This is a genomic window from Phycicoccus jejuensis (genome assembly GCF_000720925.1).
GTDB lineage: Bacteria > Actinomycetota > Actinomycetes > Actinomycetales > Dermatophilaceae > Phycicoccus > Phycicoccus jejuensis.
Genome location: NZ_JOEE01000001.1, coordinates 506049 through 559692 on the forward strand (window position 1 = coordinate 506049; position 53644 = coordinate 559692).

A 53644-nucleotide genomic window follows, 5' to 3' on the forward strand; every position below is an offset into this window, starting at 1 on the left:
TTCGTGGTCGTGTTCGCCGGGACGCCGAGCGACTGGCGCTCCATGCGCAACGCCCTCGCCGCCATGAAGCGGGCCGGATTCGTCTGGCCGCCGAAGCGGTAGCGAGAAGGGCCACCGGGGGCAAGGGAACTGCCCCCGGTGGCCCGGGCGGTCTCCATCGTGACACACCCAGCAGAGACGGAGCAGAGCATGACCCAGCACTACGTCATCGAGGCCGAGACGGCCGCGCGCGACGAGGACGTCGCCGACTCGTGGATCGACGCCCTCGCACCCTGGCACGGCGTCGTCCGGGCCGGCCCCACCGGCAACCTGGTCGCCGTCATCACCCTGCCCGCCGACGACCTCCGGCAGGCCACCGCCACCGGCCTCGGCATCCTCGCCCAGGCCATCGACGACGAGGTGCTCGCCGTCACCGTCCAGCCCGAGGCGATGCGCGACGAGCGCGCCGGCTGGGCCCCGGTGCCCGAGCTCGTCTCCGTCGCCGAGGCGGCCGAGCAGCTCGGCGTCAGCCGGCAGCGCGTGCTTCAGCTGATCGATGCCGGCCGGCTGCCGACGGTGCGCGTCGGGAAGGTGCACGCCGTGCTCGCCTCGGCGCTGACGAGCTCTAGCGACTGAGCTCGGGCCACGAAGGCGCACCCTCTTGGCTGGAGCAGGAAACGCGCGCGCCGCCGAATCCCGCGCTTGTCGGTGGACGGTGCCAGCATCAGCGCTATCGTGAAGCGATGGGGCAGGCGGGAGAACGACCGATGATGACAGCCGAGACGATCAAGTACGAGCTCGAGGGCCGGGTGCTCGACCTCGGCGAGTCCGTGGGCAAGCGGCACGTCAGCGTGCGCTGGGAGCCGGCTCCTCGCATCGTCAGGGTCGGGCTGATGATCGAGCACTACGACTGGGACAACCGAATGGAGGCGATCCGGCTCCTCCGCAGCTTCGAGCGCGCGCACGTCGACGAGTTCGCTGTCGAGTACGACATCGTCCCGCTCGAGGCCGTCACCAACGAGGCCTACGCCGAAGCCTGATGGGGACGCGCAACTGGCATCTCAGCCGCGCCAAGCATCACAAGGAAGTCGCAGACCACCTCCACCGCGAGGGGTTCGATGACTGGGCGGCGGTCGCCCTCGCCTACGCGGCGCACCAGTGGGTGCACTCCGTGCTCTCCGGCGAGCCGGGGCTCCGCAAGGACGAGAGACACCCGCGGAAGCATGTCTCCCCGCCTGGCGCCGCACATGGCGGACGGGGAACGAACCAGCTCGTCGATGCCCTCTTCCCCGACGACGAGGCCATCGCCTACGCCTCGCTCTTCGAGGCTGGCCGCCGCACGAGGTACGACATCGTGAAGCTGGGCGACAACGGCTACATGCTGCTCGAGATGCAATTCAGGCAGCTGAAGAAGTACTGCGAGCACGTCAACGCTGGCCGGCCCGACCGCCGAGCCGAAGAGCCGTGATCTGGTCGGCATGACGAAGCCGCCCCCGTCGACCTCATCGGGTCGGCGGGGGCGGCTTCTCACTGCGGGCTCAGACCACCTAGGTCACCTCGTCACCTCGTCACAGACCGGCCGGGTGAAGGCGTCCGGCGCCGTCGCTGCGTCAGTCCTTGACGGAGTCGGCGACGACGACGAGACGGTCGGCGTGCCGGGCGACGTACTCCGCCTGGGGCTCGCCGGTGGGCGTCTTCGTGTCGGTGCGGACGAAGGCCGCGACGAGGGGCAGGATCGCGACGCCGGCGGCGAGGATGTCGAGGGCGTGCGAGGACTGCCCATCGGTCAGCACGCCGGCCGCCTTCAGGGCGCCGACGACGACCGCGGCCGCCGCGTAGAGCTTCGTCCAGTTGCCGGCGCGCGCCTTCACCGAGGCGAGCACGAGCGCGGCGAGGTCGACGACAGCGACGACGACGCCGACCCAGCCGGTGACGAGGCTGTCGGTCGCGACGCCGAGCGCCACGAGCAGGACGCCCACCGCGCCGAGCAGGCCGTAGAGCGCCTTCCGCTTCGCCGTGTCGAGCAGCCACGCCCCGACGAGGGTCAGGTCGAGGCGGCTCACTGGGTCACCTCCGGCGCGGCCGGGCGCACGGTGAGGGTGGCCTCGATGTCGACCGACTCGGCGAGGGCCTCCTCGAGCGCGGCCTTGACCTCGTCCTTGGTCAGGGCCTTGCCCTTGAGGGCCTGCGCCTCGGCGAGCTTGCGCGCCTGGATGGCGTTGTCCCGGGCCTCGAGAGCCCATCGCATCGACAGCTCTTCCGAGCGGGGGATGGCGACGAGCTGCTCACGCTCGCCGAGCATGGGCGCGGGCACGACCTTGGCGCTGAGCAGCGCGTCGACGAGCTCCTTGACACTGGGCATGTCGTCCTCCTGGTTGAGGTGCTGGATGAAGCGGGCGATAGGGAAGGCCCCCGGGTCGCCGTGGTCGTTCTCGGGGGCGTGCTGGTGGCCGCAGATGCCGCGTGCCGTGTTCCACTCGGTGAAGCTGAGACGCTGCCCACCCTTGGACCCGTAGGACTTGGGGTAGGGCAGGAACGGGGCGACGGCGCGGAATGGGATGCGGAAGCGCACGAGGGTGGGCCGGACGAACTCGGCGAGGGCGGAGAGCACGACGTCGTCGGCGTCGGGCCAGTAGTAGAGCTCGTCCTTGCGGGACGGGTCGCACGTCCCCATGAGCTCCAGTTGCCACACGCCGCGCCGGTTGGTTTCGACTCCGCCTGGGCGGTTGGCGAGGGACTTGCCGACGTCGGTGGGCGGGCGGTGAACACGGACGGCGATGCCCTTGCCGGGGATCGGCTTCACGGTGACGTGGGGAGCCTCACCACCACCGGCGTACGGCGGCCAGCCCCAGACCTCGGTCGTGTGGATGAGGCACAGGTCGGGGTCAGGCTGACGGCTCGCCGTGAAGACCTGCGAGGTGGTGTCGACGCTGATGGTGCCGGGCATGACCGCCTCCTGGGGGGCAGGGCTGAGACCCCGTCGGGCGACGGGGTCGGGATGGGGCGGGTCAGACGGCGCCGGGCTCGCGGTCGTGCAGCAGGCGCAGCTCGTCGGAGACGTGCGCGAGCTCGTCGGACAGCTCGGCGAGCCGGGTCTTCAGCTCGGCCACCTTGCTCTCGAGGTCGCCGATCCTCCGGTCCTTCGCGTCGGACGCCTTGCGCTCGGCCTCGAGGGAGCCCTCGAGCCGGGCGATGGTCTGGGCGTCGGCGGCGCGGCTGGTCTCGAAGGCGCGTTGCATGGCGACCATCTCGGCCTCGATCGTGGCGATGGACGAGGTCTTCGCGCGGTCGGGGGTGGTCTGCTCGTCGAGGTCGGCCGCGGCCTCGGCCCGGCGCGCCTCGGCGTTCTTCTGCCGGCGGTCGCGGACGTAGTAGATCGCGACGCCGGGGAGGCCGACCGCGGCGGATGCGCGAGCGATCCAGTCGAAGATGTCGGAGATGGTCACCGTCGCCCCCTCGAAGCGATGGCGCCCCCTGCCGTCGAAGCCAGGAGCCGGACGAGCTGGACGAGGGCGATCGCGAGGAAGAGCCCGCCGACGATCTGGGCGCGCGCGCCTGGTGAGCCGAACAGCGTGGCCGCGTAGGTCAGGCAGCCGAGGCCCACGAGCATGAGGCCGCCTCGCTCGACCGTGCGGTGTGCGCGCAGCATCCCGAACAGGACCAGCGTGCCGCCGGCGAGCAGGGTCACCGACCACATGATGAGCAGCGGCACACTGAGGACCCGGGCGATGGTCCCCGGCTCGCCGAGGGCGAGCAGGCTGGTGATGCCGACGACGATCATCGCGACGTTGAGCATGATGCGCTCGGGGTTGAGGACGAGCGGCCCGGGCAGGCGGGTCGTCACGGCGAGGGCGAAGCGTTGGGCGCGCGTCAGGGGCGGGCCGTGCTGGGGCTCGGTCACTGGGGGTCCACCTTGAAGGGGAAGCGGTTCGCGGACAGGGACTTCACGAAGCGGTCCCACGACGAGGGGGCGCAGTGCGCACGCTGCTCGGCCATCACGGCGTCGATGACCTCCTGCGTGAGCGGGACGCGGGGCGGCGGGCCGGCGAGAATCGGCATCAGCGCAGCACGTCCGCGCCGGGCTCGGTGAGCACGTCGATGCCGACCGGGCGCCACCCGCCCGCGGACGCGGCGAGGAGCTGTGCCTGGCGGACGTCGATGCGGACGGTCGCCTCGGGCGAGGTCCGCCCGAGGCTGTCGGTCACGGTGAGGCCGAAGACGTACCACGAGGCCTTGCGCGTCACCGGGAAGCGCACGCGGGGGTTGCGCGCGGCGGGGTTGGACAGCGCGACCGCGCCGGCGGTGGCCGACCGCGAGACCACGCGCCAGGCGTAGGACGCGACCGTCGCCGCACCCTTGGCCGCGCCCGTGCCGGCGAGGCGCATGGCCGAGCCGGGCTGGACGGTGAGGCCCTGCCCGGCGGTGGCCGTGGGGGAGTTGGCCGCGGCGTCGTACTCGCCCCGGATCGCGGCGATGAGCGCCGTCGCCGCCACTGTCGCCTCGCCGCGCACCTCGGCCACCATCGCGTACGGCTTGACGGCGTTCGACCCGAGGATGCCCGCGACGTACGCCGTCGGCTGCTGGGTCGCCTCGCCGTAGACGCGAGAGACCCACGCGACGCCCGCGACCATCGTCGCCTCGCCGTAGACCCGGGCGACCCATGCGGTGCCCGCCATCGGTCAGGAGCCCGTCAGGCTCAGGCGCACCCGGATGTCCGACAGCGACGTCTGCGCCGCCTGGTCGGCGGAGCTCACGGCCTGCGAGAAGGTCGCGACGCCGGCGGTGTTCACGGTGGTGAAGGCCGGGTAGCTGCGGATCAGCGTGGTGCCGTTGTAGAGGCTCACGACCATGCTGAGGGTCGCGGTGCCGGGCGAGCACTGCACGTCGACCTCGAGCTTGTTCAGCGGGGCCGCGAGGGGCGCCATCCGCACCTCGGCGACGGCCGCCGTGCCGGTGAGGCCGATCTTCGCCCGGGTGTTCGGGTCGCTGTCGGAGGTCACGCCGGCGATGGTCGTCCCGCCGTCGAAGGTGGTCCCGGCCGGCACGAGGGTGTCGGCCACGGGCCGGACGCCGACGGTCGAGGTCGCCGGGGCGAGCACGACGGTGATCATGGACGCGGTCGCGGTCGGCTGGTCGGTCGTCCACAGCACCGAGGCGACGGTGCCCGCGGTCGTCGCAGCGTCGCGCTCGGCGGCCATCGACACGAAGCCGAACGTCGCCGCGGCGGAGTCGAGGTTGCCGAGCAGGGTGTGGCCGGAGGCGATGGAGCGCGCCGAGCTCGACGTCGCGCCGTCCTTCGCGGCGTAGAACTGGACGACCTTGGCGTCGGCCGGCATGGACGCGACGGTCGGCGTGGAGTGCACGGAGGCGGTACTCGCCTCGGGGGCCGCGTTGCTGCCCGCGATCGGGCTCGCGCTCGAGGCGCCGGCGTAGACCAGCACGCGCAGGAAGGACTTCGCGGTCGAGGTCGCGGGGACGGTGATGGTCGAGCCGGCGTCCCCGGCCTGCGCGACGCGCTGCCAGACGACGTGCTGCGGGCCGTCGGTGATCTCCTGCACCGGGGACCACCCTGGCGGCGGGGAGTCCAGAGCGGTGCCGCCGACCCACTGCAGCAGCATGAGGTCGCCGACGACGGTCGTGCCCGGGATGGTGACGGACTTCGTGGAGCCGACGGTCGGGAAGTAACCGTCGTTCTTCGTGCGGAGTGCGGGAGGGGTCGCCACGGTGGTCTCCTATGCGCTGATGTCGATGAAGGCTTGGTAGGCCGCGTAGGGCTTGGACGGGTCGACGTTGATGGGCCAGCCCTGGTGCAGCGGCCCGACGGCGTCGCGCACGGTCGTGCCCGCCGTCGTGAACTTCTGATTCCAGAGGTTGCCCATCGTCGTGAAGAGCAGGACGGTGGTCGGCGGCACCGGCACGTCGAGCAGGCGCGTGCAGTAGTCGGTGATCGACTTCGCCTGTCCGCTGCCGTCGAGGTCGGAGGGGGAGAGCGGCCCCCACCCGATCGGCTTCCCGCCGCTGTCGAGCGTCGTCGTGTCGAGCGTCGCGAGCCGGGGGGCGACGCGACGCGGGGCGTTGAACTCGTCGATCCCCCAGCCGTATCCGGGCTGGGTGTAGCCGAGGCGAGCCGCGATGTCGTAGGAGTCCTGGGCCGGGAGCAGCGGCTGGTAGGAGGTGCCGTAGCCCTTGTAGCCGGTCGGCACGCCGCGAGGGTTGTCGTAGGCGTCGTTATGCCACTCCGTCCCGAGCGGCATCTCGGCGGCCGGCACGCTCTCGGAGTCCTTGAGGTTGCCCGCGTCCCACGACGGGTTGATGACCGGGACGATCCGGCCGGCGCCGTTGTCGCCTTCGATGATCGCCTGCGCGAGCAGTCGGTGGGACCGCTTGAAGTCGGCGAGCGAGCCGATGCCCTGCGGCCCTTCTCGCTCGGTGGTGTGGAGGTTGTACTCGTGGTGCATGACGAGCTGGACGTACCAGCCGGACGGGATCGCAGCGGCGAAGGCGCGGAACTGCTGGTAGAGCGAGGAGGCGCTCGAGGTGACCGACGCCGGGTTGTAGGTGACGCTCATGTTCACCCGACGCGACGACTCGACGCCCGCGAGGCCGAGCCCAGCTGCCCTGTAGCACAGGCCGCCCGGCTTGAAGTGGTCACCGTTGGGGTTCAGGAAGGCGCCGCCGTTGTAGCAGCGCGCCATCGGCACGCGGCCCCACCGCTGCATCTTCTGGGTGCCCTCGGAGTCGAGGGTGTTGTAGCCGAAGATCGTCTCGACGCGTGAGCTCGGCGGCTTCGCGACGACCATCTCCTCGGGGTACAGCCATCGGGTGACGCCGGCGGCGTCCTTGCCGAGCTGCTTCAGTCCGAGCCCCATGCTCAGAGCGCCCCGCCGACGATGAGGAAGTCGCCGGGGATGCCGGCGGCCGGGTCCGGCGCGTAGGCGCCCGAGCCGTCCGTCGTGCGGGGCGGCTCGGCGCTGGTGAATAGCTGCCGGTAGAAGACCGAGCGCGTCGCGTCGAGGGTGACGCTCGAGCGCGGCGGGTAGGTGCCGTCCGGGTTCTGCGGGATCGGGTTCATGAGCGTGCCCGCCGGGGGTAGCTGGCTCTGCGGAACCTTGCCGCCCACGAGGTCGGCCTTCGGCGGCACGCCCTTGAGGTCCTCGTACAGGCCGGAGTAGATGACGTCCGGGCCGGCGATGTCCTCGACGGGGATCGAGAGCCGGTCGTCGCGTGCGTGAATCTGCCTCAGCGTGAAGTCGGTCGCGGTGACCTTCTCGATCGTGATGGGGCCGCCGCCGGTCCCGCCGCCGCCCTGCTCGGCGAGGCGCAGGGCGTCCTCCGCCGCGGCGAGCGCCCGGGTGGACTGGGCCAGCGCGGTCTCGACGTCCAGGCCGGCGCTGATGGCGGCGAGCGTCGCCTCGGCGGAGAACAGTGGGCCGACCCACGTCACCCCGCCGTCGCCCGAGACGGTGATCGCGTCCGGGTCGAAGATCGCGTCCCAGTAGCCGTAGTCCTCGACGGCGATGTCGGAGAGGCCGACGCCCTCGGGGTAGCTGCGAGCCTGCAGGATGGCGCCCGGGCCGGGGCGCTTGACCTGGCCGGGGTTGGCCGGGTCGGCGATCTCGACGAAGTGCGCCGGGTTCGTCCGGGTGCCGAAGGTGGGCATTTCGGTCGTCCTCTCAGTTGCTGCGGTAGACGGCGTGGACGTAGAGGGTGCAGCCGGGGCCGATGCGGACGTTCGGGGCCGTCGCCGTGATCTCGAAGTCGCCGTTCTGCTTGATGACCCCGTGCAGTGCGAACGTCGCGCCGCTGGTGCCGCCCGTCGTGATCGACCCCTCGACCGGGATCGTCCGACGCGGCCGGGCGAGGGCGGGCAGGGTGCACATGCGGAAGTCGGTGATCCCGCCGCTCGCGGTCGCCAGCTGGCCCGAGCCGGACTTGAGGGTGCCGCGGATGTCGACCTCGACCATGCCGTTGAGGACGCTCCACGCGGTCCCCTGAGCGGACCAGTCGGTCGGCGTGGTCACGCCGTCCGTGCGGTCGCCCGTGTCGGCCTTGATGAGCTTCCACTCGCCGCCCTCGAGCAGCCAGACACCGTCGCGCCGAAAGACCACCTGCACGCCCTGCGCGTAGGCCGGATCGGGGTTGGAGACGCCGGTGTCGGCGTAGAGGGTCGAGACGCGAGCCACGCGGTAGGACTTCTGGGCCGCCAGGTCGAGGGTCTGGGACTCCCTGCGGGTGACCTCCCAGATGGGCCACCACGCGCCGCCGGCGGGGATGGGGATGGAGCCCTTGGTGTAGACCTCGAGGGACAGCGGCCCCTCCGGGTACCGGCCCTCGAGCGCCGGGTCGTACATCACGCCGATGCTGTAGGTCTTGGCCGGGTTGCCGGCCGTCACCGCAGGCAGGGTGAGGTCGTGCGCCTCGGTCACCTCGAGCTCGAAGCCCATGAAGTTGAGGCGGCTCGGGGCGCTGACTGTCGCGACGTTGGACGTGGACGAGAGCGTGAGGATGGTGCTCACGTCAACGCCCTGGTGCTGCCGGCGCAGCAGCTTCGACCACATCGCCGTCGTGATGTTCTTCTTGTTGATGGGGTACGACAGGGTCGTCATCGCGCCTGCACCTTCCGAATCGCCTTGCGCTGCTCGAGGAACTGCTTCTGGTCGCGGGTCAGGCCGGCGTCCGGGGAGCCGACGACGCCCGAGACGTCCTGGCCCTCCTTGGTCACGACGGTGGTCACCTGGCGCAGCCGGTCCGCGACGAAGTCGCCGTCGAGGTCGAGGCCGACGAGCGCGCCGAGCGGGACGTCGCGGCCGAGCCGGCGGCCCGGCACGTCGGGGACGGTCACACTGATGTCGACGGGGCTCGCCTTGTCGGCGAGCTCGTCGTCGCCGGCCTTGTCGAGCTCGGCCGTGTCGCTGGTGTTGCGCTGGTCGACGAAGGTCTCGATGCGCTGGGACCACAGGGCCTCGGCCGCCGCGTCGCCCCGCTCGCGCAGGATGCGCGCGGCTCCTTCGCCGCCGCCGCCGACGAGCGCGCGCGTCGCGCCCGGGGCCTGCACGGTGTAATCCCAGCCGTCGCCGAGGGAGCCCGGGCCGCCCTGCTCGTCCGTGCCGTACTTCGCCGTGGCCGACAGGTCGGGGCTGCTCTCGACCGCGACGACCAGGTCGGTGCCGTCCTGCGTGACCGTGACCCGCAGGCCGGCCGACTCCGCGATGTCGTGCATGAGCTGGCCGAGGTTGTCGAACCGGGCGGTGATCTTCCGGGCGCCGCCGCGGCCACTCGATGCGGGAAGGATCAGCCCGGGGACCCTGCGGTTCGCGAGCGCGCCCGGGCCGGCGTTCGCGTTGAGGAAGGCGAGCAGCACCGACTCGGCCGAGCCGCTGCGCACGTCGTAGTCGGCGGTCTGGTCCTCCCACGCTGCGCCGGGGGTGGGGTAGCAGATGCGCCCCCACGGCCAGACGAGGTCCGAAGCGAAGGTCGCGACGCCGGAGCCCTTGCCGCTCTTGCTGAAGTTGATCAGCGGGCCGGAGAAGCGCACGCCGTCCTCGTCCTCGAGGGTGCATCCGCCGCCCGGCGTGAGGAGGGAGCGCAGGTGACCGAGCGGGCCGGTGATCTGCAGTGAGTCCGGCTTGTTGCATCGCTCGACGAGCTCGAGCTTGTCGAGGTCGGAGAAGGCCGTCCCCTCGGTGCGCGCCGGCGAGCGGCCGCGCAGGGTCCACGAGGTCACCATGCCGACTCGTGCAGGCTCTCGCCGAAGACGCGCGCGTGTGATGCCGCCGTGGCTCCGGACATCTGGACGGTGATGGTCGTCTCGCCCGGGGGTAGCGGCCGCCACTTCGGCGAGGTGCCGACCTTCTCCCACGCGTCGACGCCGTTCAGCAGCGCGCGCTTCCGCCGGCCCGTCTCGAGCAGGAAGACGTCGCCGTCCGCGATGGGGCCGATGGTGACGTCGAGGCCGCCCGGCGAGGCGACGCGGGTGGTGGACGCCGGCCCGATGAGCTCGACGCTCGCAGGCGAGGGCACGCGCCCCGGGATCGAGAGCGGCATGTCCGCGCCGAGGGCGATGGCGGGGGACAGGCGCCGGGGCCACTCGTCGGCGGGATCGTCCGAGAGGAACGGGTCGTCCGTCGGCAGGCCGATAGACGGCGTCGTCCACGGCTCGCCGCGCCAGAGCGGGTCGACGGCGCGCAGCTTGACGTCGAACATCGACCAGTAGGTCGCGTTGCTCGCCGAGAAGCCCTCGGCACCTTCGAGGCCGTCGACGTAGTAGCACCGCAGCCGGCGCGTGCTGCCGTCCTGCCCGGTCGCGACAAGGTCGAGCGTGCCCTCGTCCGTCGCGTAGTCGTTGAAGTCGTACGACATCGCCTGGCCCAGCTCGTCGAGCTGGTCGAGGTGGGTCAGGATGCGCTGGTCCTTCGCCTCGACGAACAGCGGGATGACGACGTCGCGGGGGGCGCGGCGAATCTGCTCGATCCTCGCGCCGTCCATGCCGGGGTACTCGCGCTCGGTGAAGGTGCGCGGGGCCATGCGCAGCCCGGTCAGGCCGCTGAGAGCGACGTACGTCGTCGACCCGACGGACCCGTTGAAGATGGGCAGAGGCGCGCCGGTGGCGACGTCCACGAGGTCGAGGCGGCGGCGGTCGACGTCGGGCCGGATGACCGGAGCGCGGCCGCGCAGGAAGTTGACCCTAGCGAGGATCGGCACGTCGGCTCCTGTTCATCACGGGCCCCAGGTGGGGTGGAGTGCGGCCTCGCGGCGCTCGGCGGCCTTCGCCTCGCGGACGATCTCGCGAGCGTCGGTCGAGGGTGCGGTGACCTGGTAGACGACGCTGCGCCCGGGCGCGCTGGGCATCGGGATGTCGGACGGCCGCAGCCCGCCGTTGATCGCCTGCAGGAGCGGCTCCCAGATGGAGGTCGCTACCGGGTTGACGACCATCTCGCCGCCGGTGAGCGGCTGCTGCAGGGTGCGCCCGCCGGTCGCGAGCGGCCACAGCACGTTGTCGTAGCCGGGGTTGATGCCGGGCACCTTCCCGCCGGCGTACAGGCCCGGGACGCGGCCGCCCTCGTGCAGGCCGCCGACCGACGAGACGCCGGAGACGCGGATGTTCATGCTCCGGTACTTCGCCTTCAGCGCGGCCAGCGCGGCGTCCGCCGGGCTGGTGTTCGCGTTGACTGTCATCGAGGCCTCGGCGGCGCTGATCTTGCCCTTGAGGGTGCGCAGCTTGCCCTCACCGGGCTTGGTGTTGCCGCCGATGTCGACGGTGCCCTCGCCGCGGTTGATGAGCTTGATGATCCGGTCGAGCGCGTCGGCCGCCGGCACCCGGTCGCCGTTGATGGTGACCGTGCCGTCCGAGGCGTCGATGTTCTCGGTGAGGATCTTCAGGACTTCCTCGGCGTTCTTCTTCTCGCCGTTGATCGTCACCGTGCCGCCGGACTCGTCGACCTTCGCCGAGAACTTGTCCATATCCTCGGCCATCGCGACGGTCGCGTCGTGCACGCGCGCCTTCAGCAGCTCGGGGGCCGCCCAGGTGTTGACCTTGTCGCGCACGTCCTCGAGCGCGGCGGGCACGTTGGTGCGGATGCCGTCGGCGCCGTCCTGCGCGGCGGACGCGAGCTCGCGCAGGGACTCCGCCGCGCCGCTCGTGTCGAGGCCGGGAATCCAGTCGATCGCGTCGAGCAGGCTGGCGAAGGCGACGGCCAGGTTCGAGACGCCCTCGAGGCCCTGAGCCGTGAACTCCGACAGCGCGATTCCCGCGTCGATGGCGCCGTTGATGATGTCGAGGAAGAACTGGATGATCGGCTCGCGGTTGCGCGAGACCCAGTCGGCGGCCGCGTCGATCTGGTCGCCGAAGGCGTCCGCGAGCGCGCCCTTGATCCCGTCCGCCGCGACCTCGATGTTCCGCTGGGCGGCCTCGATCTTCGTCGCGCTGTTGTCGGCCATCGTCGCGAGCGCGCGGTCAGCTGCGCCGGCCGAGCCATTCACGCCGCCGAGGGCCTTCGAGACGGTGTCGAGGTCGAGGGCGAACAGAGCCGCGCCGAGGTCCTCGCCGGGCCCGCCGAACAGGTTGGCGATGACCGACTGGACGTTCTTCCCCTCGTCCTTCGACTCGCGCAGCGCGTCGAAGACCTTCCCCATCGCCTCGGTCGCCCGGGGTCCGCCCTCCTGGAAGGCCGCGACGGTGTCCTTCGCGTTCAGGCCCAGGTCCTTGAGCGCCTGGATGGCGGGGTCGGTGCCCTCGCGGGCGCGGAGACCGAGCTCCTTCAGCGCGTCGGCGACCTTGTCCGTGTCCCGGGCGCCGGCCTGCACGCCCTGCAGGATCAGCCCGAGCGCCTGCTCGCCGTTCAGGCCGGCGACCACCCACTGGTTGCTGTACTCGTTGAGGGTGTCGAGCAGGTCGTCGCCGGGCACCTTCTGCGACGCCACGGTGATGAGGTCGAAGGCCTGGTTCGCGTCCTTCACGAGGCCGGTCTTCAGCATGTTGCCGACGGCCTGGACCGACATCGGGATGTCGTACTCGAACAGGTCCTGCAGGCCCGAGAGCTTCGCGATGACGTTCTCGATCTCGGCGTCGGTCGCGTTCGAGTCGATGAGCCCACCGGCCAGCGCGCGCCGGGCGGTGTCGAGGTTGATCTCGACGGAGTCGCCGTAGGCGTTCGAGTAGGCCTCTCCCGCAGCGCGGCCGAAGCGGGCCGACGTCGCCTCGTCCAGCCCGGTCCGCGCCGAGAACAGGTCGCGCGAGGCGTCGACCTTCAGCCCGTCCTTGACCGCGGCGAAGAACGTCGCGCCGATGGCCGCACCGATGCCGACGACGGCACCCGCGATCGGGATGGTGCCGAGCGCGTCGATGATGCCCTTCGCCAGGCCCTCGCCCGCGTCCGCGCCGCCGGCCTCGCCGGCGTCGCCGATCTCGCCCTCGAGGTCCTTCACGGAGGCCTCGGCCTTGGACGTGTCGGCCGTGACGGTGACAGCGGCCTTCGCGCCCTGCAGCTCGCGCAGCGACGCCCGGGCCTCGCGGAGGCGCTTCTGCGCGTCCTTGATGTCGGCGGTGACGGTCGGCGTGACCTCGAGCGTGCGCAGCAGGCCGAGCTCGTTGGTGATGGACGCGATGGCCTTCTGGGCGTCCTTGATGCCCGCGTCGATGCGGACCTCGGTGCGCTGCTGCGTCAGGGTCTTGATCTCGCGCCGGACCTCGGCGATGTTCGCCTTGGCCGCCTCGATCTTCAGGTCGACCTCGGGCGAGGCCGGCTGCTTCTTCAGCTCGCCGAGCTCGCGCGTGAGGTCGGACAGTCGCTTCTTCGCCTCGTCGATCTGGACGTCGATGTCGGGCTTGACCTGCTGGGCGTCGAGCGCCTTCAGGTCCTTGGTCAGACCGTCGACCTTCTGGCCGGTCTTGTCCACGTCACGCGACAGGTCGGTCATGCCCTTACGGGCGCCGGAGACGCGGGCCTCGAAGATGGCGCGGACGGTACGGTCAGCCACGGGGCGCCCCCTTCTACTTCGCGGACTGCGGGCGGGTGGCGGACTTCTTGAGGGCGGGGTCGAGGCGCACGACGGTGAGGACGCCCTTCATGTCGCCGAGACCGTCCTTGCCGCGGCGCTTCTCCTCGGCCTCCATGACGGCGAGGGTGCGGAAGCACCGGCGGAAGGTCACGACGTAGGCGTGCTGGTTGTCGGGGTTCTGGCACTCGGCCGCGACGCCGCCGCAGCAGGTGCAGCGCCCGGCTGCGTCCTCGGCGTCGACGAGGTCGAGGGCCAGGGCATAGGCCCGGTCGTGCTCGTCGAGGTCGTCCCACTGGGACATCGACAGGCCCATCGCGCGCGCCACCCGCGCCTCGGCTCGAGCCGCGGCGTCGTCGTGCAGGTGGCGCGTCACCGAGGGAACGTGGTGGGGTTCCCCTCCCGCTGCAGGTCGAGCGCGGCCTCGAAGAACTCGCGCCACTGGCCGTCGGTCATCTCGTCGGCCCACTCGTCCCAGCGGTTCTCGACGGGCTCGCCGTCGAGGTCGGTGGTCGAGAGGATGCACGCCTGGATCAGCGCGTCGCCGAACGTGTCGACGTTGTAGCCGAGCTGCTGGTCGAGCGGGTCGTCATCGCGCGGCGGGTGCTCGAGCATGAGGCGGCGGTAGGTGCTGCGGCCCGAGCCGCCCTTGGCGCGCCGGGGCAGACCCTGCAGGGTGACGCGGACGACGCCCGAGGCGATGGTCGCCTTGAGCGGCTCCATCTGCTCTCGCACGGCGGCGAGCTGGGCCTCGAGGTCCTCGGCCGGCTGCGACATCCGGCGGCGCGCCGGGGGCTCGTCCTCCTCGCCGCGGCGGGCGATCTTGAGGGTGAGCTCGCTCTCCTGCGCGGCCAGGCGCTTGACCTCGGCCTGCGCCTCGGGGTGGAAGGTGTGGAAGTGGTTCAGGACGGTGGTCCGCATGGTGCTCCCGGGCTGAGGGCTGAGGGCTGAGGGGCTGACAGGTGGGCGCGCGACTCAGCCCGGGCCGCGCGCCCACCCGCTCGTCAGGCGGCGGTCAGCGCGACGTCCGCCCACTCCTGCTCGACCGAGACGACCGAGGAGAACTTGAGGTCCTCGTCGCCGCTGGTCGGCTGGTTCTTGTAGCGCGACTGCACAGCGCCCTTGGCGAGGTCGATCTTCGTCGCCGTGGTCGGGGTGTCGCCCGAGAACCACCCGAAGGCCTGCGCGACGTAGACCTCGGCGCCCTTCGGCATCGCGTCGTAGGCCTTGTTGATCGCGGCGCCGTCGGCGGCCTGCTGGTCGTAGACGGCGCTCACCGTGACATCGACCGTCTCGCCGATGACGACGTTCTGGGCGACGGCCTGCGAGAGGCGCTGCCGGGTGCGGGTCTGCGGCGAGCGCGAGACCGACACGTCGCCGGCGTCGAGGTAGCCGTCGATCTGCACGACCGTGGGGTCGGTCAGGACCGAGAGGGGGATCGAGTAGGTGCCGTCCGTCGGGTCCTGGTCGACCAGCGCGGCGGGGATGATCCAGATAGGGGAGTGGCTGCCAGCGGTGACGCCCTCCATCACGGTGACGCTCATGCGTGCTCCTCAGCGGTGACGCCCGGGAGGGTCCCGGGCTGGTGGGTGGTGTCGGCCGTGGCCGTCTCGAGGGCCGCGACCTTCGCGGCCTTCGTGCTGGCGCCGGCGAGGTCGACGTCGTGGTCGACCGCGTAGGCGTCCAGCTGCTTGTGCGTCCAGTCGGTGACCGGGGCGCCGGCGGGGTAGTCCCGCCCGCCGAGGGTGAGCACCGCAGGCGCCACGCTCTCGACGCTCGGCGTGCCGACGACCTCCCATCCGGCCTGCCGGGCGGCGGCCGCAGAGACGACGGACTCGCCTCGCTCGGTGCGGACTCGGACGATGTCGTTCGGGTTCTGCATGGGCTCAGCCCTTCCGGATGGCGGTGTACTCGAGGACGGCGGACACGCGCGTCGGGTCGCTGTTCGGCTCGGTGGCCGGCTCGAGGGCGACGGTCTGGCGCAGCGTGCTGCCCTTGCCCGGCAGTCGCAGCCCGGCGAGGATGCGGTCGACGTCGTCCGCGACGTCGAGCGCGGTCGCGACGTCGTGGCCGACGCAGTAGACGAGGACGCGAGCCTCGCCGCCGGAGCGGCCGCCGCTGGCCCGGGTGTACCGGCCGAGCGTGGGCACGGGCAGGAGGACCGCGGCCGGTGCGACCCAGCCGTCCTCGGTCCTCGGGAGGTTCTTGGCCGGGTGGTCGGCGACGTGCACGCCGCCGTCGGCGAGCGCCTTCTTGATGAGGGCGACGTCGGAGGAGGTGCTCACAGGTCCCTCGCGATTCCGTCTCGGAGGCGCTCAACCTCGAGGACGAGCTTCGGGCCCCACTCGCGCGCGGCCGGGCCGACGAAGGGGTTCGGTGCCATCTCGGAGGTCCCGTACTCCTGGAATCGCGAGTAGAACTCGGACGAGGTGACCTTGGCGACCGCGCCCTGGCGCTCGAGGCGCAGGCCGCCGCGCAGCTTGCCGCTGCGCACCGGGGCGTAGAGCTCGGCGTCGTGCAGCGCGCCGCGGCCGACCTCGTCGACGAGGCGCTCGGCCCGCTGCTCGACGGTCGAGGCGGCGCGACGCAGGCGGGCCGCGTAGGCGGTGAACTCGTTCATCGCTGCCACCGACAGGCGACGAGCATCTCGACGGGGTGGGTCGCGTCGTCGAGCGCCGCGCGCGTCACCCAGAGGTAGGGGCGACCGGTGATCGCGACGCGGTCGTCGGGCTCGATGCCGGTCACGTCGTGGGCCAGCTGCAGGACGGGGGACTCGGGGGTGACGGCCTCGCCGGCGACGATGGTGCGCGAGGCGGCGCCCTCCTCGTCGAAGTGGCAGGCGACGCCGGTGTGCACGGCGGTCCAGCTCGTCCCGTCGTGCCGCTCGATGGTGCACGTCAGGGTGCGCAGGGAGGCGGCGTGCGCGCGCATCACGGGCAGCGCGGCGGTGATGGCCGCGCCGATCACGGCAGGGCCACCAGGCGGTAGCGGTCCATCGACGCGAGCTGCTCGGGTCCGACGGCGGACTCCCAGCGGACGGAGTGCGCGCCCTTCGTGACCTGCGAGACGCCGCCCCGGCCGGCCGCGCCGACGAGGGACTTCGCGATGGCGACGAGCTCGGCGGGGAAGGTCTCGAAGCCGTGCGTCATGGTGACCTCGACGCCGCGGAACTTCGTGGTCCAGCCGCCGCGGATCATGCCACTGGCCGACCACTCGGGGTCGCGCACGGTGGCGCCAGCGTTCTTCACGCTCGCGACCGCGACGACGCGCTGCGTCGGCAGGATGAGGATGCCGGCGCCGGGGCCGTCGAGGACGACGGTCTCCGTGTGCTCGGGTCCGACGTGCCACCCGCAGTAGCCCCGGATGGCGGCGATGGCTGCCGCCCACTCGGTCTCGTCGAGACCGGCCGGGACCGGGGCCACTGCGGGGTAGGGCATGGCGCTTACCGGCCCCGGCGGCGCGACGTCTTGGACGCCGGGCGCTCGTCGACGACGGGCTCCTCGACGACCGGCTCGCCGGTGGGCGTCTCGGTCTGCTCGACGACGGGCTCGGGCTCGACGACGGCCTCGGAGGTCACGGGCTCGCCCGGGGTCGGGGTGTCGTTCGGGGCCGGCGTCCCCTGCGGGTCGGGGAGCTCGTCGGGGATGGGCTCGCGGCGCGCGGGCCCGGCGTCGCGGTTCTCCTGGAACCACTGCTCGGCCGGCACGACCTCGGAGGCGTCGATGTGCTTCGGGAGGTTGTCGGCGTCGTACTGCACGCCCTGGTGGATGACGGGTCGCATGGATGCTCCTCGAGAGAGGTGGGAGAGGGGGTGGCCGGGCCCGACGTCGCGAGGACGGCGAGCCCGGCCGGTGGCGGTCAGGCCGCGGTGAGGTCCGTCTTCACGAGCAGGGAGGCGTTGAAGACGTTCGCCTCGGCCTCGGTCTCGCCGAGGATCGTCAGGCTGTTGCGGATGAACTGGTCGTTCACCCACCCGGTCATGACGTTGATGCCGCCCGAGACGTAGAGCTCGATCTGCTTCAGGTCTCCGGTGTAGGAGAAGCCCGAGGGGATCGCGGCCGAGACGACGAGCGGGGTCCGCCACGCCGACTGCAGCTGCTTCGGGCCCTCGCCGGCCGCGGTGAAGGCCGCGGCCATCGCCTCGAGGTCGAGGGTCTCGGCGTCGGCCGCCGACACGAGCGTGCCGATGGGGCCGCCGCCGAGCTGCGCCTGCGCGTACTGCGCCTTCGTGATCGCCTTGCGCATGGTCGTGCGCAGGTCGGTGTTGAAGGCCTGCACCTGGACGCCGGTGGCCGCCGCGAGCGCCGCCGCGACGCGGGCCTGCATCTTGGCGCGGATGCCGTTCACCAGGTAGGTGTCGATGCGGCTGCGCAGGGTCGGGTTGTGCCCGAGCGCCTGGTTCGTCACCGGGACGTGCTGGGCGATCGTCTTCAGGGTGAAGTCGACCGGGTCCCACACGAGGGTCGCCTCGGGCTTGAGCGCGCCCTCGGCGACGATCTCGGCGGCGTCGGTCCACGTCGAGGTGAACGTCTTCACCGCCTGCGGGCTGTCGTTGATGACGGTGATCGCGTCGAAGAGGTCGAAGACCGCGAGCTCGAGCGGCGCGACGCGGACAGCGGGGTTCGCGAGGCCCGGGTCCGTGACGAGCGCGTTCTGGATGTCGAGCCGGGCGGCGTCCATCTGGACCCGCTGGTTCGACGGGATCTGCCCGTTGTAGGACGCGAGCATCCGCTTGTAGGCGGCGCTGTTGACGAACTGCTCGCCGAGCGAGCCCTTCGCCTTGCCCGGCTCGTCCGCGCCGGCGCTGGGAGCGTCGCCGAGGTCGGAGAGGTCCGCGAGGGCGGCGCGGTCGGCCGCGGCGCGCTCGTGCTGGGCCTTGAGGTCGGAGGCCTCGGCGACGAGCTCGTCGAACTTCGCGCGCTCGTCGTCGGTGAGGGGCCGGTCCTCGGTCTTGGCCTTGTTGTGCAGCTCGGTCGCGGCCTGCTTCGCAGCCGCGTACCGCTCCAGGATGGTCGCCATGAGGGCGTCCTTTCTCGGGATGGGGTGGATGGCGGCTCAGAGGTCGAGCAGAGCCAGGGTGAGCGACGGGTCGAAGCGCGCGTGCGCCTGCCCGTCCTCCGCCGACGAGGGGGTGTCGGCGGGGGTCTTGGTGTCCTCGATGCGGTCGGCGAGACCTGCGTCGACGGCCTCCTGCGCGGAGTACCAGCGGTCCTCCTGCAGGCGGTCGAGCCACACGGCGGCGTCCTCGCCCGTCTTCGCCGCGTAGACCTCGGCGATGTCCAGGGTGAGGTTGTCGAGGAGGTCGGCGAGCGCGCGCAGGTCGGTCGCGTTGCCGACCCCCACGCCCCACGCGGCGTGCAGCATCATGCGGCTGCTCGGCATGACGACGGTCTCGTCGGCGGAGACCGCGAGGAAGGACGCGGCCGAGGCGGCGAGGCCCTCGACGACAGCGACGACGCGGGCGGAGTGCGACCGCAGCGCGTTCATCATCGTGACCGCCTCGAAGACCGAGCCGCCGTAGCTGTTGATCCGCAGCTCGATCGTGTCGACCTCGTCGCCGAGCGCGTCGAGCTCGGCGGTGAGCTCGGTCGCGGACAGGCCCCACGGCCCGCCCCAGTCGTCGACGTCCTGGTAGATGCGGATGGTCGCCTTCGACCCGGTGACCTTCACCGGGGGCACGGCGTTGAGCGGCTGCATGTTGCGCAGGCGCTGGCGCTGGGTCGCGAGCAGCTGGGTGTCGTCGGGCATTACGCTTCGCCTCCGAAGTCAGGGCCGGGCAGGGCGAGGTCTGCACCTGCGTCGTTGATGAGCTGTCGGGCCTCGGCGGTGGTGATGACCTTGTCGACGCCGAGGTAGACCTTCTGGACGACCTCGGCGGGGCTGGGGGTGCGGCCGGAGCCGGAGGCGCCGGAGCCACCCGACGCGCCGCCGCCGTTGGCCGGCTTGTCGGGGGATGAGTCGGTGGCGGACGCCTGCCCGCCCTCGAGGACGTTCAGCGGCACGATGAGCTCGTCGGTGCCCTCGATGTGGGGCAGGTTGAGCCGGCGGCGCGCCTCGGCGCGGGTCATGATCGGCCCGCCGGTGGTGGTCTGGAAGATGCGCGCCTGGTCCTCGAACGCGAGCCGGAGCTTGGCCGCGACATTGAACTCGACGAACATCTCGTCGGGGTCCGCGAGCTGCGGCACCAGGCGCATGTTGAAGGCCTGGTCGAGGCGCTCGAACCACGTCCCGAGGGTGTCGCTGTAGAGCATCTCCCGGTAGCCGGTGACGCTGTTGTAGGACGACTTCGCATCCTGGCCGACCATCTGTGGCGGGATGTGGAAGGCGTTGGCGACCTCGGCGATGGAGAGCTTGCGCGACTCGAGCTGCTCGCCGTTCTCGGGGGTGATCCCGGTCGCGAGCTCGTGGTACTCCATGCCGTCCTCGAGGATCGGCGTCCGGCCGGCGCGCACGCCGCCGGAGGCGTACCGCTGCCACCCGGCGGTGAACTTGTCCCGGGCGTCGGGGCTCCACCCGCCGGCCTCCTTCGGCCGGCCGATCCAGCCGGGCATCCGGCCGCCGTTCTGCCACAGGTCGCGCCGGTAGCTGGCCGCGAGCTCGGCCTCGGCGAGGATGCCGCGCAGCGACTCGATCGGCGAGGTGTTCTCGTCGGAGGGGTAGCCGTCGATCCACAGAGCGCGGTCGAGGGGGATCGAGAACGCGGTCCCGTCGCTGCGGAACGCGGTGATCGAGGTCGGCAGCTTCGTCGAGTCCCGCTCGAACTTCCACGTCGCCGGGGGCATCCGGACGATGCGCGCCCGGCCGTCCTCGCCGACGATGACCACGGCCGCGTAGCGGTCGCGCAGGCAGACATCGAGGACGAGCGTGTGCATGAGCTCGTAGGCCGTCAGCCGGGGCGGGTCGGGCATCCGCACGGCCCGGGCGAGGGGGTGGGTCGCGGGGAGCTTGTCGCGGTCGCCGTTCGCCTTGCGCCCGAAGGCGTGCATCGGGACCTGCGCGATGTTCTCGGCGAGGAAGGACGTCACCATCCGGAGGTGCGGCTGCTTGCGCCACAGCTCGTCGATGCTCTCGGTCTCGCTGGCCGCCTTGTAGGCGCGCTGGTCGACGGGGACGAGGGCGTCCGTCATCGAGTAGGTGCGGTCCGAGATGGTGACCGGCAGGCCGTCGACGTAGTACGTGATGGTGCCCACGTCACATCACCTGCAGGAAGACGACGCGGGGACGCTCGAGGACGACGGTGCCGTCGATGCGCTGCTCGCCGCCGGGGATGCGCACGACGGCGTCGACGAGGACGAGCAGCGGGCCGCGCCGCGACATCACGACGCCCTCGAAGGATGAGCCGTCGTCGAGCTGGGCGAGTACGCGCTGCTTGACGACGGGCCGCCACGTCCACCAGCGGAGGGCGCCGAGCCCGGCGAGCACGAGGAGGACGAGCAGGACGCAGGCGGTCGGGAGCACGGCGGGCCCTCCTCTCAGACGAACATCGGGTCGTGGTCTTCGTACGCGGAGCGGGTGGTCTGGGCCTCGCCCTCGCCGGCGAGGGCAGCGGCCAGGGCGAACAGCGGGGCGGTGTTGGACGAGGACGAGCGGCGCGACCACGGATCGGTGTCGCCGGCGACGCGGGCGGCGAGGCCGTCCACGGCCTTGACCATCTCGGGCTGCCCGCGGTGTCGGAACGTGCCGTCGGTGACGGCCTGCTCGATGGTCTGCTGGGCCTGGACGAACGCGGCCGCCTTGACCTCGACGACCGTCACGCCGGCCCGCTCGAGGTCGGCGCGCCAGGCGAGCGCGGGCGACTTCGGCGGGAAGTGCAGCGGGACGCCGTGGCCCTCGGCCAGCTGCTTCCCGATCTCGACCACCTGGCCGAGGTCGTGCGTCGGGACCCAGTAGCGGATCGCGCCGTGGCGCATCCCGTCGGCGCGGCGGCCGGAGACGGAGAAGCACACCGAGCGGCGGTCGAGCGGCGCGTCGACACCGAGCGTCAGGGACTCGTCCGTCGCCATCGAGGTCCCGTCGATGAGCTCGCCCCAGCGCGTCGTCGAGATGGGCCCGTCGCCGCCCTTGACCTTCGGCCAGTGGACCCACTGGTTCATGTAGCCGCGGCGGAAGCCGTCGATGCCGGAGCCGAAGCCCTCGTCGACGTCCGCGCCGCCGCGCTCGGCCTTGTCCAGCCGGGCGAGCAGGTCGGCCTTCGTGATCGTGTGGCCGAGCGCCGGCAGGTACTGCGCCCACACGGCCGGGTCGCGATAGTCCGCCTCGTCGGGGACCGACCACTCGAGGTAGCAGGTCCGCGACTTCTTCTGCTTCGCGGCCTTCCGGCCGGCGACGACCTTCCCCGCGAGGAAGGTCGACTTCTCGTTACCGACCGTCGAGATGATGTAGGTCTGCGCCGAGCCGGTCGAGCCGCGGGTGATCGTCGCCGCGTCGACCGCCTGCTCGACGAGGTCGTCGGTGTGCACGAAGGCCTCGTCGATGACCGGCATGTCGAGCACGTCGCCGTGCGAGGCGTCCTCGGTCGGCGGGTCGATCTGCAGGTAGGAGCCCGTGCCGAAGGCGATGTGCTCCCCGTTGTTGTTCATCGAGAGCTTCCACTCGTTCTGCCGCTTCGGCCTGGCGCGCGAGTCCTGCGGCACCTCGGCGAGCGTCCGGGCCCGGCGCAGGATCGGTGCGAACTCCCGTTCGAGCTTGCGGCGCGCCATCTTCCCCGACTGCGCGATGTAGGTGCAGGTCTGCGGGCCGAAGGCCTTGGCGAACAGCACGCACCGCAGGACGAACAGCACGAGGATGAGCGTCGTCTTCCCCGACTGCCGGGGCACGGTGATGATGACCTCTCGGTACCAGAGGCCGCCCGTCTTCGGGTCGATCTCGAGGGCGACGTCCGCGGCGTGCTGCTGCCACGGCATGAACGGCTTCCCGATGCGCCTCGCGACGGTGCCGGCGTGGCCGCCCCACGTCTCGCGCTTCGGGTTGCGCGGCGTGCCGATCCTCGGAGGGACGAGCTCAGCCGGCGCCGGGGACGAGGTGGAGCTCGCCCCAGCCGCCTTCCTCGTCGCCGTCTTCGGCACTGGTCGCCTCCCGCAGCTTCTCCATCGTCACGCGCAGGGCGTTGACGAACGGGGCGATCGAGGCCGTGCCCGACTGCGTGCGCGGCGGGTCGTCGATGTTGGACGCGAGCTCGAGCGCGGCGGCCGCGAGGACCTCGGCGTACGGGTCCAGCTCGCCGAGCGAGTCGATCCAGTCGGACGTCTTCGCGTGCACCGAGGTCATGCCCACCGCCCCCTCGAGGCCACTCCGGCGGCCGTTCAGAGAGAGAGCGGAAGCGGCCGGGGTCTTCCGTCGGTCGGGGGGCTCACAGAATCTGGACCCCCCTCGGGGTCAGGGCCAGTCGTACCCGGTCCCTCGTCGCGCGTTGCCTGCCTTCGCACCCGCGCTGTAGTTGCACGTACTCGCTTCTGGTGCGAGCGGCGCGCTGCTGTCCCCGTCGACCGTGTGGCCGGCCGTCCAGGTGGCGGGCTTGCCGTCTCGGTGGGGCGGGTGTTGGGCGAGGGTGTGACCGCAGCGCCAGCACGTCGTCGTCGGGTCGGTGTTCGCCTGGTCGCGCACGCGTCGTGCTCGGACGTGGTAGTCGCCGCGGTGGTGGGCGCCCTTGGTCTTCGCCACGACTCCCGCCTCCCGCGTTGTCCTGCGTGCCCGGCCCGCCGCCGCCGCGCGTCTCGTGCACTCCGGGAAGGCTGCTCGAGGCGGCACCGCATGTCGGAGGTGAGGGGTCGTGGGGCTGACGGCGGGCCGGGCATGCAGAACGCCCCCGGAGGAGAGGGGTCTCCCGGGGGCGCTTCTGGATCCGGGCACGCCGGATCGACGAGCCCACTATGAGGCCGCTTGTGCCGTCCCGTCAAGTGCGGCGCGGGAGCGGGTGACCTTCCAGTCGGTGTAGGCGTCGCGGAAGGGGAGGCACTCGGTGCACTCGACGAGCTCGGTGTGGGCGTCGAGGGTCCAGTGGCGGGGCTTGGTGACGTCGTGTTCGGTGCACCACTGGACGTGCTGGCCGAGCATGTCGAGGCTGCCGTGGTCGGGGTCGCCGGTGCGGTCCCAGGTGTCGCCGCAGCTGGTGCAGACGGCGAGCTCGTCGTCGAGGCGGATGCGGAGGGTGTCGGACTCCCAGCAGGTGGGGCAGGGCGCGCCGTGAGGCCGTAGGGGTGGTGAGTCCCAGTGGGTGACGAGGCGGGCGGCGGCCCACCAGGAACGGACGCGGGGGTGGGTGCTGGCGCCGACCTGGCCGGAGATGGCGAGGAGGCGGTCCTCGAGGGGGAGAGTGGGGACGATGGTGCGGGTGCGGGGTTCCTGCTCGATGCCGAGGTCGACGGCGAGGGCGTGGGACTCGCGGTCGATGCGGCCGAGGGTGTCGAGCGCCTCGAGGTGCGCGGCTGGCTTCGACTTGGCGGTGCTGGCGGCGGCGTCACTGTCGGAGCGGCTGGAGGAGTCGCCGGCGGCGGCGCGGATCTGGGAGAGGAGCGAAGGGTGGTGCACGGTGTGGGTGGTGCGGCGGGGGCGCCACACGCCGTCGGCGTGCTTGGCGGGCTGGGTGACCTCCTCGTGGGTGGCGTAGGGCTGGACGAGCTCGCGGATGTGGTCGGCGGCCAGCATGGGTGGGCGGGTCATCGAGTCTGCTCCTGATGGTCGATGCGAAGGTGGTCGTCGAGGAGGACGCGGGCGACGGCTCGGAAGCGGCAGCCGGGGTGCGGGCAGTGGTAGCCGCCGGTGGGTTCAGACGTGGTCATCGGCTTCCTCTCGTCGGTCGTCAGTACGGGGGTGGGGCGCCGGCGATCTGGAACGGCTGGAAGCGAACCTCGGCGCGCCAGGCGGGGTGGGCCTCGGGTGGTGGGTCGCCGCAGCGGTGGGTGACGAGGACGCGCACGCGGTGGCTGTTGTTGCCGGCGATACGGGCGGCGGAGCGGTGGTAGAGCCCGTCGTCGGGGTGCTCGCTCCAGGTGGGCAGGCCGGCGACGACGGCGAGGAGCTCGCCGTAGGGGGTGGTGGGGGTGGGCCAGCACGCGATGGTGATGCCGAGGTCGGTGATGGCGGCGGTGACGGCGAGGCGGCACGCGCGGCAGGTGGCTGCCCGGGGCTTGCGTCCGATGCCGGCCTCGTCGAGGTGGCCGTCGGCGATGAGGTGGGCGGTGACGCGCTCGCGCTGGGTGGTGGTCATCGGTCGACGACCTCGCCGGTGGTGGCGTCGACGACCTGCCCGGTCTGGTGGTCGTAGAGGAGCTTCCCGCCGGCCATCGGGGTGCGCCTGGCTCCGACCCCGGTGGGGGCGGTCTCGGGTGCTGCACCGGGGTTGGGGGACCGGGGTACTTCGTACCCCCCGGTCAACCCCACCACCCCGGTTGGTTCTGCCGGGGTTGGCAACCCCGGTCCAACCCCGGTTGCAACCCCAGTAGTGGAAGGGGGTGGGAGGAGCTCGTTGAACGGGGTGTCGAGGGTGTGCAGCGACTTCTGGCCGTGCTTGGTGACGGTGACCCACCCCTCGTCGACGAGGGCCTTGAGGGCGGTCTTGAGGTGGCGCACGTCGCCGGTGACGGCGCCGAGAACCTCGTTGCGGCCGGCGCCGGGGTTGTCGGCCAGCCACCCGGCGATGCGGCCCATGTAGACGGTGGGGCGGAACGCCTTGGGCTCGTGGGTGTCGGCGTCGTAGGTGGTGGGTGCGGTGAGCTCGAGGGTGACGTCGGAGCCGTCGGTGTTGGACGTGATGGCGAGGTCGCCGAACCAGTGACCGGCCTTCCCGGGGGCGGAGGCGCCGCGGACGGTGCCGAGGCGGTCCTTGTCGACGTGGAGCCTGATCTTGCCGGCCTGGCCCTTCCCGAACGGGGTGACGGGCTCGGCGCGCAGGGTGCAGCCGGTGGTCATGGCGCGCTTGGCCTGGGCGCCGATGCCGCCGTTGGTGCCGTGCTCCTTGTCCTTGGGGGTGTGGTCGATGTAGACGACGGCGGGCCCGCGGGCGGCGATGGGCTTGAGGACGTGCTGCATGAACGTGGTGGCGTCCTTGTTGTCCTTGAGGTCGAGGCCCTGGAGGGTCATGGCGGCGTTGAACCCGTCGACGACGACGAGGGTGGGTGCCCAGGTGTCGAGGTGCTCGGAGAGGTCGAGGCCGGTCTCGGCGAGGGGGTGGAACGGCTCGTCGGGGTTGATGTAGGCGACGTGCTCGCGGACCTCGGTGCGGGTGAGGCCGATGGCGAGGAGGCGGGCGGTCATGCCGCGGTCGGAGTCCTCGAAGTCGATGACGGTGACGTGCTGGCCTTCGTCGACGGCCTGGCGGACGGCGTGGAGGGCGACCCAGGTCTTGCCGGACTCGGAGGGGCCGATGATGCCGTTGACGCGGCCGGGGTAGAACGCGTGGTGGCCGTCGTCGCGGGTGAGGTGGGCGGGCTGCTCGGGTGGGGTGTCGTCGTCGAGGGCGGCGTCGAGGTCGCGGGGCCACCAGGTGGTGTGGGTGTCCTCGGCGGGCTCGTCAGTCGTGGAGGTGGCCCCGGCCGTCGCATCGGGAGCACTCGCGTTCGCCGTCCCAGTCGTCGACGATGCCGGAGCCGGCGCAGACGTGGCAGGTGGCGAGACGGTGCTCGTCTTCGGGGCAGCTGGTGGTGGTGTCGTCCACTGGGTGGCGCTCCTGTCGATGAGTCCGGCGAACGGGTCGTCGCACGGGTCGATGTCGGGGGTGGTGGGATGGGCGCCGGCGGCGATGTCGACGGCGCCGGTGACCATGCGGTCCCACTCGGCCTCGGCGTCGCCGGGGCGGCGGTCGGCGCCCACGGCGGCGAGGAACGACCCGCGAGCCCGTTCGAGGGCGGCGGTGAGGCCGTGGTGTCCTTCGCCGGCGAGCCAGGCGAGGCGGTTGGTCAGGCGCAGGGCGGCGTCGTGGCGGCCGCCCTCGTGGGTGGTGACGAGGTCGGCCAGTCCTCGGGTCAGGGCGTCGTCGATGCGCCGGCACGGGTGGCCGGCGGGGCGCGCGCCGACCCACGCGACGATGTCGTCGCGGCCGAGCCCGGCGTGGGGCTGGTCCGCGGACAGCTCGCCGCCGGTGAAGTGCGCGACCCAGGCTTCGGGCAGGTCGGGCAGGTCGTCGGGGTGGGGGATGTCGTGGGCGGTGACGACGCCGTCGGGGGTGTACCAGCGGTAGGTGCCGCCCTTGGGGTGCAGCGAGGGCCACACGACGGCGTAGCGGTGGTCGTGGCGGATGGTGTCGATGCCGGGGCCGAGCCCGCCGGGCCAGCGCAGGCCCTCGGGGACGCGGTACAGGCGGATGCCGGAGGCGCCGTCGTCGCGGCTGGTGGTGCGCCACGTCGGGGGGAGGGCGCCGAGGGTCTGCTCGAGCTGGGCGAGGACCAGGGCGCCGGGCTTGCCGTCGTAGTGGTCGACGTCGACGCCGATGACGTGCGGGGGCAGGCGGAGGGCGATGTTGCCGTCGGGGCGCTCCTCGGTCCAGGCGTGGACGTCGGCGCCGGACGGGGTGGCGCCGCGGGCGCCGGTCCACCCGGTGGGGACGGGGGCTTTCTGGCCGGCGGGCAGGGGGAGGACGGCCCAGCCGTTGCGGTGGTAGGTGAAGGCGGCGGCCGCGAAGGGGCCGGGCGCCGGGGTGGTGGTCGTGTCGGTCACGCTCACGTCGTTCCTGTCGTCTGGGTCGTGCTCGAGAGGTCGGGGGCTGCGGTGACCCGGGCGCCGATGTCGGCGGCGAGCTGGCCGCACGAGTCGCACACGAGGAACACGGGCCCTCCGTCGCGGAAGTCGACGAGGAGGACACCCAGGGCGCCCCATCCGCACGACTCGCACCGGTCGATGGGTGGGTCTGGCTGCTCGCTCACGAGGTCACCCCCAGGGCCTGCGGCAGGGAGCGCACCCAGGCGACGAGGTCGCGGGCGCCCTCCTTGCGCAGGTCGAACCACGGTGCCCAGCGCCACGCGCCCTTGAACTTGCCGTCGACCCACACGGCCGCGGCCCGGGCGCTGGCCGGGGCGAGCTCCACGCGCACGATGACGGACTCGACGACGGCGGCCGGGGCGCCGTAGCGGTCGACGTCGGTGCCGCGGGCGTACCGGGCGGTGGCGGTCCATCCGGCCTCGTCGGCGGCCTTGAGGAGACGTCGGGCACCGGTGGGGACCTCCTGCGGGGTCGCCTCCCGGGCGGGCACCTGCGGCGCTGGGTGGGTGTTCACGTCCTGCTCCCTGCTCATGGTTGGGTGGTGGGTGCTCGCGGCGGCCGGTCGCTCGGCACAGTGGGGCCGGCCGCCGCGGCGCTCAGGAGGTCACCCGGCCCTCACCTCGGGGTGGCCGCCGACGCCGATGGGCGACGCGAGGTCGAGGTGCTGGCGGTCGCGGAGCGCCTGGCGTTCGGTGACGCCGGTGCGGCGCGCGATCTGGTGGTCGCTGGCGCCTTGGGCGACCAGCCGCCGGACGACCTCGAGCCGGTCGGCGCGGGACAGCACCTCGGGCAGGTCTCCGCTGAGGACTCGAACGACCGCCGTCTCGTCGTGGGTCGGGACGACGTCGAGCTCGCCGCGCTCGTGGGCGCGGATGGTCTCTTCCCAGCACTGACCGCAGGCGACGGCGCCGACGATGGTGCGGCGGTCGCCGTGATCGCAGGTGATGGACGCGGCCAGGGGGTGGGAGCGGGTGAACCACGCCGAGCGACCGGCGTTGGTGCCGACGGTGCCGGTGCGCTTGGCCTTGACCTGCTTGGCCAGGGTGGTGGCGTCGCGGAGGGTGAGGGTGGAGTCCTCGACCATGTCCTGCGCCTCGCGGGGCAGCTCGAGGAGGAGGAGCCGGGCCTTGACGAGGGCGGCGCTGTAGCCGGTGGCGCGGGCGATGTCGACGGACACCATGCCCTCGTTGCGCAGCTGCCTGAACGCGCGGGCCTGCTCGAGCGGGGTGAGCTCCTTGTGCATGGCGGTGGCGAGCATGGTGGCGACGACGTCGCGCTTGCCGCGCCCGGTGGTGACGAGGCAGGGGAGGACGGGGACCTGCGCGAGGCGGGCCGCGGCGAGGCGACGGTGGCCGTCGGTGACGACGAGCCGGCCGCCGGTCTCGTTGACGATGAGGGGCTGGAGGATGCCCTGGACGCGGATGGACGCGGCGAGGTCCTCGACGTCGACGGTGGCGTCGTCGCGGACGTTGGCGGCGTTGGCGACGAGGTCGCCGATGGGGACGCCGCGGAGGGTGACGTTGCCGGCCATCAGGCGCTTCTCCTCTCAGCTGGGAGGTTGAGGAGGTAGTCCTCGACGAGGGCGCGGCTGGGGAAGCCGCGGGGCGGGCAGTCGCGGCCGGTGCGGTTGGCCCAGGAGCGGACGTCGGCGGCGGTGATGTCGTTGGCGGCCATGAGGTCGCGCAGCGCGCCGAGGGTGTCGTGCCCGGTGTGGGCGCCGGCGATGTTGGCGGCCGGGCGTGGGGTGGCTCCGACGAGCGCGATGCCCTTGTCGACGGCGCGGATGCCGATGGTGAGGCGCTCGGCGACCTGGTCGCGGGTGAGGCCGGTGAGGTAGAGCTCGCCGGCGGCGCGCAGGACGGAGTCGGGGTGGCGGTTGCCGCCGCCGGAGTTGCTGGCCCGGTCGTCACGGAGGGTGACGCCGGCGACGAGGAGGTTGCGGCGGACGGTGGCGTTGCCGCGGCCGAGCTGCTGGGCGATCGCGGGGATGCTGAGGCGCTTCTCGACGTAGAGGTCGACCATGCGGGCGACCTCGTCCGCGGGGATGGCGCGCTTGTGGTTGCGCCCGGGCTGACGCGGGGTGTGGCCGGCGGCCTTGACCGCGTGGAGTATGGATGCGCTGGAGACGCCGTACTTGGCCGCGACGTCGACGCTGGAGCCGCCGGCGAGGTAGTCGGCGACGGCGGCGGCGTGGTCGAACTTGGGGAGCCGGGAGACGTTGCCGTGGATGCCTCGTGCGCGCAGGGCGCGACCGATGGTCTCGCGCGGTGCGGCCATCCGGGCGGCGACCTCGTTGACGGTGAGGCCTTCGCCGCGCAGGGCGACGGCCTGGTCGATCTGCTCGGCGGTCAGTGCGTGGGAGCGGCGGGTGGTGTCGATGACGATGCCGGCCTCGCGCAGGATCATGCGCACGGTGCGGACGTTGCGGCCGCCCTCCTCGACGATGGCGGCGATGGTGGAGCCGGCCCGGTAGGCGTCGGCGATGGCCTCGCGCTCGGCTGGTGGGACGCGGCGCGGGTCGACGGTGCGGGTGCGCTCGGCGGCAGCCTTCTTGGTGCGGGGTGCGGACCCGGTGCCGGCAGCGCGGTACCCGGCGCGCTCGAGCTGCTGGGGGGTGAACTCGATGATGGGCTTGCCGCGGAAGGGGCTGCGGGCGAGGGGGTCCGGGCGGGGCCTGCGCTCGAGGACGTGGACGCCGCTGCCGCGGGTGGGGAGGGGGACGCCGCGGGTGTCGGGGATGGCGGCGCCGGTCCGGCCGTGGTTCTGCATCAGGCAACTTCCTTCGTGGTCCAGGCGACAGCGTCCATCGCGGCGAGGTGCCCCTTGGGAAGGTCGTCGACGGGGGCGCCGAGGTGGCGGGCGCCCATGGCGGCGAGGACGAGGGCGTCGGCCTCGTCGTTGGACTTGACGTCGACGTGCGGGTACCGGCGGGCGACGGCGAGGAGGACGGCGTCCTTACTGGCGTTGCCCTTGCCGGTGGCGTAGCGCTTGAGGGTCGAGGGCGGGACCTCGACGACGCGGACGCCGTCCTGGTCGAGCCGGTTGACGGTGAGCCACCAGAGGCCGGCGCGTTCGAAGGTGCCGGACTGGGCTCGCTGGCCGAGGCTGGGGCCCTCGATGACGACGAGGTCGATGCGGTCGAGGCAGGTGACCTGGCTGGTGATGGCGTCGAGCCGGGTGAGTCGGCCGGTGATGGTGTCGGGTCCGGGCTTGGTGCCGTGGGTCCAGGTGTCGACGACGAGCCGGTCGTCGGTGTCGATGAGGGCGAGGCCGGTGGCCGCGAGGGAGAGGTCGAGGCCGAGAACGCGGGTCATGGCTGTCCTTCGGGGAGGGGCGCCGCCGCCCCGCGGAGGGGTGGGGGCGGCGGCGCCGGGTGGGTGGGGTCAGCCGGCCTGCTGCTGCGGGGCCTGCTGGGAGGCCTGCCACGCCTGGAACGCGGCGAGCTGCGGGTCGATGGGCGCGGCCGCGGCGGCCTGCGCCGGGGCCTGCTGGACCGGCGGGGCGACGGGCTGCTGCGCCGGGGCCGAGGCGGCCTGCGGCGGGGCGTACCCCTGCGGGGCGGCCGGTGGCTGGTAGGCCGGGGCCTGCTGCTGGTACGACTGCTGCAGGGCCTGCTGGGGCTGCTGCTCGCCCATGAGGGCGGCGTTGCCGGCAGGCACGTACTGGACGGACCAGTACTTGCGCGACCGCTTGTCGTTGGGGTCCTCGCGGTGCGTGAACGTGACCGTGAGCTGGCCGCCGACCTCGAGGCCGGCCGAGCCGGCGTTGCGGATGCCCTCGCGGACAGCCTCCTTGAGGTACCGGCCCTCGATGTAGAACGTGCGACGGCCGTCGTCGCCCTCGATGGTGGCGTCGCGCTCGTTGGTCTGGACCACGACGTGGATGCCCATGATGGGGTCGCCGGAGGGGAAGAACTTGGGCGAGCCGCCGCCCGGGTTGTTCGGGTCGTAGTCGCGCTCCTGCTTCGCCTGGGGCGGCTCGGCGATGGTGCCGGTGCGGGTCGTGCCGGGGTCGGCGAAGGACCAGCCCTTGGGGCCGCCGCCGCCCATGAGGACGGCGTTGGCGTCGTACGTCTGCTGCGTCATCTGCTGCATCTCCTACGTCGGGCCGTCAGGCGACGGCCGTGGACCCGGCGCCCGGGCGGGTGCCGGAGGTCTGGGGGGCGATGAGCCCGTCGAGCTGGTCGCGCTTCGGTCGCGCGTCGAACCGCTCGCACGAGAACTCGCGCCCGGTGTGGGGGCCGGCCCCGGCGAGCACGACGTCGACGCCGTAGTCGTCGATCCACGAGGCGAACCGGTTGGCCCGCTCGAGGGCCTCGACGGCGAGCCGCTCGTCGTACGGGGTCTGCCAGAGGGCGCCGTCGGTGATACGGAACCCGTTGCGAGGCAGGAACCACACGGCGACGGAGCGCACGTCGTACCCGGCCAGGGCCCAGCCGCGGCCGTAGAGGTTGGCCTGGCGGGCGTACGTCAACCCGGGGTGGCCCTTGGCGGCCTTGACCTTCTTGAGGGTGGTGGTGCCGGTGAGCTTGTAGTCGACGACGGTGCCGGTGTGGATGTCGAGGACGTCGCTGGAGCCGGTGATGTCGACGCCGCGGAGCTGGCCGACGGCGACGCGGCCCTCGGGCAGCCACCGGTCGGTGCCGGTGCGGGCCATGTGGGAGAGGAGGACGCCCTCGGCCCACTCGTGGACGGCGCGGCCGATGGTGGGCAGCCACGGCGCGCCCTCGTCCTCGGCGCTGCCGGCGAGCATGTGGATGAGGCACCGGTCGCAGTCGACACCGAGCTCGGAGGGGCCGAGGGCGGTCTGGAGGGTGCGCTCGTCGTTGGCGATGGCGTGCTCGAGGATCGCCTGGAGGTCGGGGATGCACCGCTCGGGGGGCAGCACGACGCGGGACGCGGGGGCGGTGACGGTCACCGCTTCACGCTCACGCGGGGCGTGCCGGGCGTCTTGAACCCGTCGAGGACGGAGGGCGACAGGTGCGCCTTGGCCTTGGCGAGGTCGATGGCGAGGCCGTAGAGGTACGGGTGCTCGGTCACCGGGTAGGCCGCGGCCAGGGCGTCCCTGTCGAGGGACTGCGGGACCGAGACAACGATGGCGCCGTACGTGCCGTCCTCGTCGTTGACGAGCGCGCGGGCCTCGAGGGTGAGCTCCTTCTCCCGGGCCTCGAGGACCTTCTTCTGGGCGCGGATCTCCTCGAGCTCGTCGGCGACGGGCTTGAGCTGGAGGTCGACGGGGACGCCGGCGGCGGCGTGCTGGGTGTCGGTCATCAGGAGGCCTGCCTCTGGTCGGGGTCGTGGCTGGACTGGACGTCCCAGGCGGACAGCTCGGGCTCGCCGTCGGGGGTGTGCGCGAGGTCCCAGAGCGCGGCGCCGCCGAGCCACAGGACGGGGATGGCGAGGGCGGCGATGACGACCCAGATGGGAGCCAGGTAGATGAAGGCGCCGCCGACGAACAGGCCGAGGGCGGTGGCGACGGTCGAGACGCGCACGGCGCCCCGCTCGCCGCCGGTGAGGCGGTAGGGCGGGCCGACGAGGACCGACGGCGTCCAGGCGTTGTGGTGGCGCCCGGAGCGCAGGCGCTCGTCGGTGGTGCTGTCCTGGTCGTCGCGGCAGCCGGGGCACAGGTGGTCGTCGGGGTCGTCGACGGGGCCGCGGCACAGGAGGCACGCGGGGGCGGTGCTGACGGTCATGCCGCACCGCCGATCCGGCGGGCGAGGCGCTCGTTGTCCGCGGCGCAGTGGCCGTCGATGAGGGCGATGGCGGAGCAGCCGTCGGTGGCGCACTCCGTCTCGGCGTCGCCCAGGGCCCGGCCCAGCTCGTCGTGCAGCTGCTGTGCGGCCTCGTGGGTGAGGTCGATCTGGAAGGCGTTGCCGGAGCGGGCGATCCCGAGGACGACGCTCGTGGCGCCGCCGTCCTCGACACTGGCTGGCTCGTGGGCGACGGACTGGAGCATGAAGGTGCGCTTCGCGGCGAAGAGGCTGCCGGCGAGACGGCGGAGCATGCTGCGGGCGATGGCGCCGGCCTCGAGGTCGAGGGTGACGACGGCGATGTCGCGGTCGCGGCCGACGGCCGTGAGGATGACTGCCGGTGGCACGGAGTGCGCGGTGCTGGCGGTGGCGGATCCCATCTGGGAGACTTCCTTTCGAGTGAGTGGCCCTCGTCCTGCTTCGCGGTAGGTGGCGGGGGCCGCTTGCTGTTCTGGCTGAGGTGTCCCGGGGGCGGTGGGGGGGAGACCGCCCCCGGGACGTCCCGGTCGGTGAGGCTGGGGGCAGGGGGGATGCCGAGCCGCGCGACCGTCCGGGGGCTCTAGGGGGAGCGGCGCTCGGGCGCGCCCTGGCTGATCCACCGCGCGAGTTCGTCGCGCTCGATGACGGGCTTGGAGAGCGTCCGGCCGGCGACCTGCGGGTAGCGGACTTCGAGGTCGCCGGCGCGGACCGCGCGCTGGATGACGTCGACACTCAGGCCTGTGGCGGCGGAGGCGGTCTCGTAGCTGTAGGAGACGGGCTCGATGGCGACGGCGGTCATGCGACCACGCCCTCGAGGCCTCGGGGCCTGGGCTGGTAGTCGGTGACGATGTCAGCGGGGGCCAGCCCGTAGGCGACGGCGAGCGCTTCGAGCATGTCCACCGAGGCGCCCCGGAGGCCGGACTCGATGGCGGAGAGCGTTCCGCGCGAGACGGTGGCGCCCGCCTTGAGGACCTTCCGGCGGTGGAGCTCCTCGGTGACCGAGAGCGCGACCTGCTCGAGCGTGAGTCCTGAGACGGTGCGAAGGGCCCGGAGGGACACGTGCGGGGGGCTCTTCAGCGTCCGCGGCTGGGGGTAAGTCCTGGGCATGAGCCCAGCATGCAGCAAACATGGCACGAGAAGCAAGCAAGGACGTGGCAAACTTTGGACCTGCAGAAACACACTGATGTCACTTGCTGGCTAGCGAAATCACACCCTGGGCGTTTGCCGAGCCGGAGTTATGTTTGCCGAACATTTTTGGGATGGTTGCCGCATGACATCGCAGAGCCAGGACTTCGCCAAAGCCGTGCTGGCCGGCTTCGTCGCCGCTGGGCTCCACACCGACGCCGAGATCGTCGCCGCGGGCGGGCCTTCCACGACGACGCTCACGCTGCTGCGCAAGGTGGCGCGAGGCGAGGAGAGCATGTCCAAGCCGCGCAACCCGACCTGGCGGAACATCGACACTGCCGCCCGCTGGCCAGCCGGCTACGCCCGCGCGCTGTGGGAGGGCGTCGAGCCGCCCGAGACAGGGCATGGCCACCTCGGCTTCGCGCTACATGGCGTGGACAGCGGCGGAGCAGTGCTGGCGTTCCACGAGTGGTCCCGCCCCTTCTTCGAGCTGCCCGTCGGCGACCCAGCGTCCGAGCTCGACTGGGACAACCCGCCCAAGGAGGTGCTGGCCCTCTTCACCGACGAGCAAATCGCCGAGGAGCTCGTGTACCGGCTCCGCATGTTCCGAGGGCTCACCGACAAGTTCTTCGACGACCTACAGGACGTCAACAGCGATGACAGTCTCCCCACCAAGCAGGCCGGGGGGAGCCCGGCCCGAGACGTCCTCAGCCTCGCGGCCAAGCGCGGCCGGCGCGAAAAGGCGTACGACGACCAGTCCTGACGCGGGGTGTCGGTGACCGCACGTAGGTTCCGGTCGCATGCACCCCCACCCGTGGCGGGCGCTACGGGGGTTCGCGAGAGTGCGCCTCGTGTGGCGCTCGGACCTTCCCGACGACGTCATCAGCGCAACCGACGGAGAGCGCATCTACATGCGCCACGACCTCTCGCAGGTCGAGCGCCGGTGCGCCCTGGCGCACGAGCTCGCGCACGTCCGGCGCGGTGAGGGGACCTGCCAGCCGGAGGAGGTGGAGCGCGTCGTCGACAACGAGGCGGCCCGCTTCCTCCTACCTGACATCCACACCGTGGCTGACGCCCTGGTCTGGGCCGGCGGGCACATCGGGGAGGCCGCGGACTCCCTGTGGGTCACGCGCTGGCTGCTGAGGGCGCGGCTGGACCGCCGGCACCTGCATCCCGCCGAGGTGGCGATCCTGCGGGAGCGGACCGCCGCCGCCGACCCGACGCCCTGACGCGCGAGGCCTACCTGAGGGCGCCGAGCTGGAGGCGCGCGGCGACGTCCTCGAGCGCGGTGCGCACCCGGCCGCGGTCGGTGTGCAGGTACGCCTTCGTCGACAGGATGGTGGCGTGGCCCATGATCGCAGTGATGGTCTGGTCGTCGACGCGGGCCTCGCGTAGCAGGGTCGCGGTGGTGTGCCGGGCTTCGTACAGCGTGAAGCGCCGGCCCTGCTCGCCGTCGACGCTCGCGACTCGTGCCGCGTCCTGCAGCCGTACCCATGCGGCGCGGTCGTCGCCGTCGTCGCGTGGTCGCCCGTCGGGCCTTGGCCAGACCAGCCCGAGCGGCGAGGCCGGGCACTGCTCGCGCCACGCGATGAGCGCGTCCCGCATCCACGGCACGAGCGGGATGATGCGCTGGCCGCTCGCGGTCTTCGGCCGGACGAGGTGCAGGGCGCCGTAGACCTGGCGCGCGTTGTACCCGCGGGGGACGCGGAAGCCGCTGGTCCGGTCCCGGGCCACGCGGTAGGGGAGCGGCTTGAGCTGCCACGAGACGTCGATGACGCCCTCGTCCAGGTCGACGAGGTCCCACGTGAGGCCGAGGCACTCGGCTGGTCGCATGCCCTGCAGCAGGGCGGCGACCCAGCGGGAAGCATCCGGGAGTGTGGCAGCCTGCTCGAGGAGCGCGAGGGCGTCAGGCAGTGGGATGGCGTCTCTGTCGCTCTCGCCGGGCGCCGCGGTCTGCACGAGCAGCACGGCCTGCGGCACGGGGTGTCCCTCGATGACGGCGTCCTTGAGCATCTTCGTCAGGACGGCGAGGCACCGAGAGATGGTCGACGACGCGCGCCCCGCCACCTCCATGGCCCGCTCGACGGCGCGGACGTCGGCCGGCCGCAATGCCTCGAGCCGACGGTGCCCGATCGTCGGGACGATCCAGGTGGCCACCTGCGAGGCGTTCGCCTGCCACGTCGTCGGTCGCAGGGAGCGGGCGGTGATCTCGAGCCACTGCTCGGCCCAGGTCTTCACGGTGGGCTTGCCGCCGACGGTCGGGGCCTGCTGCTGCTCGGCCTCGCGCATCGCCTCGCGCAGCTTGCGCTGGACGGCCATCTTGGTCGGCCCGACGCGCGTCTTGCGCCGGCGGGTGCCGCGGGCGGTCCAGCCGGTCTCGATGGTGCCGACCCACCGCTTGCGCTTCTCGTCGTACCAGACTGATCCGGTGCCGTAGGCGCGCCGGGTGCTCGTCACGTGCTCTCCCTCGTCGTCACGCGGTCAGGGTAGGCCATCGGGTCGGCCATTGATAGCAGCCGACAGCGGCCGATGACGCTGCATTTCCGCAGGTCAGAGGCCATATGCATGCCCAGAGTCTATCGTGATCCATACACTCGTAATGAATAGGTCATCGGTTCGATTCCGATAGGCGGCTCCACCCGAAGGCCCCCTCGACCCCGCGTCGAGGGGGCCTTCGCGCATCTTTCTCTTCACTGATTGCGAGTTCCGCCGCCCGACACCCCGTGCGCAGGCGTGTCGACCGGCCGAACTCGCAAGAAGTCGGGTGGCGCGGGGCAGGGGTTGTCGAACGTCGGCGGACGGCGGGTCACGGGCGCGGCGCCGGGCATAGCGTGGCGAGATGACCAGACCCGTGCCGCTGCCCACCGCCCCCGGCCAGGAGTCGGTGTGGGACTACCCGCGTCCGCCCGCGGTCGAGCCGAGCGACGAGTCGGTCGAGGTCTGGTTCGGCGGGGTCCTCGTCGCCCGCTCCACCCGCAGCCTGCGGGTCCTCGAGACGAGCCACCCCCCGACCTACTACCTGCCGCGCGAGGACTTCACCGAGGGCGCCCTGCGGCGGGCGCACGGCTCGTCGTACTGCGAGTGGAAGGGCGAGGCCGTCTACTTCGACGTGCTCGGCCGGCGCGAGGTGGCGGAGTCGGCCGCGTGGACCTACCCGCACCCCAACCCCGGCTTCACGGCCCTCGTCGACCACGTCGCCGTCATGCCCGCGGCGATGGACCGCTGCGTCGTGGCGGGCGAGGTCGTCACCCCCCAGGAGGGCGGCTTCTACGGGGGATGGGTGACCAGCCGCGTCGTCGGGCCGTTCAAGGGCGGACCCGGCACCTGGGGATGGTGAGCCCGGACCGCCGCCACCCCGGGAGACGACGGACCCCCGGTCGCACCACGTCGGTGCGCCCGGGGGTCTGTCGCCGTCGTGCCCGGGACGTCCGGGCGGCGCGGGGAGTCAGTCGTCGCTGAGCGGCTTGTCCTTCGTGGCCAGCTCGGCGCGGGCCCGCTCGGAGGCGGCGGCCAGCTCGTCGCTCGTGTGGGCGGAGGTCGACGCGTTCGCGGGGACCTCGGCGTGCGGGGGCATCCGCCAGCGGGCGGTGCTCAGGCCGGCCGCGCGGGCCCGCTCGATGGCGTCGGTGATGCAGGCCTCGGCCTCCACGCGCCCCGCCCAGTGCGCGCCCTCGACCGACTTGCCGGGCTCGAGGTCCTTGTAGGTCTCGAAGAAGTGCTGGATCTCGAGGCGGTCGAACTCGGTGACGTGCTCGAGCTCGCTGATGTGCGCCTTGCGCGGGTCGCCCGCCGGGATGCAGAGGATCTTGTCGTCGCCACCGGCCTCGTCGCGCATGTGGAACATGCCGATGGGCCGGGCGCGCACGACGCAGCCCGGGAAGGTCGGCTCGTCGAGGAGCACGAGCGCGTCCAGCGGGTCGCCGTCCTCGCCGAGCGAGTCCTCGATGTACCCGTAGTCCGACGGGTACGACATCGCGGTGAACAGCATGCGGTCCAGCCGGATGCGGCCCGACTCGTGGTCGACCTCGTACTTGTTGCGGTGACCCTTGGGGATCTCGATGGTGACGTCGAACTCCACGGTGGAAAGACTCCCTCTGCTGCGTGACCTAGGCTCGTCCGACAGTCTGGCGCATGGAGGGCCCAGGGGACGAAGGGAGGCCGGGTGAGACGTGTCATGCTCGCCGGCGCGAGCGCCCTGGTCCTCCTCGTGGGCGCCGGCTACGTGACCGCCGACGTGTACGACGTCGTCCCCGGCGTGCTCACCCTCGACCGCCCGGTGGCGCTCGCCCCGGCACCGGGAGCCGACGCGGACGAGGGCGAGGTCCCCTCGCTGCTGCCCACCGCCGCGCCCTCCCTCGCGGCGACCGCCGGGACGAGTGCGCCGGTCCCCTCGGCCGCCGGCCTGGCCGCGGCGGTCGCGGCGGCCGACGACGACCCCGCGCTGCGGAAGGGCCTCGGCGTGAGCATCCGCGACGGCGTGACGGGGGAGGAGCTGTGGTCGCGCGCGGGCGGCACCCCGCGCCCGCCGGCCTCCACCGCCAAGCTGCTCGCCGCCTACGCCGTCGCCGACACCCTCGACCTCGACGAGCGGGTCCCGACGAGCGTCGTGGCCGCCCCCGGCTCGCGCGACCTCGTCCTCGTCGTCCGCGGCGACATGCTGCTCGCGCCCGGCCGCGGCGACGCCGACGCGGTCGCCGGGCGCGCGGGCCTGACCGACCTCGCCCGCCGGGTCGCCCGCACGCTGGTGGCCGACGGACGCACCACCGTCACCCTGCGCCTGGACACCTCGTTCGCGCCCGGCCCCCGGGTGCCGCCGACGTGGAACCCCAACGACGTCCGCGACGGCTTCGCCGGGCCGGTCGTCATGACCGGCCTGACGACGACCCGCGCGACCCCGGCCCGCCCGGCGCCCACCCGGCCCGAGGACGTCGTCGCCCGCACCCTCGTCCAGCGGCTGCGCGCCGAGGGGGTCACGGCCCGTCTGCGCCCGACCTCGACGTGGTCGCGGCCCGCCCCGGCCGACGCGGTCGCCCTCGGCACGGTCGAGTCCGCCACCTACGGCGAGCTGCTCGGGCTCGCGCTCGCCGAGAGCGACAACTCCCTCGCCGAGAGCCTCGTCCGGCAGGCCGCCGCGACGCTCGGCCGGCCGACCGAGGAGGCCGACGCCAACGCCGACCTCATCACCGCGCGCCTCGAGGCCGCCGACGTCCCCACCGCCGGGATGCGCCTCGAGGACGCGAGCGGCCTCAGCCCCGGGCAGGCCGTGGCGCCCGCGACGCTCTCGGCCGTCCTCGGGCTCGCGGTGCGCGGTGAGCCCGAGCAGCTGCGCGGGGTCGTCGCCGGGCTGCCGGTCTCCGGGCTGTCCGGCACGCTCCGGCACCGCTTCTCGGCGGACGCGACGCGCGACGTGCTGGGCGTGCCGCGCGCCAAGACCGGCACCCTGCGGGCCGGCTCGTCGCTGGCCGGGACGACCGTCGACGCCGACGGCCGACCGCTGACCTTCGTCGTGCAGGTCGACGGCTTCCCCCGGACCTACGACGGCACGCTGCGCGCCCGCGCCGCGATGGACCGCGTCGTCGCCGCCGTGACCCGGTGCGGCTGCAGCGGCACGACCGGCTGACGCGGATGAGAGGCTGAGCCCGTGGGATACGTCGACTGGGAGTTCGCGAAGAGCACCGGCCGCACGCTCGTGCCGGCCGGTCCCGTGGTGTCACCGGCGCAGGCCAGGGCCGAGGTCGAGGCCATCCGCGCCGCGGCGCGGGCGGCCCGGCAGCCGGTCGCCGAGACCGCGCGGATGCACACGCCCGCCGACGCGCCGGACGCGCTCGTCGTCGACCGGGCGACGTGGATCACCGTCAACGCCGACTCGATGTCGGCCCTGCTCGACCCCGCGGTCGACGCGATCGTCGGCAAGCGCGGCGTGACCCCGGGCGCGACCGCGCAGGCCATCGGCGGCAAGGTGACCGGCGCCGAGGCCGGGGCCCTCCTCGCGTTCATGGCGAGCAAGGTGCTCGGCCAGTACGACATCGCCCCCGGGGGCACCCCGGCGCTGCTGCTCGTGGCGCCCAACCTCGTCGCCACGGCGCGCGAGCTCGGGGTCGACGCCGCCGACTTCCGCGCCTGGGTCTGCATGCACGAGGAGACCCACCGCGTGCAGTTCACGGCGAACCCGTGGCTGCGCGACCACCTCGTCACGCAGGCCCGCCGCCTCGCGGTCGACCTCGCGCCCGACTCCGAGCGCATCCAGGAGATCGTCTCGCGCGTCACCGAGCGGCTGCCCGAGGTCTTCTCCGAGGGCGGCACGGGCATCACGGAGCTCTTCGCGACCCCCGAGCAGCGCGAGCAGCTGGCCCGCGTCACCGCCGTCATGTCCCTCCTCGAGGGGCACGCCGACGTCGTCATGGACGACGTGGGCCCGGCGCACATCCCGACCGTCGCCGACATCCGCTCGCGCTTCACGGACCGCCGGCGCGGCTCTGGCGCGCCGGACCGCCTGCTGCGCCGCCTGCTCGGCCTCGAGGCCAAGATGCGCCAGTACCGCGACGGCGCCGCGTTCGTCCGCGGGGTGCAGGAGCAGGTGGGCGTCGACGGCTTCAACGCCGTGTGGACCTCGCCCGAGACCCTGCCGCTGCCGCAGGAGATCGCCGACCCCGCCGCCTGGGTCCGCCGCGTCCACGCCTGACGCGGCGCGCCCCGCCTGCGGCACACTGCCCGGATGACGGGACGCGCGTGGGGCCGCCCGCACCCGGCCGTCGCCGCCGTGCGCTCGGCGGTGCGCGCCGTGCTCGCGGGGTGCGACCCCGGTGACCTCGTCCTCGTGGCGTGCAGCGGCGGCGCCGACTCGACGGCGCTCGCGGACGCCGCCCGGTACGAGGGGGAGCGCGCCGGCCTGCGGGTCGGGGCGGTCGTCGTCGACCACGGCCTCCGGGATGGCTCGCGCGAGGTCGCCGAGGAGACCGGTGCGCGCCTGCGCTCGCTCGGGCTCGACCCCGTGTCCGTCGCCTCGACGTGGGTGCCGGCCGGCGGCCCGGACGGGCTCGAGTCGATGGCCCGGCAGGCCCGCTACCGCGTCCTCGACGATGCCGTGCGCCACCACGGGGCGCGCCTGGTCCTCCTCGGCCACACCCGCGACGACCAGGCCGAGCAGGTGCTCCTCGGCCTGGCCCGGGGCTCCGGCGCGCGCAGCCTCGCCGGGATGCCCGCCGCCCGCGGCCCCTACCGCCGGCCGCTGCTCGGCCTCACCCGGGAGCAGACCCGCGCCGCCTGCACGGCCGAGGGCCTCGCGTGGTGGGAGGACCCGATGAACGAGGACCCGGCCTTCGCGCGGGTGCGCGCCCGCCGCGCCCTGTGCGACCTCGAGGCCGACCTCGGCCCCGGGCTCGGCGCGGCGCTGGCCCGCAGCGCCGACCTCCTGCGCGAGGACGCCGACCACCTCGACGCCCTCGCCGACGAGGCGGTCGCGACCCTCGGGCCGGGCCCGTGGGCGGCCGACGCGCTCGTGACCCTGCCGCGCGCCGTCCGCACGCGGGTCTGGCGGCGGCTCCTCGTCGCCGCCGGCGCCCCGGCCGGGCAGGTCTCGTCCCGCCACGTCGAGGCCTGCGACCGGCTGCTGACCCACTGGCGCGGACAGGGCGCCGTGCACGTCCCGGGCGACCTGCGGGTGCAGCGGGGCGGCGGCCGGGTGTCCATCGGTCCCCCCGCTCGGGTTGAATAGGGCGCGACCCACCCATCCCCTTCACCAGGAGCCGACGTGGACGCTGCCCACATGGGAGCCGACCTCGAACGAGTCCTCATCACCGAGGACGAGATCCACGCCAAGCTCGAGGAGCTGGCCGGTCTCATCGCCGACGAGTACGCGGGCAAGGACCTCCTCCTCGTCGGGGTCCTCAAGGGCGCCGTCATGGTGATGGCCGACCTCATGCGCGCGTTGCCGATGACCGCGCCGGTCGACTGGATGGCCGTCTCGTCCTACGGCTCGGGGACCAAGAGCAGCGGTGTCGTCCGCATCCTCAAGGACCTCGACACCGACATCAGCGGCCGCCACGTGCTCATCGTCGAGGACATCGTCGACTCCGGCCTCACGCTGTCGTGGATCAAGTCCAACCTCGAGTCGCGCAGCCCCGCCTCGGTCGAGATATGCACCCTCCTGCGCAAGCCCGAGGCCGCCAAGGTCGAGGTCGACGTCAAGTGGGTCGGCTTCGACATCCCCAACGAGTTCGTCGTCGGCTACGGCCTCGACTACGCGGAGGCCTACCGCGGCCTGCGCGTCGTCGGCACGCTCGCCCCGCACGTCTACAGCTGACCCCCGCGCCCGCCGCCGACCCGTGACCGACCGGGTCCGGGTTCGACGGCGGAACACGAGCGCGGACGGGCTCGTTGCTAGCGTGTACCAGTCCCGGACGGACCGCCCGGGCCACTCTCGACGAGCACCAGGAGGGTGGGGCCCCGCGCCCCGCGACCAGATGGACTTCAAACGCATTCTCCGGGCCCCCGTGTTCTGGGTGCTCGCCGCGCTCGTGCTCCTCCTCCTCGTCTTCACGGTGGGCGGGAACGGCAGCTACACGACCATCACGACGGCCCAGGCCGAGAAGCTCATCACCGACAAGAAGGTCGAGTCGGCGGTCATGAGCACCGACAACGTGCTCACCCTCGACCTCAAGAGCGGCCAGACCTTCTCCGACCCGGAGAAGAAGATCTCCGGCGCCACGCAGGTGCGGGCCGAGTACGTCGACGCCCGCGCCGCGGACCTCGTCGCCGAGCTCAAGTCCAACCTCCCCGACGGCTACGACGACAAGGTCGAGGGCGACAGCGCCTTCTGGACCCTGTTCATCAGCTTCTTCCCCGTGCTCCTGCTCGTCGGTCTCTTCTGGTTCCTCATGACCCAGGCCCAGGGCGGCGGCTCGCGCGTCATGCAGTTCGGCAAGTCGCGCGCCAAGCTCGCGACGAAGGACACCCCCAAGGTCACCTTCGCCGACGTCGCGGGCGCCGACGAGGCCGTCGAGGAGCTCCACGAGATCGTCGAGTTCCTCCGCGAGCCGGCCAAGTTCCTCGCCGTCGGCGCGAAGATCCCCAAGGGCGTGCTGCTCTACGGCCAGCCCGGTACCGGCAAGACCCTCCTCGCGCGCGCCGTCGCCGGCGAGGCGGGCGTGCCGTTCTACTCGATCTCCGGCTCGGACTTCGTCGAGATGTTTGTCGGTGTCGGCGCCAGCCGCGTCCGTGACCTCTTCGAGCAGGCCAAGGCCAACGCCCCCGCCATCGTCTTCGTCGACGAGATCGACGCCGTCGGCCGCCACCGCGGCGCCGGGCTCGGCGGCGGTCACGACGAGCGCGAGCAGACGCTCAACCAGCTGCTCGTCGAGATGGACGGCTTCGACGTCAAGACCAACGTCATCCTCATCGCGGCGACCAACCGCCCCGACATCCTCGACCCGGCGCTGCTGCGCCCGGGCCGCTTCGACCGGCAGATCGCGGTCGAGAACCCCGACATGATCGGCCGTCACCGCATCCTCCAGGTGCACGCGGCGGGCAAGCCGATGGGTGCCAACGTCGACCTCCTCGCCGTCGCGCGGCGCACCCCCGGCATGACCGGTGCCGACCTCGCGAACGTCCTCAACGAGGCGGCGCTGCTCACCGCCCGAGGCGACAAGAAGCTCATCGACGACGAGGTCCTCGACGAGGCCATCGACCGCGTCATCGCCGGCCCGCAGAAGCGCACGCGCATCATGTCGGCCAAGGAGCGCAAGATCACGGCCTACCACGAGGGCGGCCACGCCCTCGTCGCGGCGGGGATGAACCACCTCGACCCGGTGACCAAGGTGACGATCCTGCCGCGCGGCCGGGCCCTCGGCTACACGATGGTCATGCCGGTCGACGACAAGTACTCGACGACCCGCAACGAGATCCTCGACCAGCTCGCTTACGCCCTCGGCGGCCGCGTCGCGGAGGAGATCATCTTCCACGACCCGACCACCGGCGCCGCGAACGACATCGAGAAGGCCACGGCGATGGCCCGCAAGATGGTCACCGAGTTCGGGATGAGCGAGCGCGTCGGCGCGATCAAGCTCGGCCAGAGCCAGGGCGAGCCGTTCCTCGGCCGCGACATGGGGCACCAGCGCGACTACTCCGAGCAGGTCGCCGCGGTCGTCGACGAGGAGGTGCGCAAGCTCATCGACGCCGCGCACGACGAGGCGTGGCACGTCGTCAACGACAACCGCCACATCCTCGACCGCCTCGTCCTCGAGCTCCTCGAGAAGGAGACGCTCAACGCGGCCGAGCTCGCGACGATCTTCGAGGACATCAACAAGCGCCCCCGGCGCCCGCTGTGGCTCTCGAGCGAGCACCGCACCCTCTCCGACATCCCGCCGGTCCTGACGCCGGCCGAGGAGGCCGCCCTCGCAGGGCGCGCCAACGGCTCCGGCGCCCCCCACGGCGCCGTCGTCACCCCGGGCGACCCGGCGACCGAGGCCGCCATCGACGCCCGGGCCCAGGACGGTGCCGGACCCTCGGAGCACCCCGCGTCCGAGACCGTCGAGGTGCCGGAGGGTGGGCGTGTCGAACCCTGACCAGGAGGTCGTCATGACGCAGGACACCAGCACGACGCGACCTCCGGTCGACGTCGCGCGCGCCGAGGCCGCGGTCCGGGAGTTCCTCTACGCCATCGGCGAGGACCCCGACCGCGACGGCCTCCTCGACACCCCGAAGCGGGTGGCCAAGGCCGCGCACGAGCTCTACGCCGGTCTGTGGCAGGACCCCGCCGAGGTGCTGTCGGCGACCTTCCCGATCGAGCACGAGGAGCTCGTGATCGTCCGGGACATCCCGATGTACTCGACGTGCGAGCACCACCTCCTGCCCTTCCACGGCGTCGCGCACATCGGGTACATCCCGGGCACCGACGGCCGCGTGACGGGCCTGTCGAAGCTCGGCCGGCTCGTCGAGGTCTACGCCCGGCGCCCGCAGGTGCAGGAGCAGATCACGACGCAGGTCGCCGACGCGCTCGTCGAGCACCTCGGGGTGCAGGGCGTCATCGTCGTCATCGAGGCGGAGCACCTGTGCATGTCGATGCGCGGCGTGCAGAAGCCGGGCTCGCGGACGATCACCTCCGCGGTGCGCGGGCAGCTGCGCGACGTGGCCACCCGGGCAGAGGCGATGTCGCTGCTGCTCGGCGGGAAGCGGTGACCGGGGCGGTGCCCCTCCCCACCGGCCGGCCCGGCCGGCCGCTGGTCCTCGGCGTCGTCAACGTCACGCCCGACTCCTTCAGCGACGGCGGCGAGTGGTTCCAGCCCGACGACGCCGTCGCGCACGGCCGGTTGCTGCGCGAGCAGGGCGCCGACGTCCTCGACGTCGGCGGTGAGTCCACCCGTCCGGGGGCCGAGCGGCCCTCCGAGGCCGAGGAGCTGCGCCGGGTGCTGCCCGTCGTCGAGGCGCTGGCCGCGGACGGCCCGGTGTCGGTCGACACGATGCGCGCCTCGGTCGCCGCCGCGGCGCTCGACGCCGGCGCCACGCTCGTCAACGACGTCTCGGGCGGCCTCGCCGACTCCGACATGCTGCCGCTGGTCGCGGAGCGCGGCGTCCCCTACGTCGCGATGCACTGGCGCGGCCACAGTGCGCAGATGCAGGACCGCGCCCGGTACGACGACGTCGTCGCCGACGTCGGTCGCGAGCTGCAGGGTCGCCTCGACGCCGCGCTGGCGGCGGGGGTCGACGCCTCGCGGCTCGTCCTCGACCCGGGGTTCGGGTTCGCGAAGCTCGCGGCCCACAACTGGGAGCTGCTGCGCCGCCTCGACGAGGTGCTCGCCCTCGGGCAGCCGGTGCTCGTCGGCACCTCGCGCAAGAGGTTCCTCGGCCTCGTCGGCCGCGAGGGTCGCGCGGAGCGGGCGCCGCTCGAGCGCGACGTCGCGACCGCGGTGACGACCGCGCACGCGGCCGCCCACGGCGCGTGGGGCGTTCGCGTTCATGACGTCGTCGCGGCCGTCGACGCCCTCGACATCGCGCTGGCCCTGCGCGGCCCCGGGGTCGACGCGTGATCCCCGCCGGCACCTCGCGCGACCGCGTCACCCTCAGCGGGGTGCGCGGGCGCGGGTTCCACGGCGTCTTCGAGCACGAGAAGCGCGAGGGCCAGGAGTTCGTCGTCGACGTCGAGATCGCCGTCGACCTGGCGCCGGCCGGTCGTACCGACGACCTCGGCGACACCGTCAACTACGGCGAGATCGGCGCCGCGACCCTGGCCCGCATCGAGGGCGAGCCGTTCGACCTCATCGAGCGGCTCGCCGAGGTCGTCGCACAGGACGCGTTGCGGCACACCGCCGTCGACGAGGTGGTCGTCACCGTGCACAAGCCGCAGGCGCCGGTCGGCGTGCCGTTCGGCGACGTCACCGTCCGGGTCGTGCGCCACCGGGAGCCGGTGCCGGTCGTCGTCGCGGTGGGGGCCAACCTGCCGCACGGCGCCAGCGCGCCCGCCGACACCGTGCGCTCGGCCCTCGAGGCGCTGGCCCACCACCCCGCCGTGCACGGGCTGCACGCCTCCGGCGTCGTCGGTACCGACCCGGTCGGCGGGCCCGAGCAGCCGCGCTACGCCAACGCCGTCGCGACGATGCGCACCGCGCTCTCGCCGGCGTCCTTCCTGCGCGAGCTGCACCGGCTCGAGGCCGCGTTCGACCGGGTGCGCGAGGTGCGGTGGGGCGCCCGCACCCTCGACCTCGACCTCGTCCAGTACGGCGACCCGGCCGACGGCACCGACGTGGTGTCCGACCGACCGCACCTGCAGCTCCCCCACCCGCGGGCGCACGAGCGCGGCTTCGTGCTCGCGCCCTGGCACGACGCCGACCCGTCGGCGGTGCTGCGGCACGACGGCGGCGTCGTCGCCGTGGCCGACCTGCTGACGGGTCTCGACACCTCCGACATCACGCCGCTGGACGAGGAGACCTCTTGAGCCGCAACGGCATCCGCCTCCAGGTGCTGGCCCTCGTCGCGCTCGTCACGGCAGTGGTCGGCTGGCTGGTGGCCTTCGTCGTCACCCGCGACGGCACGCTGCTGCAGCGTCCCCCGTGGGCGGCCGGCGTCCTGCTCGTCGTCATGGGTGGGCTCGTGCTCTGGCTGGCCCGCCCGGTCCGGCGCCACGTGCGCAGCGGCCACCGCACGTCGGTCGAGGCGCTGCGGGCGGCGCGGACCGTCGTCCTCGCCCAGGCGGCGGCGCTGACCGGGGCCGCGGCCGCCGGCTGGTACCTCGGGCAGCTCGCGAGCCTGCTCGGCGACCTCTCGCTCGTCGCCAACCGCGACCGACTGCTCGTCTTCGGCCTCATGCTGCTGGCCTCGGTGCTGCTCGTGGTCGCCGGGATGGTGGCGCAGGCGTGGTGCCGCATCGACCGCGACGACGACGAGGACCGGTCCGGCCAGGCCGACGAGCCCGCGCCCCGCCACTGACGCTGCGCCCCGCCCCGCCCCGCTCCCACCGCCGCACCGCTCCCGCCGCCGCCCCGCTCCGGCCGCCGCCCCCGTCCCGTGCAGCAATCGTCGAATGTGACGGTTCCTGCACACCGGCCCGAGGCCCCGTGCGAGGAGGTCAGGCGAGGTCGGCCCAGAGGACCCAGTTGCCCTCGTAGTGGCCGCGCGCGAGGGGCGTGCGGGGGTCGCACGTGATGAGCCGCAGGAGCGGCTCCGGGTTGCCCGCATCCCAGATGGTGTCGTCGGTCGGGGTCTGCTGCTTGGGCATCCCGGCGGAGCGGCGCACGACGAAGCGGACGACGTCGCCGGAGTCGTAGCGCACGCTGACCGTGTCCCCACGGCGGGCCTGGGGGAGGCGGCGGAAGACGTCGGGGCCGTTGCCCGGGGTGCCGACGTGCCCGGCGAGGATAGGGGTCGGGGTCCGGCCACCCGGCTGCGGGATCGTGCAGCACCTGCGCCCCGCCCCTGAGGCCGGCGCCCTCGCCCCGTGCGTCAATCGACGAAAGCGTCGATTCCTGCACACGGATGGCTGGGCTGACGGGTCTCGCGGGTGTGCAGGAACTGACGAATGTGTCGACTTTCGTACACCGGCGGACGACCCGCCACGCCGCGGCTCCCCCGGTGGCTACTTGTCGACGTCGCCGACGACGAAGAACATCGACCCGAGCACGGCGACCATGTCGGCGACGAGGCAGCCGGGCAGCACGTCGGTGAGCACCTGCACGTTGTTGAACGACGCCGAGCGCAGCTTGAGGCGCCACGGCGTCTTCTCGCCGCGTGAGACGAGGTGGTACCCATTGAGCCCCAACGGGTTCTCGGTCGCCGTGTACCGCTCGCCCTCCGGCACCTTGAGCACCTTGGGCAGGCGCTGGTTGACGGGCCCGGGCGGCAGGGTCCGCAGCCGGTCGAGGCAGGCGTCGGCGAGGTCGAGGCTGACGTGCACCTGCTCGAGCAGCACCTCGAGCCGGGCCAGGCAGTCGCCCTCGGTGCGGGTGACGACCCGGCCGGGGCCCCCGGGCGCGAAGAGCTCGGCGTAGGCGAGGTAGGGGTCGTCGCGGCGCAGGTCGAGGTCGACGCCGCTCGCGCGGGCGATGGGGCCCGAGACGCCGTACGCGTGGACGGTCGCGGGGTCGAGCACCCCGACGCCACGGGTGCGGGCGAGGAGGATCTCGTTGCCGACGAGCAGCGACTCCAGCTCGGGCAGGCGACGGCGCACGGCATCCACCGCGTCGGCGACCCGGCCGAGCCAGCCGGCCGGGACGTCCTCCTTGAGGCCGCCGACCCGGTTGAACATGTAGTGCATCCGGCCGCCGGAGGCCTCCTCCATGACGGCCTGCAGCTCCTCGCGCTCGCGGAACGCGTAGAAGACGGGCGTGATGGCGCCGAGTTCGAGCGGGTAGGAGCCGAGGAACATCAGGTGGTTGAGCACCCGGTTGAGCTCGGCGAGCAGCGTGCGCAGCCAGACCGCGCGCTCGGGCACCTCCATCCCGAGCATCGCCTCGACACCGAGCACGACCCCGAGCTCGTTGGAGAACGCGGACAGCCAGTCGTGGCGGTTCGCGAGGACGGTGATCTGCCGGTAGTCGCGGACCTCGAAGAGCTTCTCGGCCCCGCGGTGCATGTAGCCGACGACCGGCTCGGCGGCGACGATGCGCTCGCCGTCGAGGACGACCTTGAGCCGGAGCACCCCATGCGTCGCCGGGTGCTGCGGACCGATGTTGAGCACCATGTCGGCCGTCGCGAGCCCGCCGGCCCCGACCGCGACGTCGAGGGCACGTGGCGCGTGCTGCTCGGTGGGGGCGTCGGGGCTCACGCGGCCAGTCTGCCGCACGCCCGGCGGGGTCATCCGGCCCGCACGCGGGCGAGCACCCAGCGGAAGCCGCCGAGCCCGCTCGGGTCGGTCAGCGCGGTGAGCGCCGACGTGCCCGCCAGCGCCGCGAGGTAGGCGGCCGGGTCGGTGCGGGACAGGCCGTGGTCGGGCACCAGGGGGCGGCCGAGGAGCCGGTGCAGGGCCTCCCGCTGGGTCGTCAGTTCGTCGTGCCGGAGCGAGTCGACCGCGACGTGCGCGGTGACGTCGCACGAGCCGTCGGGCACCGGGGCGACGACGACGCCGTCGCGGTAGCCGACGAGGGTGCCGCCGTCCGGACGGTCCTCGCTGGTGTGGCCGTAGTCGACGGCGAGCACCGCCCCGCGCCGGACGCGAGCGAGCAGGTCGGCCCAGGCGCGGTCGCGCGCCAGCCCGACCTCGACGCGGTCGCCGGGGGCCGCGTCGTCCGTGGGCCAGTGGGACGCGCACCACGCGGCGTCGGCGGGGTCGAGCGGGCCGCCGAGGGACTCCTCGCCCGAGCGGGGGTCGACGAGCACCGCGCGCAGCCGGCCGGACTCGTCGACCTCGGCGACCGTGCAGGGCACGACGTCGAGCCACTCGTGCGCGACGACGAGGACCCCGTCCAGGTCCTGCAGCGCGTCGGGCAGCGCCGCGCCGCCGGACGAGGTCGTCCATTCGACGGCGGCGGGCAGGGAGGCGGGCCGGCCGACGACGTCGATGCCGGTGAGCCGCAGGTCCGGCCGGTGCGCGTCCAGCGCCCCGAGGAGCTCGCCGCGACCGGCGCCGAGGTCGACGACGTGGGTCGCTCCCTCGGCGTCCGCGAGGTGGGCCAGGGCCTGCGCGAGGACGGCGCCGGGCCCGCCGTGCGCCGAGGTCGTGAAGTGGCCGGCCGGTCCCTCGGGTCGCCGGTAGAAGCCGTCCGGGCCGTAGAGCGCGTCCTGCCACGCGTCACGCCACGGCACGGGGTCCACCCGCCGCACGCTACCGGTGCGCGACGGCGGTAGCGTGCGACGGGTGGACGGCCTCGAGCACCCTGCCCGCCTCACCGTCGGCGTCGTCGGCGCCGGCCGCGTGGGGGCGGTCCTCGGGGCGGCGCTCGCCCGCGCCGGCCACCGGGTGACGGGTGCCTACGCCGTCTCGGACGCGAGCCGCGACCGCGCCGAGAGCCTCCTGCCCGGCGTCCCGGTCGCCGACGTCCCCACCGTCGTGGAGGGGGCCGAGCTCGTGCTGCTCGCCGTCCCCGACGACGCCCTCGGGCACCTCGTCCGTGGGCTCGCGGCCACGGGGGCGTGGCAGGCCGGCCAGCTCGTCGTCCACACGAGCGGGCGGCACGGCACGACCGTCCTCGAGCCGGTCCGCGAGCACCACGCGATGCCGCTCGCGCTCCATCCGGCGATGACGTTCACCGGCACGGCGATGGACCTCGACCGGCTCGTCGACTGCGCCTTCGGGGTGACCGCCGACGAGGCGCTGCGGCCGGTCGCCGAGGCCCTCGTCCTCGAGATGGGTGGCACCCCCGTCTGGGTCCCGGAGGAGGACCGGCTCGCGTACCACGCGGCCCTCGCCCACGGCGCGAACCACCTCGTCACCCTGACCGCCGAGGCGATGGAGGTGCTCGCGCGCGCCGGCGTGCCGGACCCCCGGGCGGTCCTCGCCCCGCTCATGCACGCCGCCCTCGACAACGCCCTGCGGATGGGTGACGCCGCGCTCACCGGGCCCGTCGCGCGCGGGGACGTCGGGACCGTGGCGGACCACCTGCGCGAGCTGGACCGGACGGCGCCCGAGGTCCGACGCACCTACGTCGCGCTCGCCCGGGCGACCGCGCTGCGGGCGCTCGACAGCGGGCGCCTGTCGCCCGCCGCCGCCGAGCCGCTGCTCGGTGTCCTCGGCACGGAGTGAGCGTGGGCGTGGTCACGCCGGGCCTCCCGCCCGTCCCGTCCGCGTGTGGGTGCGCAAGGATGCGGGCATGACGTCGCAGTCGACCGACACCCGTGCCGTCCCGACGGTCGCGATGACCCGCGAGGAGCTCAAGGCCGCGCGCGAGGCCCTGCCCAGCCGGGACGTCGCGGTGGTCATGACGATGGGGGCCCTGCACGAGGGGCACGCTCAGCTCATCCGCGCCGCCCGGCAGCGCCACGACCACGTCGTCGTGACGATCTTCCTCAACCCACTCCAGTTCGGGCCGAAGGAGGACCTCTCGCGCTACCCGCGCACCTTCGACGACGACATGGCGATCTGCACCGCCGCGGGTGTCGACGTCGTCTTCGCGCCGACGCCCGACGTCGTCTACCCCGACGGTGACCCGGGGGTGCGCATCTCGGCCGGCCCGCTCGGCGAGCTGCTCGAGGGGGCGTCGCGCCCCGGGCACTTCGACGGCGTGCTCACCGTCGTCGGCAAGCTGCTGCACCTCACGGCCGCCCGGAGCGCGTACTTCGGCCAGAAGGACGCCCAGCAGCTGCTCCTCATCCGGCGGATGGTGCGCGACCTCGACGTGGCGGTCGACGTCGTGTCGGTGCCGACCGTCCGCGAGGGCGACGGCCTCGCGATGAGCAGCCGCAACACCTACCTCACCCCGTCCGACCGCGAGGTCGCGCTCTGCCTGAGCCGTGCGCTGCGCGCCGGCGCCGACGCCGCGCCCTTCGGCCCGTCGGCGGTCCGGCGGGCCGCGCGCGAGGTGCTCGTCGAGGAGCCGCTGGCCCTCGTCGACTACCTCGTGCTCGTCCACCCGCACACGCTCGCCGACGTGCCCGAGTGGTACCGGGGCGAGGCGCTCCTCGCCGTCGCCGCGCGCATCGGCACGACCCGGCTCATCGACAACACCCCGCTCGTCGTCGGGCCGGGGGGCGGGGCCGTCGACGTCTTCTCCGACGTCCCGCACGCCCGCGCCGATGTCTGAGCCCGCGCCGGTCGCGGGGGAGGCCGCGGACCCCGTGGTGCTGCCCGGCTCGCCGCTGCTCCCGCGCCGCCTCGTCGCGCCCGCCCCGGGCTGGACGGTCGAGGCCGACGTGGTCGTCGTCGGGTCGGGCATCGCCGGGCTCACCTGTGCGCTGCGGCTGCGCGAGCGGGTCGAGCGCGTGCTCCTCGTGACGAAGACGGTGCTGTCGGCGGGCTCGACCACCTGGGCGCAGGGCGGCATCGCCGCGGCCCTGCACCCCGAGGACACCCCGCAGGAGCACCTCGACGACACCCTCGTCGCCGGCGTCGGGCTCTGCGACGTCGAGGCGGTCCGGGCGCTGGTCACCGAAGGGCCCGACCGCGTCCGCGAGCTCGTCGCCCTCGGTGCCGAGTTCGACCGCGACGCCGGCGGCGACATCAAGCTGACGCGCGAGGGCGGGCACCACCGCGACCGCATCGCGCACGCCGGGGGTGACGCCACCGGCGCCGAGATCTCGCGGGCGCTCATCGCCGCGCTGCGGGCCGTCGTCGACGACCCCGGCATCGAGGTCGTCGAGCACGCGCTCGTCGTCGACCTCTTGACCGACGCCGAGGGGGCGGTGGGCGGCGTGACGCTCCACGTCATCGGCGAGGGCCAGGTCGACGGCGTGGGGGCCGCGCGGGCGCGCGCGGTGGTGCTCGCGACCGGGGGACTCGGCCAGATCTACACCTCGACGACCAACCCGCCGGTCGCGACGGGTGACGGGATGGCGGCCGCCCTGCGCGCCGGCGCCCGCACCACCGACCTCGAGTTCGTGCAGTTCCACCCGACGGTCCTCTTCCTCGGCGAGGGCTCGACCGGCCAGCAGCCGCTCATCTCCGAGGCCGTGCGCGGCGAGGGCGCCTTCCTCGTCGACGACCGCGGCGAGCGGTTCATGATCGGGCGGCACGAGCTCGCCGACCTCGCGCCGCGCGACGTCGTGGCGCGTGGGATCCTCGACGTGATGGGGGAGCGCGGGCTGGCCCACGTCTGGCTCGACGCCCGGCACCTCGGCGGCGACTTCCTGGAGGAGCGCTTCCCGTCCATCGTGGCCCGGTGCCGCGAGCTCGGGTTCGACCCCGCGACCGAGCTGCTGCCGGTCGCACCGGCGCAGCACTACGCCTCCGGCGGGGTCGAGACCGACCTGCGCGGGCGGACCTCCCTCGAGGGCCTCTACGCCTGCGGCGAGGTCTCGTGCACCGGTGTGCACGGGGCCAACCGGCTCGCCTCCAACTCGCTGCTGGAGGGCCTCGTCTTCGCCCACCGCATCGCGGACGACGTGACCCAGCGCCTCGCGGCCGGCGACCTGCCGTGGCGCGAGCCGGCCGAGGGCGAGGACGGTGGCGCCGACCTGCTCGACTCCTCCGAGCGGATCTCGGTGCAGCGCAGCATGACCCGTGGATGCGGCCCGCTGCGCAGCGCGGTGTCCACGGTGGAGACGCTG

The 53644-nt window shown here is 73.2% G+C and carries 67 protein-coding genes (2 of these 67 only partly in view); 19 read left to right on the forward strand and 48 right to left on the reverse strand.

The window, feature by feature from the left end:
- From IG69_RS0102415 to IG69_RS0102430, 4 genes are all read left to right on the forward strand, one after another.
- Positions 1 to 102: the 3' end of a hypothetical protein gene (locus tag IG69_RS0102415; protein ID WP_036828690.1), read on the forward strand. The gene continues 102 nt to the left of window position 1, outside the view; 102 of the gene's 204 nt are visible here — the last part of the coding sequence; its start codon lies beyond the left edge, outside the window; the stop codon is at positions 100 to 102.
- 87 nt (positions 103 to 189) lie between these two features.
- On the forward strand, positions 190 to 615 hold the full coding sequence (locus tag IG69_RS0102420; RefSeq protein ID WP_030526592.1) for a helix-turn-helix domain-containing protein: 426 nt from the start codon (positions 190 to 192) through the stop codon (positions 613 to 615).
- Between the two features lie 131 nt (positions 616 to 746).
- Positions 747 to 1019: a hypothetical protein gene (locus IG69_RS0102425; RefSeq protein WP_030526593.1), complete on the forward strand. Its 273-nt coding sequence runs from the start codon at positions 747 to 749 to the stop codon at positions 1017 to 1019.
- Positions 1019 to 1447 carry a hypothetical protein gene (locus IG69_RS0102430; protein ID WP_030526594.1) on the forward strand — a complete coding sequence of 143 codons (429 nt, stop codon included), beginning with the start codon at positions 1019 to 1021 and terminating at the stop codon, positions 1445 to 1447. Before IG69_RS0102425 ends, IG69_RS0102430 begins: the two co-directional genes overlap by 1 nt.
- Positions 1448 to 1589: 142 nt before the next feature.
- Here the strand turns inward: IG69_RS0102430 and IG69_RS19865 are convergent, their stop codons facing one another.
- From IG69_RS19865 to IG69_RS0102640, 43 genes are all read right to left on the reverse strand, one after another.
- Positions 1590 to 2042: a hypothetical protein gene (locus tag IG69_RS19865; protein WP_036828693.1), complete on the reverse strand. Its 453-nt coding sequence runs from the start codon at positions 2040 to 2042 to the stop codon at positions 1590 to 1592.
- On the reverse strand, positions 2039 to 2926 hold the full coding sequence (locus IG69_RS20795; RefSeq protein ID WP_051750068.1) for a hypothetical protein: 888 nt from the start codon (positions 2924 to 2926) through the stop codon (positions 2039 to 2041). The genes IG69_RS19865 and IG69_RS20795 overlap by 4 nt, the downstream gene beginning before the upstream one ends.
- A 61-nt stretch (positions 2927 to 2987) precedes the next feature.
- Positions 2988 to 3425, reverse strand: coding sequence for a hypothetical protein (locus tag IG69_RS0102445; RefSeq protein ID WP_030526596.1), 438 nt, complete (start codon positions 3423 to 3425; stop codon positions 2988 to 2990).
- Positions 3422 to 3880, reverse strand: coding sequence for a hypothetical protein (locus IG69_RS0102450; RefSeq protein ID WP_030526597.1), 459 nt, complete (start codon positions 3878 to 3880; stop codon positions 3422 to 3424). The genes IG69_RS0102445 and IG69_RS0102450 overlap by 4 nt, the downstream gene beginning before the upstream one ends.
- Complete coding sequence (locus IG69_RS21970; RefSeq protein ID WP_157577285.1) at positions 3877 to 4038, reverse strand: hypothetical protein; 162 nt, start codon at positions 4036 to 4038, stop codon at positions 3877 to 3879. The genes IG69_RS0102450 and IG69_RS21970 overlap by 4 nt, the downstream gene beginning before the upstream one ends.
- Positions 4038 to 4655, reverse strand: a complete 618-nt coding sequence (locus IG69_RS0102460) for a PKD domain-containing protein (protein ID WP_030526598.1) — start codon at positions 4653 to 4655, stop codon at positions 4038 to 4040. The genes IG69_RS21970 and IG69_RS0102460 overlap by 1 nt, the downstream gene beginning before the upstream one ends.
- 3 nt (positions 4656 to 4658) lie before the next feature.
- Positions 4659 to 5702, reverse strand: coding sequence for a hypothetical protein (locus tag IG69_RS0102465; RefSeq protein WP_030526599.1), 1044 nt, complete (start codon positions 5700 to 5702; stop codon positions 4659 to 4661).
- 9 nt (positions 5703 to 5711) lie between these two features.
- Positions 5712 to 6848, reverse strand: coding sequence for a hypothetical protein (locus IG69_RS0102470; protein ID WP_030526600.1), 1137 nt, complete (start codon positions 6846 to 6848; stop codon positions 5712 to 5714).
- Positions 6849 to 6850: 2 nt separating this feature from the next.
- The gene (locus IG69_RS0102475; protein ID WP_030526601.1) at positions 6851 to 7639 is read right to left on the reverse strand and encodes a hypothetical protein; all 789 of its coding nucleotides are present in this window, start codon (positions 7637 to 7639) and stop codon (positions 6851 to 6853) included.
- A gap of 13 nt (positions 7640 to 7652) precedes the next feature.
- Positions 7653 to 8585: a hypothetical protein gene (locus IG69_RS0102480; protein ID WP_030526602.1), complete on the reverse strand. Its 933-nt coding sequence runs from the start codon at positions 8583 to 8585 to the stop codon at positions 7653 to 7655.
- Complete coding sequence (locus IG69_RS0102485) at positions 8582 to 9706, reverse strand: Gp37-like protein (protein ID WP_030526603.1); 1125 nt, start codon at positions 9704 to 9706, stop codon at positions 8582 to 8584. The genes IG69_RS0102480 and IG69_RS0102485 overlap by 4 nt, the downstream gene beginning before the upstream one ends.
- Entirely contained in the window at positions 9700 to 10680 is a 981-nt protein-coding gene (locus IG69_RS0102490; protein WP_030526604.1) for a phage tail family protein, read from the reverse strand. Before IG69_RS0102490 ends, IG69_RS0102485 begins: the two co-directional genes overlap by 7 nt.
- A gap of 15 nt (positions 10681 to 10695) precedes the next feature.
- Positions 10696 to 13455, reverse strand: coding sequence for a hypothetical protein (locus IG69_RS20800; protein ID WP_051750070.1), 2760 nt, complete (start codon positions 13453 to 13455; stop codon positions 10696 to 10698).
- A gap of 13 nt (positions 13456 to 13468) precedes the next feature.
- Positions 13469 to 13849 carry a hypothetical protein gene (locus IG69_RS0102500; protein ID WP_030526606.1) on the reverse strand — a complete coding sequence of 127 codons (381 nt, stop codon included), beginning with the start codon at positions 13847 to 13849 and terminating at the stop codon, positions 13469 to 13471.
- Positions 13846 to 14394, reverse strand: coding sequence for a hypothetical protein (locus IG69_RS0102505; RefSeq protein WP_030526607.1), 549 nt, complete (start codon positions 14392 to 14394; stop codon positions 13846 to 13848). The genes IG69_RS0102500 and IG69_RS0102505 overlap by 4 nt, the downstream gene beginning before the upstream one ends.
- Before the next feature lie 83 nt (positions 14395 to 14477).
- Positions 14478 to 15017: a hypothetical protein gene (locus tag IG69_RS0102510; RefSeq protein WP_030526608.1), complete on the reverse strand. Its 540-nt coding sequence runs from the start codon at positions 15015 to 15017 to the stop codon at positions 14478 to 14480.
- Complete coding sequence (locus IG69_RS0102515; protein WP_030526609.1) at positions 15014 to 15355, reverse strand: hypothetical protein; 342 nt, start codon at positions 15353 to 15355, stop codon at positions 15014 to 15016. The genes IG69_RS0102510 and IG69_RS0102515 overlap by 4 nt, the downstream gene beginning before the upstream one ends.
- A 4-nt stretch (positions 15356 to 15359) precedes the next feature.
- The gene (locus IG69_RS0102520; protein ID WP_030526610.1) at positions 15360 to 15758 is read right to left on the reverse strand and encodes a hypothetical protein; all 399 of its coding nucleotides are present in this window, start codon (positions 15756 to 15758) and stop codon (positions 15360 to 15362) included.
- Positions 15755 to 16093: an HK97-gp10 family putative phage morphogenesis protein gene (locus IG69_RS0102525; protein ID WP_030526611.1), complete on the reverse strand. Its 339-nt coding sequence runs from the start codon at positions 16091 to 16093 to the stop codon at positions 15755 to 15757. The genes IG69_RS0102520 and IG69_RS0102525 overlap by 4 nt, the downstream gene beginning before the upstream one ends.
- A complete protein-coding gene (locus IG69_RS21975; RefSeq protein ID WP_036828696.1) occupies positions 16090 to 16440 on the reverse strand; it encodes a hypothetical protein in 351 nt (116 codons plus the stop codon). The genes IG69_RS0102525 and IG69_RS21975 overlap by 4 nt, the downstream gene beginning before the upstream one ends.
- Positions 16437 to 16910, reverse strand: coding sequence for a hypothetical protein (locus IG69_RS21980; protein WP_157577287.1), 474 nt, complete (start codon positions 16908 to 16910; stop codon positions 16437 to 16439). The genes IG69_RS21975 and IG69_RS21980 overlap by 4 nt, the downstream gene beginning before the upstream one ends.
- A 5-nt stretch (positions 16911 to 16915) precedes the next feature.
- Positions 16916 to 17254 carry a hypothetical protein gene (locus IG69_RS19875; protein ID WP_036828699.1) on the reverse strand — a complete coding sequence of 113 codons (339 nt, stop codon included), beginning with the start codon at positions 17252 to 17254 and terminating at the stop codon, positions 16916 to 16918.
- Between the two features lie 77 nt (positions 17255 to 17331).
- A complete protein-coding gene (locus tag IG69_RS0102540; RefSeq protein WP_030526613.1) occupies positions 17332 to 18492 on the reverse strand; it encodes a phage major capsid protein in 1161 nt (386 codons plus the stop codon).
- Positions 18493 to 18528: 36 nt separating this feature from the next.
- Positions 18529 to 19221: a head maturation protease, ClpP-related gene (locus IG69_RS19880; RefSeq protein WP_051750075.1), complete on the reverse strand. Its 693-nt coding sequence runs from the start codon at positions 19219 to 19221 to the stop codon at positions 18529 to 18531.
- Complete coding sequence (locus IG69_RS0102550) at positions 19221 to 20663, reverse strand: phage portal protein (protein WP_051750077.1); 1443 nt, start codon at positions 20661 to 20663, stop codon at positions 19221 to 19223. Before IG69_RS0102550 ends, IG69_RS19880 begins: the two co-directional genes overlap by 1 nt.
- A 1-nt stretch (position 20664) precedes the next feature.
- A complete protein-coding gene (locus tag IG69_RS0102555) occupies positions 20665 to 20931 on the reverse strand; it encodes a hypothetical protein (protein ID WP_084696527.1) in 267 nt (88 codons plus the stop codon).
- A gap of 14 nt (positions 20932 to 20945) precedes the next feature.
- Positions 20946 to 22376 (reverse strand): terminase large subunit domain-containing protein, encoded by a 1431-nt coding sequence (locus IG69_RS19885; protein ID WP_157577289.1) that lies wholly within the window; start codon positions 22374 to 22376, stop codon positions 20946 to 20948.
- 97 nt (positions 22377 to 22473) lie between these two features.
- Positions 22474 to 22740, reverse strand: a complete 267-nt coding sequence (locus IG69_RS0102565; protein WP_157577291.1) for a hypothetical protein — start codon at positions 22738 to 22740, stop codon at positions 22474 to 22476.
- Positions 22741 to 23340: 600 nt separating this feature from the next.
- Entirely contained in the window at positions 23341 to 24132 is a 792-nt protein-coding gene (locus IG69_RS0102570) for a DUF7341 domain-containing protein (RefSeq protein WP_157577293.1), read from the reverse strand.
- A gap of 139 nt (positions 24133 to 24271) precedes the next feature.
- The gene (locus tag IG69_RS0102575; RefSeq protein WP_030526618.1) at positions 24272 to 24679 is read right to left on the reverse strand and encodes a hypothetical protein; all 408 of its coding nucleotides are present in this window, start codon (positions 24677 to 24679) and stop codon (positions 24272 to 24274) included.
- Positions 24676 to 27123: a bifunctional DNA primase/polymerase gene (locus IG69_RS0102580; RefSeq protein WP_030526619.1), complete on the reverse strand. Its 2448-nt coding sequence runs from the start codon at positions 27121 to 27123 to the stop codon at positions 24676 to 24678. Before IG69_RS0102580 ends, IG69_RS0102575 begins: the two co-directional genes overlap by 4 nt.
- Positions 27124 to 27125: 2 nt before the next feature.
- Positions 27126 to 27329, reverse strand: a complete 204-nt coding sequence (locus tag IG69_RS22430; protein WP_030526620.1) for a hypothetical protein — start codon at positions 27327 to 27329, stop codon at positions 27126 to 27128.
- Positions 27326 to 27697 (reverse strand): hypothetical protein, encoded by a 372-nt coding sequence (locus IG69_RS0102590; RefSeq protein ID WP_157577297.1) that lies wholly within the window; start codon positions 27695 to 27697, stop codon positions 27326 to 27328. Before IG69_RS0102590 ends, IG69_RS22430 begins: the two co-directional genes overlap by 4 nt.
- Before the next feature lie 72 nt (positions 27698 to 27769).
- Positions 27770 to 28696, reverse strand: coding sequence for a ParB/RepB/Spo0J family partition protein (locus IG69_RS0102595; RefSeq protein ID WP_030526622.1), 927 nt, complete (start codon positions 28694 to 28696; stop codon positions 27770 to 27772).
- The gene (locus IG69_RS0102600) at positions 28696 to 29934 is read right to left on the reverse strand and encodes a hypothetical protein (RefSeq protein WP_030526623.1); all 1239 of its coding nucleotides are present in this window, start codon (positions 29932 to 29934) and stop codon (positions 28696 to 28698) included. The genes IG69_RS0102595 and IG69_RS0102600 overlap by 1 nt, the downstream gene beginning before the upstream one ends.
- Entirely contained in the window at positions 29934 to 30479 is a 546-nt protein-coding gene (locus IG69_RS19890) for a RuvC family protein (RefSeq protein ID WP_051750079.1), read from the reverse strand. Before IG69_RS19890 ends, IG69_RS0102600 begins: the two co-directional genes overlap by 1 nt.
- Before the next feature lie 69 nt (positions 30480 to 30548).
- Positions 30549 to 31250 carry a hypothetical protein gene (locus tag IG69_RS20810; RefSeq protein WP_051750081.1) on the reverse strand — a complete coding sequence of 234 codons (702 nt, stop codon included), beginning with the start codon at positions 31248 to 31250 and terminating at the stop codon, positions 30549 to 30551.
- Positions 31251 to 31275: 25 nt separating this feature from the next.
- Positions 31276 to 32082 (reverse strand): hypothetical protein, encoded by an 807-nt coding sequence (locus IG69_RS20815; RefSeq protein WP_051750083.1) that lies wholly within the window; start codon positions 32080 to 32082, stop codon positions 31276 to 31278.
- A complete protein-coding gene (locus IG69_RS0102620) occupies positions 32079 to 32435 on the reverse strand; it encodes a hypothetical protein (RefSeq protein ID WP_030526627.1) in 357 nt (118 codons plus the stop codon). The genes IG69_RS20815 and IG69_RS0102620 overlap by 4 nt, the downstream gene beginning before the upstream one ends.
- A complete protein-coding gene (locus tag IG69_RS0102625; protein ID WP_030526628.1) occupies positions 32435 to 32857 on the reverse strand; it encodes a hypothetical protein in 423 nt (140 codons plus the stop codon). The genes IG69_RS0102620 and IG69_RS0102625 overlap by 1 nt, the downstream gene beginning before the upstream one ends.
- Complete coding sequence (locus IG69_RS0102630; protein ID WP_030526629.1) at positions 32854 to 33294, reverse strand: hypothetical protein; 441 nt, start codon at positions 33292 to 33294, stop codon at positions 32854 to 32856. Before IG69_RS0102630 ends, IG69_RS0102625 begins: the two co-directional genes overlap by 4 nt.
- Before the next feature lie 179 nt (positions 33295 to 33473).
- The gene (locus tag IG69_RS0102635) at positions 33474 to 33692 is read right to left on the reverse strand and encodes a hypothetical protein (protein ID WP_030526630.1); all 219 of its coding nucleotides are present in this window, start codon (positions 33690 to 33692) and stop codon (positions 33474 to 33476) included.
- Positions 33689 to 33952, reverse strand: a complete 264-nt coding sequence (locus IG69_RS0102640) for a helix-turn-helix domain-containing protein (RefSeq protein ID WP_030526631.1) — start codon at positions 33950 to 33952, stop codon at positions 33689 to 33691. Before IG69_RS0102640 ends, IG69_RS0102635 begins: the two co-directional genes overlap by 4 nt.
- Before the next feature lie 211 nt (positions 33953 to 34163).
- Between IG69_RS0102640 and IG69_RS0102645 the strand changes: the two genes are divergently transcribed.
- On the forward strand, positions 34164 to 34781 hold the full coding sequence (locus IG69_RS0102645; RefSeq protein ID WP_030526632.1) for a hypothetical protein: 618 nt from the start codon (positions 34164 to 34166) through the stop codon (positions 34779 to 34781).
- An 88-nt stretch (positions 34782 to 34869) separates the two neighbouring features.
- Positions 34870 to 35247, forward strand: coding sequence for an ImmA/IrrE family metallo-endopeptidase (locus IG69_RS0102650; protein WP_157577299.1), 378 nt, complete (start codon positions 34870 to 34872; stop codon positions 35245 to 35247).
- Positions 35248 to 35257: 10 nt separating this feature from the next.
- Here IG69_RS0102650 and IG69_RS0102655 read toward each other — a convergent pair whose 3' ends face one another.
- Positions 35258 to 36475 carry a tyrosine-type recombinase/integrase gene (locus IG69_RS0102655; RefSeq protein ID WP_030526634.1) on the reverse strand — a complete coding sequence of 406 codons (1218 nt, stop codon included), beginning with the start codon at positions 36473 to 36475 and terminating at the stop codon, positions 35258 to 35260.
- A 382-nt stretch (positions 36476 to 36857) separates the two neighbouring features.
- Between IG69_RS0102655 and IG69_RS0102665 the strand changes: the two genes are divergently transcribed.
- Complete coding sequence (locus tag IG69_RS0102665) at positions 36858 to 37355, forward strand: DUF427 domain-containing protein (protein WP_030526635.1); 498 nt, start codon at positions 36858 to 36860, stop codon at positions 37353 to 37355.
- A 108-nt stretch (positions 37356 to 37463) separates the two neighbouring features.
- On the opposite strand, the gene IG69_RS0102670 is transcribed toward IG69_RS0102665, so the two are convergent.
- Positions 37464 to 38096: an inorganic diphosphatase gene (locus IG69_RS0102670; RefSeq protein WP_030526636.1), complete on the reverse strand. Its 633-nt coding sequence runs from the start codon at positions 38094 to 38096 to the stop codon at positions 37464 to 37466.
- 84 nt (positions 38097 to 38180) lie between these two features.
- Here IG69_RS0102670 and IG69_RS0102675 point away from each other — a divergent pair, with 84 nt between their 5' ends.
- The 9 genes from IG69_RS0102675 (at position 38181) to IG69_RS0102715 (ending at position 47437) form a co-directional block, all read left to right on the forward strand.
- Positions 38181 to 39638, forward strand: coding sequence for a D-alanyl-D-alanine carboxypeptidase/D-alanyl-D-alanine-endopeptidase (locus IG69_RS0102675; protein WP_157577301.1), 1458 nt, complete (start codon positions 38181 to 38183; stop codon positions 39636 to 39638).
- A 21-nt stretch (positions 39639 to 39659) separates the two neighbouring features.
- Entirely contained in the window at positions 39660 to 40700 is a 1041-nt protein-coding gene (locus IG69_RS0102680) for a zinc-dependent metalloprotease (RefSeq protein ID WP_030526638.1), read from the forward strand.
- Positions 40701 to 40733: 33 nt separating this feature from the next.
- Positions 40734 to 41732: a tRNA lysidine(34) synthetase TilS gene (tilS, locus tag IG69_RS0102685; protein WP_030526639.1), complete on the forward strand. Its 999-nt coding sequence runs from the start codon at positions 40734 to 40736 to the stop codon at positions 41730 to 41732.
- A 36-nt stretch (positions 41733 to 41768) separates the two neighbouring features.
- Positions 41769 to 42320, forward strand: coding sequence for a hypoxanthine phosphoribosyltransferase (gene hpt / locus IG69_RS0102690; protein WP_030526640.1), 552 nt, complete (start codon positions 41769 to 41771; stop codon positions 42318 to 42320).
- Positions 42321 to 42480: 160 nt separating this feature from the next.
- Positions 42481 to 44580: an ATP-dependent zinc metalloprotease FtsH gene (ftsH, locus tag IG69_RS0102695; protein WP_030526641.1), complete on the forward strand. Its 2100-nt coding sequence runs from the start codon at positions 42481 to 42483 to the stop codon at positions 44578 to 44580.
- 13 nt (positions 44581 to 44593) lie between these two features.
- Complete coding sequence (gene folE, locus IG69_RS0102700) at positions 44594 to 45193, forward strand: GTP cyclohydrolase I FolE (protein WP_036828937.1); 600 nt, start codon at positions 44594 to 44596, stop codon at positions 45191 to 45193.
- Positions 45194 to 45201: 8 nt separating this feature from the next.
- Positions 45202 to 46041, forward strand: a complete 840-nt coding sequence (gene folP, locus IG69_RS0102705; protein ID WP_036828938.1) for a dihydropteroate synthase — start codon at positions 45202 to 45204, stop codon at positions 46039 to 46041.
- Positions 46038 to 46946, forward strand: a complete 909-nt coding sequence (folK, locus tag IG69_RS0102710) for a 2-amino-4-hydroxy-6-hydroxymethyldihydropteridine diphosphokinase (RefSeq protein WP_030526644.1) — start codon at positions 46038 to 46040, stop codon at positions 46944 to 46946. Before folP ends, folK begins: the two co-directional genes overlap by 4 nt.
- Positions 46943 to 47437: a DUF3180 domain-containing protein gene (locus IG69_RS0102715; RefSeq protein ID WP_030526645.1), complete on the forward strand. Its 495-nt coding sequence runs from the start codon at positions 46943 to 46945 to the stop codon at positions 47435 to 47437. The genes folK and IG69_RS0102715 overlap by 4 nt, the downstream gene beginning before the upstream one ends.
- Before the next feature lie 139 nt (positions 47438 to 47576).
- Here IG69_RS0102715 and IG69_RS21445 read toward each other — a convergent pair whose 3' ends face one another.
- From IG69_RS21445 to IG69_RS0102730, 3 genes are all read right to left on the reverse strand, one after another.
- The gene (locus IG69_RS21445; protein ID WP_084696530.1) at positions 47577 to 47981 is read right to left on the reverse strand and encodes a class F sortase; all 405 of its coding nucleotides are present in this window, start codon (positions 47979 to 47981) and stop codon (positions 47577 to 47579) included.
- Between the two features lie 102 nt (positions 47982 to 48083).
- A complete protein-coding gene (locus IG69_RS0102725) occupies positions 48084 to 49187 on the reverse strand; it encodes an NADH-quinone oxidoreductase subunit D (protein ID WP_245616069.1) in 1104 nt (367 codons plus the stop codon).
- Between the two features lie 113 nt (positions 49188 to 49300).
- Complete coding sequence (locus tag IG69_RS0102730) at positions 49301 to 50257, reverse strand: SAM-dependent methyltransferase (protein ID WP_030526648.1); 957 nt, start codon at positions 50255 to 50257, stop codon at positions 49301 to 49303.
- A 43-nt stretch (positions 50258 to 50300) separates the two neighbouring features.
- Here IG69_RS0102730 and IG69_RS0102735 point away from each other — a divergent pair, with 43 nt between their 5' ends.
- The 3 genes from IG69_RS0102735 to IG69_RS0102745 form a co-directional block, all read left to right on the forward strand.
- On the forward strand, positions 50301 to 51185 hold the full coding sequence (locus IG69_RS0102735) for a Rossmann-like and DUF2520 domain-containing protein (RefSeq protein ID WP_030526649.1): 885 nt from the start codon (positions 50301 to 50303) through the stop codon (positions 51183 to 51185).
- Positions 51186 to 51252: 67 nt separating this feature from the next.
- On the forward strand, positions 51253 to 52182 hold the full coding sequence (gene panC / locus IG69_RS0102740; protein WP_030526650.1) for a pantoate--beta-alanine ligase: 930 nt from the start codon (positions 51253 to 51255) through the stop codon (positions 52180 to 52182).
- Positions 52175 to 53644 carry the 5' portion of an L-aspartate oxidase gene (locus IG69_RS0102745; protein ID WP_084696532.1) on the forward strand. 270 nt of this gene lie beyond the right edge of the window, so only the first 1470 of its 1740 coding nucleotides appear in the window; it begins with the start codon at positions 52175 to 52177; its stop codon lies off the right edge, out of view. Before panC ends, IG69_RS0102745 begins: the two co-directional genes overlap by 8 nt.

Excerpts from the sequence above, each read along its gene's own strand:
- IG69_RS0102420 (WP_030526592.1), top strand. The coding sequence starts at position 190 with ATGACCCAGCACTACGTCATCGAGGCCGAGACGGCCGCGCGCGACGAG.
- IG69_RS0102425 (WP_030526593.1), top strand. The coding sequence starts at position 747 with ATGATGACAGCCGAGACGATCAAGTACGAGCTCGAGGGCCGGGTGCTC.
- IG69_RS0102430 (WP_030526594.1), top strand. The coding sequence starts at position 1,019 with ATGGGGACGCGCAACTGGCATCTCAGCCGCGCCAAGCATCACAAGGAA.
- IG69_RS20795 (WP_051750068.1), bottom strand. The coding sequence starts at position 2,926 with ATGCCCGGCACCATCAGCGTCGACACCACCTCGCAGGTCTTCACGGCG.
- IG69_RS21970 (WP_157577285.1), bottom strand. The coding sequence starts at position 4,038 with ATGCCGATTCTCGCCGGCCCGCCGCCCCGCGTCCCGCTCACGCAGGAG.
- IG69_RS0102460 (WP_030526598.1), bottom strand. The coding sequence starts at position 4,655 with ATGGCGGGCACCGCATGGGTCGCCCGGGTCTACGGCGAGGCGACGATG.
- IG69_RS0102470 (WP_030526600.1), bottom strand. The coding sequence starts at position 6,848 with ATGGGGCTCGGACTGAAGCAGCTCGGCAAGGACGCCGCCGGCGTCACC.
- IG69_RS0102475 (WP_030526601.1), bottom strand. The coding sequence starts at position 7,639 with ATGCCCACCTTCGGCACCCGGACGAACCCGGCGCACTTCGTCGAGATC.
- IG69_RS0102480 (WP_030526602.1), bottom strand. The coding sequence starts at position 8,585 with ATGACGACCCTGTCGTACCCCATCAACAAGAAGAACATCACGACGGCG.
- IG69_RS0102485 (WP_030526603.1), bottom strand. The coding sequence starts at position 9,706 with ATGGTGACCTCGTGGACCCTGCGCGGCCGCTCGCCGGCGCGCACCGAG.
- IG69_RS0102505 (WP_030526607.1), bottom strand. The coding sequence starts at position 14,394 with ATGCGGACCACCGTCCTGAACCACTTCCACACCTTCCACCCCGAGGCG.
- IG69_RS0102510 (WP_030526608.1), bottom strand. The coding sequence starts at position 15,017 with ATGAGCGTCACCGTGATGGAGGGCGTCACCGCTGGCAGCCACTCCCCT.
- IG69_RS0102515 (WP_030526609.1), bottom strand. The coding sequence starts at position 15,355 with ATGCAGAACCCGAACGACATCGTCCGAGTCCGCACCGAGCGAGGCGAG.
- IG69_RS0102525 (WP_030526611.1), bottom strand. The coding sequence starts at position 16,093 with ATGAACGAGTTCACCGCCTACGCGGCCCGCCTGCGTCGCGCCGCCTCG.
- IG69_RS21980 (WP_157577287.1), bottom strand. The coding sequence starts at position 16,910 with ATGCCCTACCCCGCAGTGGCCCCGGTCCCGGCCGGTCTCGACGAGACC.
- IG69_RS19875 (WP_036828699.1), bottom strand. The coding sequence starts at position 17,254 with ATGCGACCCGTCATCCACCAGGGCGTGCAGTACGACGCCGACAACCTC.
- IG69_RS0102540 (WP_030526613.1), bottom strand. The coding sequence starts at position 18,492 with ATGGCGACCATCCTGGAGCGGTACGCGGCTGCGAAGCAGGCCGCGACC.
- IG69_RS19880 (WP_051750075.1), bottom strand. The coding sequence starts at position 19,221 with ATGCCCGACGACACCCAGCTGCTCGCGACCCAGCGCCAGCGCCTGCGC.
- IG69_RS19885 (WP_157577289.1), bottom strand. The coding sequence starts at position 22,376 with ATGCCGTGGCAGCAGCACGCCGCGGACGTCGCCCTCGAGATCGACCCG.
- IG69_RS0102565 (WP_157577291.1), bottom strand. The coding sequence starts at position 22,740 with ATGACCTCGGTGCACGCGAAGACGTCCGACTGGATCGACTCGCTCGGC.
- IG69_RS0102570 (WP_157577293.1), bottom strand. The coding sequence starts at position 24,132 with ATGACCCGCCCACCCATGCTGGCCGCCGACCACATCCGCGAGCTCGTC.
- IG69_RS0102575 (WP_030526618.1), bottom strand. The coding sequence starts at position 24,679 with ATGACCACCACCCAGCGCGAGCGCGTCACCGCCCACCTCATCGCCGAC.
- IG69_RS0102590 (WP_157577297.1), bottom strand. The coding sequence starts at position 27,697 with ATGAGCAGGGAGCAGGACGTGAACACCCACCCAGCGCCGCAGGTGCCC.
- IG69_RS0102595 (WP_030526622.1), bottom strand. The coding sequence starts at position 28,696 with ATGGCCGGCAACGTCACCCTCCGCGGCGTCCCCATCGGCGACCTCGTC.
- IG69_RS0102600 (WP_030526623.1), bottom strand. The coding sequence starts at position 29,934 with ATGCAGAACCACGGCCGGACCGGCGCCGCCATCCCCGACACCCGCGGC.
- IG69_RS19890 (WP_051750079.1), bottom strand. The coding sequence starts at position 30,479 with ATGACCCGCGTTCTCGGCCTCGACCTCTCCCTCGCGGCCACCGGCCTC.
- IG69_RS20810 (WP_051750081.1), bottom strand. The coding sequence starts at position 31,250 with ATGACGCAGCAGACGTACGACGCCAACGCCGTCCTCATGGGCGGCGGC.
- IG69_RS0102620 (WP_030526627.1), bottom strand. The coding sequence starts at position 32,435 with ATGACCGACACCCAGCACGCCGCCGCCGGCGTCCCCGTCGACCTCCAG.
- IG69_RS0102625 (WP_030526628.1), bottom strand. The coding sequence starts at position 32,857 with ATGACCGTCAGCACCGCCCCCGCGTGCCTCCTGTGCCGCGGCCCCGTC.
- IG69_RS0102630 (WP_030526629.1), bottom strand. The coding sequence starts at position 33,294 with ATGGGATCCGCCACCGCCAGCACCGCGCACTCCGTGCCACCGGCAGTC.
- IG69_RS0102635 (WP_030526630.1), bottom strand. The coding sequence starts at position 33,692 with ATGACCGCCGTCGCCATCGAGCCCGTCTCCTACAGCTACGAGACCGCC.
- IG69_RS0102645 (WP_030526632.1), top strand. The coding sequence starts at position 34,164 with ATGACATCGCAGAGCCAGGACTTCGCCAAAGCCGTGCTGGCCGGCTTC.
- IG69_RS0102665 (WP_030526635.1), top strand. The coding sequence starts at position 36,858 with ATGACCAGACCCGTGCCGCTGCCCACCGCCCCCGGCCAGGAGTCGGTG.
- tilS (WP_030526639.1), top strand. The coding sequence starts at position 40,734 with ATGACGGGACGCGCGTGGGGCCGCCCGCACCCGGCCGTCGCCGCCGTG.
- ftsH (WP_030526641.1), top strand. The coding sequence starts at position 42,481 with ATGGACTTCAAACGCATTCTCCGGGCCCCCGTGTTCTGGGTGCTCGCC.
- folE (WP_036828937.1), top strand. The coding sequence starts at position 44,594 with ATGACGCAGGACACCAGCACGACGCGACCTCCGGTCGACGTCGCGCGC.
- IG69_RS0102725 (WP_245616069.1), bottom strand. The coding sequence starts at position 49,187 with ATGGTGCTCAACATCGGTCCGCAGCACCCGGCGACGCATGGGGTGCTC.
- panC (WP_030526650.1), top strand. The coding sequence starts at position 51,253 with ATGACGTCGCAGTCGACCGACACCCGTGCCGTCCCGACGGTCGCGATG.